Source organism: Staphylococcus sp. FSL W8-0305 (assembly GCF_037966415.1).
Lineage (GTDB): Bacteria > Bacillota > Bacilli > Staphylococcales > Staphylococcaceae > Staphylococcus > Staphylococcus aureus.
Genome location: NZ_CP150198.1, coordinates 57,672 through 115,342 on the forward strand (window position 1 = coordinate 57,672; position 57,671 = coordinate 115,342).

Consider the following 57,671-nt stretch of genomic DNA (forward strand, 5'->3'; position numbering starts at 1 on the left):
CAAATAAATATGGCTGAAAGTTATTGGAATGATAATATTCATGAAAAAATGGCTGTATTTGATTTATATTTTAGAAAAATGCCATTTAATAGTGGCTATGCTGTTTTTAATGGTTTAAAACGCGTCATTGATTTTATAGAACATTTTGGATTTTCAGAATCTGATTTGGAATATTTAAAGTCTATTGGCTACAAGGATGATTTCTTATCATATTTAAAAGATTTAAAATTCACTGGCAGCATCCGTTCGATGCAAGAAGGCGAATTATGCTTTGGTAACGAACCATTGTTACGCGTAGAAGCACCATTGATTCAAGCGCAATTAATAGAAACAATTTTATTAAACATTGTAAATTTCCATACACTAATTACAACAAAGGCTAGTAGAATTCGTCAAATTGCATCAAATGATAAATTAATGGAGTTTGGTACACGTCGTGCGCAAGAAATTGATGCAGCATTGTGGGGCGCTAGAGCTGCTTACATCGGGGGCTTTGATTCTACAAGTAATGTTAGGGCGGGTAAATTATTTGGTATACCTGTGTCTGGTACACATGCACACGCATTTGTCCAAACTTATGGAGATGAATATGTTGCCTTCAAAAAATATGCTGAAAGACATAAAAATTGTGTGTTCCTAGTAGATACATTCCATACTTTAAAATCTGGCGTGCCAAATGCAATAAAAGTTGCAAAAGAATTAGGTGACAAAATTAACTTTGTAGGTATTCGATTGGATTCTGGAGATATCGCTTATTTATCTAAAGAGGCCAGACGTATGCTTGATGAAGCAGGATTTACTGAAACTAAAATTATCGCGTCTAATGATTTGGATGAAGAAACGATTACGAGTTTGAAAGCACAAGGTGCAAAAGTAGATTCTTGGGGCGTTGGTACAAAGCTGATTACAGGATACGATCAACCAGCATTAGGTGCAGTATATAAACTTGTAGCTATTGAAAATGAAGATGGTTCATATAGTGATCGTATTAAATTATCAAATAACGCTGAAAAGGTTACTACGCCAGGTAAGAAAAATGTATATCGCATTATAAACAAGAAAACAGGTAAGGCAGAAGGCGATTATATTACTTTGGAAAATGAAAATCCATACGATGAACAACCTTTAAAATTATTCCATCCAGTGTATACTTATAAAATGAAATTTATAAAATCTTTCGAAGCCATTGATTTGCATCATAATATTTATGAAAATGGTAAATTAGTGTATCAAATTCCAACAGAAGATGAATCACGTGATTATTTAGCACAAGGATTACAATCCATTTGGGATGAAAACAAGCGTTTCTTAAATCCACAAGAGTACCCAGTCGATTTAAGTAAAGCATGTTGGGATAATAAACATAAACGTATTTTCGAAGTGGCGGAACATGTTAAGGAGATGGAAGAAGATAATGAGTAAATTACAAGACGTTATTGTACAAGAAATGAAAGTGAAAAAGCGTATCGACAGTGCGGAAGAAATTGCTGAGTTAAAACAATTTATAAAAAGTTATGTCCAATCACATTCATTTATAAAATCTTTAGTGTTAGGTATTTCAGGAGGACAAGATTCTACATTAGTTGGAAAATTAGTGCAAATGTCTGTTAACGAATTACGTGAAGAAGGCATTGATTGTACGTTTATTGCAGTTAAATTACCTTATGGAGTTCAAAAAGATGCTGATGAAGTTGAGCAAGCTTTACAATTCATTGAGCCAGATGAAATAGTAACAGTCAATATTAAGCCTGCAGTTGATCAAAGTGTGCAATCATTGAAAGAAGCTGGGATTGTCCTAACAGACTTCCAAAAAGGTAATGAAAAGGCTCGCGAACGTATGAAAGTACAATTTTCAATTGCTTCAAACCGACAAGGTATTGTAGTAGGAACAGATCATTCAGCTGAAAATATAACTGGTTTTTATACGAAATATGGTGATGGTGCTGCAGATATTGCACCTATATTCGGTTTGAATAAGCGCCAAGGTCGTCAGTTATTAGCTTATCTTGGTGCACCAAAACAATTGTATGAAAAAACACCAACTGCTGATTTAGAAGATGACAAACCACAGCTTCCAGATGAAGATGCATTAGGTGTAACTTATGAGGCGATTGATAATTATTTAGAAGGTAAGCCAGTTACGCCAGAAGAACAAAAAGTAATTGAAAATCATTATATACGGAATGCACACAAACGTGAACTTGCATATACAAGATACACGTGGCCAAAATCCTAATTTAATTTTTTCTTCTAACGTGTGCCTTAAATTAAATATGAGTTAGAATTAATAACGTTAAACCACATTCAACTAGGCTACTTCAGTATATAAATTGATAATGTATGAAATAAAGTAAGTATGTTCATTTGAGAATAAATTTTATTTATGACAAATTCGCTATTTATTTATGAGAGTTTTCGTACTATATTATATTAATATGCATTTATTAAGGTTAGTTTGAAGCAGTTTGATATTTAAAGTGTAATTGAAAGAGAGTGGGGCGCCTTATGTCATTCGTAACAGAAAATCCATGGTTAATGGTACTAACTATATTTATCATTAACGTTTGTTATGTAACGTTTTTAACGATGCGAACAATTTTAACGTTGAAAGGTTATCGTTATATTGCTGCATCAGTTAGTTTTTTAGAAGTATTAGTTTATATCGTTGGTTTAGGTTTGGTTATGTCTAATTTAGACCATATTCAAAATATTATTGCCTACGCATTTGGTTTTTCAATAGGTATCATTGTTGGTATGAAAATAGAAGAAAAACTGGCATTAGGTTATACAGTTGTAAATGTAACTTCAGCAGAATATGAGTTAGATTTACCGAATGAACTTCGAAATTTAGGATATGGCGTTACGCACTATGCTGCATTTGGTAGAGATGGTAGTCGTATGGTGATGCAAATTTTAACACCAAGAAAATATGAACGTAAATTGATGGATACGATAAAAAATTTAGATCCGAAAGCATTTATCATTGCGTATGAACCTCGAAACATACATGGTGGATTCTGGACTAAAGGCATTCGTCGTAGAAAGCTTAAAGACTATGAACCAGAAGAACTGGAAAGTGTAGTAGAACATGAAATTCAAAGTAAATGAGAACGAAACAATTGCAGATTGTTTGTCACGAATGAAAATGCAAGGGTATATGCCGGTAAAACGTATTGAAAAACCCGTGTTTCAGGAGCAAAAAGATGGCACGGTTGAAGTATCACATCAAGAAATCATTTTTGTAGGTAAGAAAATCCAATAACATAATCCAATTTAAATAAAGACTATTTGAGGAGGAAAGGCTATTCAAAGTTTGAGTAATTTTACTTTGAATAGCCTATGTGTTTATACATGCAAGATGCTCGATCCATATTGTATGAGAAACCCCCAGCAAGCTATATAAAGTATATGCTGGGGGTTCTTAATATTTTAAAATCATTGTTAAATTATATATATCGTCGCTTTTTCTAAAAAAATCTCATTGCATGAAATTTTTTCTTCCTAGAGTCCTTTAATAAGAGTAATAGTTTACTTAAATATATCTAGATAGTCTTATTATTTATGCTTAATGAAAGTCATTCTAGGAGAAGTTCCTAAAGCTTCTGTGTTCATAATTGTTAGTAGTATTTTATTATCATTTGGTATAAATATTTCAATAACAATTGAGCTATTATTTTTATTATATAATGTGAGTTGTTTGTGTTCTGTATTTATATATTTGCAAATGTAATCAGAATCGTCTGAGGTACTGAGAATAAATTTTAAAGGGCTATCATTTAAATCTTGAGGATGCCATTCTCCCTCAATAATATTAAGATAATACTTAGCCTCTGAATTACATTTGAATTTATCAATACTAAATAATTCAAATTGTTCCATAATATTATTTACCTTTCTAAAATACAAATTTTAATAACCATAAATAGATGAATACCATTGATAATGGTCGCCATTGGATACTGGAATAACATTGTTTTTAGCATCTTGAGTCATAAAACCATTATCCCATGGATTCCATATAATTATAACCTCTTGTCCATTGTTTAATTTAGCGTTCCCAACAACTGCCATAGCATGCCCTGCGTGCATACCATTTCTTGATTCTACTCTACTACCTAAAATAGCAATTCCTTTATTATTTTTAGTAAGATTGTCAACTTCATTATATGTAGTCATTCTATTAAGAAGTTGTGGACTTCTTCCCTGAGTTTGTCCAAAATAAATCATCTCTCTTGGCGTTAAACCAGTAAATTGGAATTGTTGTCCTTGTAAGTTTGGGTGTAAAAATCTCATCACAGCTTCTGCATGATATTTGTTAGTATTATAAGTCGCATTTAGTAATGCAGACATCGTATAGCCTGCACACCAACCATTGTTACCTTGAGTTTCTCTTATCTTGAAATTCTCAAGTTTATTTACATATTGCTTGTTGTAAGTATAATTATTACTTTTAAATTGACTAGTTGGCATAGTGACAGAAGCTTTTTGCTTTAGTTGCGTTACATTATTGCCAGTAGGTATACTCTCGGTCTTTTTTGCCTTTTTATCTTCTAGACGTGGTGTTTTTAGTACTAGTTTAGCTTTATGATTTTGAGTAACCACATAGTAACCTTTTGAGTTTGTCAAAATAGTAATTTGTTGATCTTTATATTCATTTAAGGCTTTAGATAAAAATGAAGAAACATTGATTGTGTATTTAGAAGATGAACTAGAATCCTTAGTGACTTTTGGTGAAATTGTAACTATATAATCGATATTACCTTCAGTGTTCAAAACAGGAAAATAATAATTACCATCACTCTTTTTGTTGAATTTATAAATTTTAAAAGGTTCACCAAGTGTATACGAGGCTTTCTCTTTATTATAGATTTTATCAAGTGAAGTAACATAAGAAAGATAGTCTTTTTGCGCTAAATTACGTACGTCAGTTGGAACACTCTTGTCCTCGACATTAACTTGCACATGCCTCTTATCTTTTGCTTTGATATTTGAATTGCTCTCAGCGTTTGCAATAGGGGTAATACTTAAAGAAAATATTAAACTTAAAGCTATTAATTTTGGAAAGTTTCTTTTCATATAAAAACTCCTTTCTTTTATTATAAAATAATTATATTAAATTTAGTTAAGAATTTCAATATAAATTTTTAATCTATGTTTAAAAAATATTTAATTATTAGACATTATCAGTTTATGCAATAATTTAGTAGCTTATTTACTAAATTGCAAACATCTCATTCAATAATTAATATGATCGAACGTTTCATGAAAATATGTTAGTCGATTTTGAAAGAAACGTAGTTAATTGATGTCTGTCTATAAAAATTTACTATTAAGAAAATCTCTGAGTACTTTTCTATAATCACTTTCGTATTTATACGACTCGAGCAGTTCAATATTAATTGCTTATATTTAAAATGCCATACCTATGCAATTCTTTTTGTGAGTAGAAAATTTGTTATATTAGAAGCGAATAATTTTAAAACACATTATGGAATGTAAGAAGGAATATTATGAAACTAGGAAAAGTAGATTGTTGAAAATTCTATACAATATGAGAAGTAAAGTGAATAATATCTGGTATTACTAAAGCTATTGATTGTCCTAATTGTAATAAAAAGGTGGATAGTCTAGGTGAGGGGAGAAAAACTAAAATGCAATAATATATTCTTAATGGATCATTATAAATACCAATTAGATTAAAGTGTTGCGAACATTTACAATTAGAAATCAGTATTAATCTGCCATAGATAATTGTATTAATGTAAAAAATAAAATAGAATGAGAATATACGGAAATTTTTTATACATTTATAACCAATTCTGTTAAACTGTGAAGAGTAGAGTTAAAAACGAACTTTTTATTTATTTTTATTAAAAATGTTCTGTTTTTGAAAATTCGAGTATACATACGATAGGAGTTAAAAAAAATGATTGAACGTTATTCTAGAGAAGAAATGTCTAATATTTGGACTGATCAAAATCGCTATGAAGCATGGTTAGAAGTGGAAATTTTAGCATGTGAGGCATGGAGTGAATTAGGACATATACCGAAAGCTGACGTACAAAAAATTCGTCAAAACGCAAAGGTAAATGTCGAACGTGCACAAGAAATTGAACAAGAAACGCGCCATGATGTTGTAGCCTTTACTAGACAAGTTTCTGAAACGCTAGGTGAAGAACGTAAGTGGGTACATTATGGTTTAACTTCTACTGATGTTGTAGATACAGCTTTAAGTTTCGTTATTAAACAAGCAAATGACATTATTGAAAAAGATTTAGAAAGATTTATCGACGTTTTAGCTGAAAAAGCAAAAAATTATAAATATACATTGATGATGGGACGTACACATGGAGTGCATGCAGAACCAACTACATTTGGTGTCAAAATGGCATTGTGGTACACGGAAATGCAACGTAACTTACAACGTTTCAAACAAGTAAGAGAAGAAATTGAAGTAGGGAAAATGAGTGGTGCAGTAGGTACTTTTGCTAACATTCCTCCTGAAATAGAAAGTTATGTGTGTAAACATTTAGGTATTGGCACAGCGCCTGTATCAACGCAAACATTGCAACGCGATCGACATGCATACTATATTGCGACATTAGCATTAATCGCAACTTCACTAGAAAAATTTGCCGTTGAAATTCGTAACCTTCAAAAAACCGAAACAAGAGAAGTTGAAGAAGCATTTGCAAAAGGTCAAAAAGGTTCATCTGCAATGCCTCATAAACGAAATCCAATTGGTTCTGAAAATATCACAGGTATTTCAAGAGTAATTCGTGGTTATATTACTACAGCTTATGAGAATGTGCCATTATGGCATGAAAGAGATATTTCTCATTCTTCAGCTGAGCGTATTATGTTACCAGATGTTACAATAGCACTAGATTATGCATTGAATCGTTTCACAAATATTGTGGACCGTTTAACTGTATTTGAAGATAATATGCGTAATAACATAGATAAAACATTTGGTCTGATTTTCTCACAACGTGTCTTATTAGCATTAATTAATAAAGGTATGGTCCGTGAAGAAGCATACGACAAAGTACAACCAAAAGCGATGATATCTTGGGAAACGAAAACACCTTTCCGTGAATTAATCGAACAAGATGAGTCTATTACAAGTGTTTTAACAAAAGAAGAATTGGATGAATGTTTCGATCCTAAACATCATTTGAATCAAGTTGACACTATTTTCGAACGCGCTGGATTAGCATAAAATTAAATAAAGTAACGATTCAGATTTAATAAAATATAAATCGCTACACTTTAATAGGTTAATGCGTTAAAATGACATAAAGAATAAAATTATAGGGGTTGTTTCGATATGCAAATTGAAAAATTACGAGGTGCAGCGTTAGATGAATTGTTTGATGCAATACTAACGTTAGAAAATAGAGAAGAATGTTACCAATTTTTCGATGATTTGTGTACTGTAAATGAAATTCAATCACTGTCTCAACGATTACAAGTTGCTAAAATGATTAAGCAAGGTTATACCTATGCAACGATTGAACAAGAATCTGGAGCATCGACTGCAACGATTTCTAGAGTGAAGCGTTCATTACAATGGGGTAATGATGCTTATACAATGATTTTAGATCGTATGAATATTGAAACAAATGAATAATAAATGAACGATAAACGAACGATAAACAATGGTTATCTATCTGTACTAATAAGGTAGATAATCATTGTTTTTTCACGAAAAAATTTACAGAGTAAAAGAACTTAAATTTCATATTAAGTCTTTAGAACTCGACACTTAAAAATGCTATAATCATATGTATGTTAAAAAAGGAGTTTCGGAAAATGTATGACATTAAAAAATGGCGCCATATTTTTAAATTAGACCCAGCTAAGCATATTTCAGATGATGATTTAGATGCGATTTGTATGTCTCAAACAGATGCAATTATGATTGGTGGAACTGATGACGTTACTGAAGATAATGTCATTCATTTAATGAGCAGGGTAAGAAGATACCCATTGCCTTTAGTACTTGAAATATCAAACATCGAAAGTGTAATGCCTGGTTTTGATTTTTATTTTGTACCTACAGTACTGAACAGTACAGATGTTGCATTTCACAATGGTACATTATTAGAAGCGCTTAAAACATATGGACATAGTATAGATTTTGAAGAAGTAATATTTGAAGGGTATGTCGTGTGCAATGCTGATAGCAAAGTGGCAAAACATACCAAAGCAAATACAGATTTAACAACAGAAGATTTAGAAGCATATGCCCAAATGGTCAATCATCTGTATCGATTACCGGTTATGTATATAGAGTGTAGTGGCATTTATGGCGACGTATCAAAGGTTCAAGCTGTCTCAGAACATCTAACAGAAACGCAACTTTTTTATGGTGGCGGTATTTCCTCAGAACAACAAGCGACAGAGATGGCAGCTATTGCAGATACAATTATCGTCGGTGATATTATTTATAAAGATATTAAAAAAGCTTTAAAAACAGTAAAAATAAAGGAGTCTAGTAAATGAATGCGTTATTAAATCATATGAATACAGAGCAAAGTGAAGCTGTAAAGACAACAGAAGGACCATTGTTAATTATGGCAGGTGCTGGTTCAGGGAAGACACGTGTTTTAACACATAGAATTGCTTATTTATTAGACGAAAAAGATGTCTCACCATACAATGTTTTGGCTATTACTTTTACAAATAAAGCAGCAAGAGAAATGAAAGAACGTGTTCAAAAATTAGTAGGTGATCAAGCAGAAGTGATTTGGATGTCAACATTCCACTCAATGTGTGTGCGTATTTTACGTCGTGATGCAGATCGAATTGGTATAGAACGCAATTTTACGATAATTGATCCTACAGACCAAAAATCTGTTATTAAAGACGTCTTAAAAAATGAAAATATTGATAGTAAAAAGTTTGAACCACGTATGTTTATCGGTGCGATCAGTAATTTGAAAAATGAACTTAAAACACCTGCAGATGCTCAAAAAGAAGCCACAGATTATCACTCGCAAATGGTAGCAACGGTTTATAGTGGATATCAACGCCAATTGTCACGTAATGAAGCGTTAGATTTTGATGACCTTATTATGACAACGATTAACTTATTTGAGCGTGTACCAGAAGTTCTAGAATATTATCAGAACAAATTCCAATATATTCATGTAGATGAGTATCAAGATACCAATAAAGCACAATACACATTAGTTAAATTATTAGCAAGTAAGTTTAAAAACTTATGTGTTGTAGGTGACTCAGATCAGTCAATTTATGGTTGGCGTGGTGCTGATATTCAAAATATCTTATCATTTGAAAAAGACTACCCAGAAGCGAATACAATCTTTTTAGAGCAAAATTATCGTTCGACGAAAACGATTTTAAATGCGGCTAACGAAGTGATTAAAAATAATTCTGAACGTAAGCCAAAAGGACTGTGGACTGCAAATACGAATGGTGAGAAAATTCATTACTATGAAGCAATGACAGAACGTGATGAAGCGGAATTTGTAATACGAGAAATTATGAAGCATCAACGTAATGGTAAGAAATATCGAGATATGGCAATTTTATATAGAACAAATGCACAATCACGTGTACTTGAGGAAACATTCATGAAATCTAATATGCCATACACAATGGTTGGTGGCCAAAAGTTCTATGACCGTAAAGAAATTAAAGATTTATTAAGTTATTTGCGTATAATTGCCAATAGTAATGATGACATTAGTTTGCAACGTATTATTAATGTTCCAAAAAGAGGTGTAGGTCCTTCATCTGTTGAAAAAGTTCAAAATTATGCACTTCAAAACAATATCAGTATGTTTGATGCACTTGGAGAAGCTGATTTTATCGGATTGTCAAAAAAGGTGACACAAGAGTGTCTTAATTTTTACGAGTTAATCCAAAGCTTGATAAAAGAACAAGAATTTTTAGAAATTCATGAAATAGTTGATGAAGTATTACAAAAGTCTGGCTACCGAGAAATGCTTGAACGTGAAAATACACTAGAATCTCGAAGTAGATTAGAAAACATCGATGAATTTATGTCAGTACCAAAAGACTATGAGGAAAATACCCCATTAGAAGAACAGTCATTAATTAACTTTTTAACGGATTTATCGTTAGTAGCTGATATTGATGAGGCAGATACTGAAAATGGCGTAACACTAATGACGATGCACTCGGCTAAGGGCCTTGAATTTCCAATCGTCTTTATAATGGGAATGGAAGAATCTTTATTCCCACATATTAGAGCGATTAAGAGTGAAGATGATCATGAAATGCAAGAAGAACGTCGTATTTGTTATGTAGCAATCACAAGGGCTGAAGAGGTGTTATACATCACTCATGCGACATCAAGAATGTTATTTGGTCGCCCTCAGTCAAATATGCCATCTAGATTTTTAAAGGAAATTCCAGAATCACTATTAGAAAATCATTCAAGTGGCAAACGACAAACGATACAACCTAAGGCAAAACCTTTTGCTAAACGTGGATTTAGTCAACGAACAACGTCAACGAAAAAACAAGTATCGTCATCTGATTGGAATGTAGGTGACAAAGTGATGCATAAAGCCTGGGGAGAAGGCATGGTGAGTAATGTAAACGAGAAAAATGGCTCAATCGAACTAGATATTATCTTTAAATCACAAGGGCCAAAACGTTTGTTAGCGCAATTTGCACCAATTGAAAAAAAGGAGGATTAAGGGATGGCTGATTTATCGTCTCGTGTGAACGAGTTACATGATTTATTAAATCAATACAGTTATGAATACTATGTAGAGGATAATCCATCTGTACCAGATAGTGAATATGACAAATTACTTCATGAACTGATTAAAATAGAAGAGGAGCATCCTGAGTTTAAGACTGTAGATTCTCCAACGGTTAGAGTTGGTGGTGAAGCCCAAGCCTCTTTCAATAAAGTCAACCATGACACGCCAATGTTAAGTTTAGGGAATGCATTTAATGAGGATGATTTGAGAAAATTCGACCAACGCATACGTGAACAAATTGGCAACGTTGAATATATGTGCGAATTAAAAATTGATGGCTTAGCAGTATCATTGAAATATGTTGATGGATACTTCGTTCAAGGTTTAACACGTGGTGATGGAACAACAGGTGAAGATATTACCGAAAATTTAAAAACAATTCATGCGATACCTTTGAAAATGAAAGAACCATTAAATGTAGAAGTTCGTGGTGAAGCATATATGCCGAGACGTTCATTTTTACGATTAAATGAAGAAAAAGAAAAAAATGATGAGCAGTTATTTGCAAATCCAAGAAACGCAGCTGCGGGGTCATTAAGACAGTTAGATTCTAAATTAACGGCAAAACGAAAGCTAAGCGTATTTATATATAGTGTCAATGATTTCACCGATTTCAATGCGCGTTCGCAAAGTGAAGCATTAGATGAGTTAGATAAATTAGGTTTTACAACGAATAAAAATAGAGCGCGCGTCAGCGATATCGATGGCGTTTTAGAATATATTGAAAAATGGACAAGCCAAAGGGAATCATTGCCATACGATATCGATGGTATTGTGATAAAGGTTAATGATTTAGATCAGCAGGACGAAATGGGATTCACACAAAAATCACCAAGATGGGCCATTGCTTATAAATTCCCAGCTGAGGAAGTGGTAACTAAATTATTAGATATTGAATTAAGTATTGGACGTACAGGTGTAGTCACACCTACTGCTATTTTAGAACCAGTAAAAGTAGCTGGTACAACTGTATCAAGAGCATCCTTGCACAATGAAGATTTAATTCATGACAGAGATATTCGAATTGGTGATAGTGTTGTAGTGAAAAAAGCAGGTGACATCATACCTGAAGTTGTACGTAGTATTCCAGAACGTAGACCTGAGGATGCTGTCACATATCATATGCCAACCCATTGTCCAAGTTGTGGACATGAATTAGTACGTATTGAAGGCGAAGTAGCACTTCGTTGCATTAATCCAAAATGCCAAGCACAACTTGTTGAAGGATTGATTCACTTTGTATCAAGACAAGCCATGAATATTGATGGTTTAGGCACTAAAATTATTCAACAGCTTTATCAAAGCGAATTAATTAAAGATGTTGCTGATATTTTCTATTTAACAGAAGAAGATTTATTACCTTTAGACAGAATGGGGCAGAAAAAAGTTGATAATTTATTAGCTGCCATTCAACAAGCAAAGGACAACTCTTTAGAAAATTTATTATTCGGTCTAGGTATTAGGCATTTAGGTGTTAAAGCGAGCCAAGTGTTAGCAGAAAAATATGAAACGATAGATCGATTACTAACAGTAACTGAAGCGGAATTAGTAGAAATTCATGATATAGGTGATAAAGTAGCACAATCTGTAGTTACTTATTTAGAAAATGAAGATATTCGTGCTTTAATTCAAAAATTAAAAGATAAACATGTTAATATGATTTATAAAGGTATCAAAACATCAGATATTGAAGGACATCCTGAATTTAGTGGTAAAACGATAGTACTGACTGGTAAGCTACATCAAATGACACGCAATGAAGCATCTAAATGGCTTGCATCACAAGGTGCTAAAGTTACAAGTAGCGTTACTAAAAATACAGATGTCGTTATTGCTGGTGAAGATGCAGGTTCAAAATTAACAAAAGCACAAAGTTTAGGTATTGAAATTTGGACAGAGCAACAATTTGTAGATAAGCAAAATGAATTAAATAGTTAGAGGGGTATGTCGATGAAGCGTACATTAGTATTATTGATTACAGCTATCTTTATACTCGCTGCTTGTGGTAACCATAAGGATGACCAGGCTGGAAAAGATAATCAAAAACATAACAATAGTTCAAATCAAGTAAAAGAAATTGCTACGGATAAAAATGTACAAGGTGATAACTATCGTACATTGTTACCATTTAAAGAAAGCCAGGCAAGAGGACTTTTACAAGATAACATGGCAAATAGTTATAATGGCGGCGACTTTGAAGATGGTTTATTGAACTTAAGTAAAGAAGTGTTTCCAACAGACAAATATTTGTATCAAGATGGTCAATTTTTGGACAAGAAAACAATTAATGCCTATTTAAATCCTAAGTATACAAAACGTGAAATCGATAAAATGTCTGAAAAAGATAAAAAAGACAAGAAAGCGAATGAAAATTTAGGACTTAATCCATCACACGAAGGTGAAACAGATCCTGAAAAGATTGCAGAAAAATCACCAGCCTATTTATCTAACATTTTAGAGCAAGATTTTTATGGTGGTGGAGATACAAAAGGTAAGAATATTAAAGGTATGACGATTGGTTTAGCTATGAATAGTGTTTATTACTATAAAAAAGAAAAAGATGGACCGACTTTTAGTAAAAAACTAGATGATAGCGAAGTTAAAAAGCAAGGTAAACAAATGGCTAGTGAGATATTATCAAGGTTACGTGAAAATGATGATTTAAAAGATATACCAATTCATTTTGCAATTTATAAGCAATCAAGTGAAGATTCAATCACACCAGGTGAATTTATCACTCAAGCGACTGCAGAAAAGAGTCAAACAAAGCTTAATGAATGGCATAATATCAATGAAAAATCAGCTTTATTACCTTCTTCAACAGCAGCAGATTATGATGAAAATTTAAATAATAATTTCAAGCAATTTAATGATAATTTGCAATCATATTTTTCTAATTTCACACAAGCAGTAGGAAAAGTTAAATTTGTTGATAAAAAGCCACAACGATTAGTAGTAGATTTACCAATCGATTACTATGGACAAGCTGAAACAATTGGTATTACACAGTACGTTACTGAACAAGCGAATAAATATTTCGATAAAATCGATAACTATGAAATTCGGATTAAAGATGGTAACCAACCACGTGCTTTAATTAGTAAGACAAAAGATGACAAAGAACCGCAAGTTCATATTTACAGTAATTAATTGTAAATTAAAGATAATAAAAAGGTACCAATGTTAGTCATAATTTTGATTAACATTAGTACCTTTTTAATTTGTTAAGACTTATGAATTATTTTTCTCTAACGATGTCACGAACTTTGTTTAAGTCAGTTTCAACAAATGCACCAGGTTTTTTAGTAAGTTTACTTACAACATATGTAACGATTACACTTACAATAAATCCAGGAATAATTTCATATAAGCCGAATATTTCGTTGATATGTGCCAATGGTTTAATCCACGCAATCCAAACGATAACGACTAAGGCACCTGAAACCATTCCACTTACAGCACCGGCACGTGTCAAACCTTTCCAGTAAAGTGCAAATAGCACAAGTGGACTGAACGATGCACCAAATCCGGCCCAAGCATTACCTACTAAGTTTAGAATTGTGTCGTTTGGATTCCATGCAATCGCGATGGCAACAATTGCTACTGCTAATACAGATAAACGTCCAACCATAACGAATTCTTTTTGATGTGTTTTAGCTTTTTCTTCACCACGAACTAATTTATAAAAGTCTTCAGTTAAAGAACTAGACGTTACAAGTAATTGTGAAGAAATGGTGCTCATAATTGCTGCTAGAATCGCAGCAAGTAAGAAACCACCTACAAGAGGATGGAAGAGTACTTGACTCATCACGATGAATAATGTCTCAGGATCTTCTAGTTTAATATGATAAGCAGGTACGAATGCAATACCTGTTAAACCAACAGCCACAGCGCCTAATAAACCAACAGCCATCCAGCTAATACCTAAACGTCTAGCTTTAGGTAGCATCTTGTGTGATTTAATAGACATAAACCTTACAATGATATGAGGTTGACCGAAATAACCTAATCCCCATGAAAATAGAGAGATAATTCCTATAAATGATAACCCTTTAAATAAATTTAAATTTGTAGGTTTCATAGCTGCTACATCATGAAACGTTCCCCAGCCGTTTAAATTCATCATAGCAACAATAGGGACCATAACCATCGCAATTAACATAATGACACCTTGGAAGAAATCTGTAATTGATACAGCTAAATATCCACCAAAGAAAGTATAGAAAATGACAATGAAAGCAACTAATATTAAACCGAAATGATAATCTAATCCAAAAGCACTTTCAAATAATTTACCACCAGATACGAAACCAGAATGTGTATATAATGTAAAGAATACTACGATAATCAATCCAGAAATAATCTTTAACACATTATTTTTATCGTTTAAACGATTTTTAAAGAAATCTGGTAATGTAATTGCATCTCCAGCTAATTCGGTATAAACGCGAAGTCTAGGAGCAACAACAAAGTAATTTATATAAGCACCTAATGTTAAGCCGATTGTAATCCACATTGCCGAAAGACCAGTACTATAGACAGAACCAGGTAGACCCATAATCATCCATCCACTCATATCTGAAGCTCCAGCTGATAATGCAGTAATATACGGTCCAATACTACGTCCGCCTAACATGTACTCGCTTAGGTTACCAGTTGCTTGCTTGTAACCGTAAAAGCCAATAACGATTAGTATCAAGAAGTAGACGGCAATCATAATATAAGTTTGCCAATTGGCATCTACTTGTTGACTTAATGCTGTCCCCATTGTAAGCATGATAAACACTCCCTTTATTTAATTTATAATTTAGTTACTTGAAAACATTATACATAAAGATAAATGTTTAGAAAAGTAGGAAAATTAAATTTATTCTTTTTGAAATACTTGTATACCAATATAGAAAACGCTTTCGTATTTTTTAGATATGAGCAAATTTTTATAATTAAAATTGCATAATCATAATATTGAATTGGGTTGTCTAATAATAAAAGGGTGTTGTTTTCATAAAAAATGATTTGGTAAACGAATGATAATGTTTATACAGTTTATATGAAATTAAAGTAGTACCTCATAAATGCTTAGATTTTTAATTGGAAATTTGATACAATTTAGTGATGAATGACTTAAAGGAGGCTTTTATTAATGACAAAAGTAACACGTGAAGAAGTTGAGCATATCGCGAATCTTGCAAGACTTCAAATTTCTCCTGAAGAAACGGAAGAAATGGCCAACACATTAGAAAGCATTTTAGATTTTGCAAAACAAAATGATAGCGCTGATACAGAAGGCGTTGAACCTACATATCACGTTTTAGATTTACAAAACGTTTTACGTGAAGATAAAGCAATTAAAGGTATTCCGCAAGAATTAGCTTTGAAAAATGCCAAAGAAACAGAAGATGGACAATTTAAAGTGCCTACAATCATGAATGAGGAGGACGCGTAAGATGAGCATTCGCTACGAATCGGTTGAGAATTTATTAACTTTAATTAAAGACAAAAAAATCAAACCATCTGATGTTGTTAAAGATATATATGATGCAATTGAAGAGACTGATCCAACAATTAAGTCTTTTCTAGCGCTGGATAAAGAAAATGCAATTAAAAAAGCGCAAGAATTGGATGAATTACAAGCAAAAGACCAAATGGATGGCAAATTATTTGGTATTCCAATGGGTATAAAAGATAACATTATTACAAACGGATTAGAAACAACATGTGCAAGTAAAATGTTAGAAGGTTTTGTGCCAATTTACGAATCTACTGTAATGGAAAAACTACATAATGAGAATGCCGTTTTAATCGGTAAATTAAATATGGATGAGTTTGCAATGGGTGGTTCAACAGAAACATCTTATTTCAAAAAAACAGTTAACCCATTTGACCATAAAGCAGTACCAGGTGGTTCATCAGGTGGATCTGCAGCAGCAGTTGCAGCTGGCTTAGTACCATTTAGCTTAGGTTCAGACACTGGTGGTTCAATTAGACAACCGGCTGCATATTGTGGTGTTGTCGGTATGAAACCAACATACGGTCGTGTATCTCGATTTGGATTAGTTGCATTTGCATCTTCATTAGACCAAATTGGTCCATTGACTCGAAATGTAAAAGATAATGCAATCGTATTAGAAGCTATTTCTGGTGCAGATGCTAATGACTCTACAAGTGCACCTGTTGATGATGTAGACTTTACATCTGAAATTGGTAAAGATATTAAAGGATTAAAAGTTGCATTACCTAAAGAATACTTAGGTGAAGGTGTAGCTGATGACGTAAAAGAAGCAGTTCAAAACGCTGTAGAAACTTTAAAATCTTTAGGTGCTGTCGTTGAGGAAGTATCATTGCCAAATACTAAATTTGGTATTCCATCATATTACGTGATTGCATCATCAGAAGCTTCGTCAAACCTTTCTCGTTTTGACGGAATTCGTTATGGTTATCATTCTAAAGAAGCTCATTCATTAGAAGAATTATATAAAATGTCAAGATCTGAAGGTTTCGGTAAAGAAGTAAAACGTCGTATTTTCTTAGGTACATTTGCATTAAGTTCAGGTTACTACGATGCTTACTATAAAAAATCTCAAAAAGTTAGAACATTGATTAAAAATGACTTTGATAAAGTATTCGAAAATTATGATGTAGTAGTTGGTCCAACAGCGCCTACAACTGCGTTTAATTTAGGTGAAGAAATTGATGATCCATTAACAATGTATGCCAATGATTTATTAACAACACCAGTAAACTTAGCTGGATTACCTGGTATTTCTGTTCCTTGTGGACAATCAAATGGCCGACCAATCGGTTTACAGTTCATTGGTAAACCATTCGATGAAAAAACGTTATATCGTGTCGCTTATCAATATGAAACACAATACAATTTACATGACGTTTATGAAAAATTATAAGGAGTGGAAATCATGCATTTTGAAACAGTTATAGGACTTGAAGTTCACGTAGAGTTAAAAACGGACTCAAAAATGTTTTCTCCATCACCAGCGCATTTTGGAGCAGAACCTAACTCAAATACAAATGTTATCGACTTAGCATATCCAGGTGTCTTACCAGTTGTTAATAAGCGTGCAGTAGACTGGGCAATGCGTGCTGCAATGGCACTAAATATGGAAATCGCAACAGAATCTAAGTTTGACCGTAAGAACTATTTCTATCCAGATAATCCAAAGGCATATCAAATTTCTCAATTTGATCAACCAATTGGTGAAAATGGGTATATCGATATCGAAGTCGACGGTGAAACAAAACGAATCGGTATTACTCGTCTTCACATGGAAGAAGATGCTGGTAAGTCGACGCATAAAGGTGAGTATTCATTAGTTGACTTGAACCGTCAAGGTACACCGCTAATTGAAATCGTATCTGAACCAGATATTCGTTCACCTAAAGAAGCATATGCATATTTAGAAAAATTACGTTCAATTATTCAATACACTGGTGTATCAGACGTTAAAATGGAAGAGGGATCTTTACGCTGTGATGCTAACATCTCTTTGCGTCCATATGGTCAAGAAAAATTTGGTACTAAAGCTGAATTGAAAAACTTAAACTCATTTAACTATGTACGTAAAGGTTTAGAATATGAAGAAAAACGCCAAGAAGAAGAATTGTTAAGTGGTGGAGAAATCGGACAAGAAACACGTCGATTTGATGAATCTACAGGTAAAACAATTTTAATGCGTGTTAAAGAAGGTTCTGATGATTACCGTTACTTCCCAGAGCCTGACATTGTACCTTTATATATTGATGATGCTTGGAAAGAGCGTGTTCGTCAGACAATTCCTGAATTACCAGATGAGCGTAAAGCTAAGTATGTAAATGAATTAGGCTTACCTGCATACGATGCACACGTATTAACATTGACTAAAGAAATGTCAGATTTCTTTGAATCAACAATTGAACACGGCGCAGATGTTAAATTAACATCTAACTGGTTAATGGGTGGCGTAAACGAATATTTAAATAAAAATCAAGTAGAATTATTAGATACAAAATTAACACCAGAAAATTTAGCAGGTATGATTAAACTTATCGAAGACGGAACAATGAGCAGTAAAATTGCGAAGAAAGTCTTCCCAGAGTTAGCAGCTAAAGGTGGTAATGCTAAACAAATTATGGAAGATAATGGCTTAGTTCAAATTTCTGATGAAGCAACACTTCTAAAATTTGTAAATGAAGCATTAGACAATAACGAACAATCAGTTGAAGATTACAAAAATGGTAAAGGCAAAGCTATGGGCTTCTTAGTTGGTCAAATTATGAAAGCGTCTAAAGGTCAAGCTAATCCACAATTAGTAAATCAACTATTAAAACAAGAATTAGATAAAAGATAATTAGATTCATCAGACTATGATGATATAACAATGAACCCTTGGTTGCTGACTTAGATGCAATCGAGGGTTTATTTATATCTATAGAAGTCATATTACTTTTAACTTTATTCATTGTACATGTTAATGGTAAAAATATTAATTTTATTAATGCGTTAGCTTTAATTATATTAAGGCAAACTGTATAATAAAAAGGTATAAAACATTTTTGTATAAAGACAACATTATATTTACAACATCATTTTAAAGGTAAAATAGCATAACTGACGAAGTCTATATAACGAAGAACGGCAAAAAATGCTGAATAAATAACAACCTTTGTACATATTGAGATAGTATTTGTTTAAGATACAAGTTGGTCTTTAACGATATTAAGAATGATGAGATAAGACTGATCCTGGGCCATAAATTCAATGTCCTAGGCACTACAATGTTATATTGGCAGTAGTTGACTGAAAGAAAATACGCTTGTAATAAGCTTTTTTCAATTCTAGTGGGGCCCCAACAAAGAAGCTGACTTTCTGTCAGCTTACAATAATGTGCAAGTTAGGGTGGGGCCCCAACAAAGAGAATTTCGAAAGGAAATTCTACAGACAATGCAAGTTGGCGGGGCCCCAACATAGAAGCTGACTTTCTGTCAGCTTACAATAATGTGCAAGTTGGGGTGGGGCCCCAAACATAGAGAATTTTGAAAAGAAATTCTACAGACAATGCAAGTTGGCGGGGCCCCAAACATAGAGAATTTTGAAAAGAAATTCTACAGACAATGTAAGTTGGGGTAGAACGAAATAAATTTTGTTAAATATTATTTCTGTCCCACTCCTATTAGACGAAACCAAGATGAAGTTAAAATATATGAATTTTAAGTAGAGGGATAAGATATGAGGAAACGTGCTAGAATCATTTATAACCCGACATCAGGTAAAGAGCAATTTAAAAGAGAATTACCTGATGCCTTAATAAAATTAGAAAAAGCGGGATATGAAACGAGTGCATATGCAACCGAGAAAATAGGTGATGCCACACTTGAAGCAGAAAGAGCTATGCATGAAAATTATGATGTATTAATCGCTGCAGGTGGTGACGGAACATTAAATGAAGTAGTTAATGGTATCGCAGAAAAGCCTAATCGTCCTAAGCTAGGTGTCATTCCTATGGGTACTGTTAATGACTTTGGACGTGCATTGCATATACCTAATGACATCATGGGGGCACTTGATGTCATCATTGAAGGTCATTCTACTAAAGTAGATATTGGTAAAATGAATAATCGATACTTTATTAATTTAGCTGCAGGCGGACAATTGACGCAAGTCTCTTATGAAACACCGAGTAAATTGAAATCTATTGTTGGTCCATTTGCTTATTACATCAAAGGTTTCGAAATGTTACCTCAAATGAAAGCTGTAGATTTAAGAATTGAATATGATGGTAATGTTTTCCAAGGAGAAGCATTATTATTCTTTTTAGGTTTAACAAATTCAATGGCAGGATTTGAAAAATTAGTGCCGGACGCTAAGTTAGATGACGGCTATTTTACGTTAATTATAGTTGAAAAATCAAACCTTGCAGAACTTGGTCATATTATGACTTTAGCTTCAAGAGGAGAACATACTAAGCATCCTAAAGTTATTTATGAAAAAGCAAAGGCAATTAATATTTCATCATTCACAGACTTACAACTAAATGTAGATGGAGAATATGGTGGTAAATTACCAGCGAATTTCTTGAATCTAGAACGTCATATAGATGTCTTTGCACCAAATGATATTGTAAATGAAGAGTTAATAAATAATGATCATGTTGATGACAATTTAATCGAAGAATAAACAGAAGTAGTGAAATATATAATGGCAGGTTAGGAAGCGCATAATTTTGTTCCTAACCTGTTCATTTTGGAGGTAAAATTTTGCAAGCAATAGCTAAAAATGACATTAAAACGGGAACAGTTGTTGATTTAACGCATGAAGGTCATGGTGTCGTAAAAATAGATCGCTTTCCTATTTTCATACCACAAGCTTTAATTAATGAACAAATTGAATATAAAATTATCAAAGTAAAAAAGAACTTTGCGATAGGTAAGTTGCTTAATATAAATACGAGAAGTGAGAATCGTGTTGCACCGCCATGTATATATTATGAACGTTGTGGTGGGTGCCAACTTCAACACTTATCATACGAAGCACAACTTGAAATGAAAAAGGAACAAGTGATTAATTTGTTTCAGCGAAAAGCGCATTTTGATAATTCTAAGATTAACGATACAGTTGGCATGACAGATCCTTGGAGATATCGAAACAAGTCCCAGATTCCAGTTGGTAAGAATGAACAGAATGAAGTTATTATGGGCTTTTATCGTCAAAGAAGCCATGACATTATTGACATGGGAAGTTGTTTAATACAAGATTCACAACATCAAGAAGTGATGAATGAAGTTAAATCTATTTTAAAAGATTTAAATGTAAGTATTTATCAAGAACAATTGAAAAAAGGTTTAATGAGACATTTGGTTGTAAGAACAGGATATCATACAGACGAAATGATGGTTATTTTTGTAACTAATGGTAAAAATTGGCCACAAAAAAATGCTGTTGTTGAGAAGATATTAGATGCATTTCCTAATGTGACAAGCATTAAACAAAACATTAATGATAGCCACTCTAATGTTATTATGGGACGTCAGTCTATAACGCTATATGGTAAAGATACAATTATTGATCAATTAACAGATAGTACATTTAAAATAAGTGATCAGTCATTCTACCAAATTAATTCTGAACAAACAGAGAAATTATATAATAAAGCAATTGAGTATGCGCAATTGACAGGTAATGAAGTTGTATTAGATACCTATTGTGGTATTGGAACAATAGGACTATATATGGCACCACATGCAAAACATGTATACGGTGTTGAAGTTGTACCTTCTGCAATTGAAGACGCACAACAAAATGCGACTATAAACCAATGCAATAATACAACTTTTGTCTGTGGGAAAGCTGAAGAAGTTATTTTACAATGGAAAGCACAAGGGATTAAACCAGATGTTGTAATGGTTGATCCGCCAAGAAAGGGCTGTGACGAAACGTTTATTCAGACTTTGCTTACATTAGAACCTAAGCGTATTGTCTATATTTCATGTAATCCCTCAACACAGCAACGTGATGCATTATTATTAGCTGAAAAATATCAACTTGAAGAGGTAACACCGGTAGATATGTTTCCACAAACAACACATGTTGAGACAGTGGCATTATTCAATTTGAAATAGCGCACATGATTTGAGATAAAATTTCGCCTTAATAAGTGAAGAAAGAAGTCGTATATTAAAATTTTATTACAGCCAATTTACTTTCTTGATATGAACTTTTTAAATTAAATGTGACATTGTATACTATATTTAAAGAAGAATAAGAATGTCATGATCGGGAGGGTTGGTAATGCATAAAATTGATTTAACGACAAATAATTTTCAAATGCGAAGGTTTATTATCTTGCAACTTGTTATTGCGTTATTCGTGATTTTATTTACGTATAAGTGGGCGTTAGGTGTCACAGCGGTTGTCGATCAAAATATCATCATCAATCTTGTATATGGGTTTGCTGGATTCATTATTTTATTGATTTTACATGAACTTATCCATAGAGCATTATTTCTGTTATTTAAAAAAGATAGCAAACCTATGTTTAATATAAAAAAAGACAGAATCTTATTCCAAACAGCAGATGCTTGCTTCAACAAATGGCAATTCTCAATTATTATGCTGTCACCACTAATCCTATTAAGTGCTGGCTTGCTTATTTTAATTAAGGTATTTGGTTATTCATCACTTATTTTTATGTTTAGTATGCATACCGCTTATTGCTTTATAGATATTCTGCTTGTTGCATTAACAATATCTAGTAGTTTTAAATATGTTCAACAAGATGAAGATAGTATTTATTTGTATCATCAAAAGCCGACTCAATAATAAATTTTAATATGATGATACCAGCAAAATGAATTTGCTTGAATTATTTCAGATTACCTATGTTTTCTTACTCAATCGTCTTCATCATCATGCTTAAATAGCAATTGATTTTATAACAACTTGTAGTTATCTCAATATAGTTATCGCTAAGTGCAAGATTTATGTAAAAAAATCGTACACAGCGTATAATTATGTTGAGATATTTTTGTGCGTTATAAAAGTAAAAATTAGTAGGGAGGTGAGCACTTGACTGAGAGACGAATTATTCATATCGATATGGACTATTTTTTTGCACAAGTCGAAATGAGAGATAACCCCAAATTGAAAGGGAAACCAGTCATTGTTGGTGGTAAAGCAAGTAGTAGGGGCGTTGTCTCTACGGCATCTTATGAAGCACGAAAATACGGCGTCCATTCAGCAATGCCTATGTCACAAGCGCATAAATTATGTCCAAATGGATACTTTGTCACAAGTAATTTTGGTGCTTACCGAGAAACATCTGCGCAGATTATGTCTATTTTCCGTAGTTATACAGATAAGGTAGAACCGATGTCATTAGATGAAGCGTATTTAGATATTACAGAATTAGTGAGACCAGACCTTCCTGCTTCGAAAATTGCTCAGTATATTAGAAAAGATATTCTAGAGCAGACACATTTAACAGCATCTGCAGGTGTTTCTTATAACAAATTTTTAGCTAAATTAGCGAGTGGTATGAATAAACCTGATGGTATGACTGTGATTGATTATCGAAATGTCCATGATATTTTGATGACATTGGATATTGGAGATTTTCCAGGCGTAGGTAAAGCTTCCAAAAAAGTAATGCATGATAATGGTATTTTTAACGGTAGAGATTTATATGAGAAAACGGAATTTGAATTAATACGTTTGTTTGGAAAAAGAGGTCGGGGTTTATATAACAAGGCACGCGGTATTGACCATAGTGAAGTGAAATCAACAAGAGTAAGAAAATCAGTAGGGACTGAACGCACATTTGCAACAGACGTGAATGATGATGAAGAGATTTTAAGAAAAGTATGGGAGTTGTCAGGTAAAACAGCTGAACGTCTAAATAAATTACAGAAGTCGGCTAAAACTGTAACGGTTAAAATTAAAACTTATCAATTTGAAACGTTATCTAAACAGATGAGTTTAAGAGATTCTGTTAGTTCTGAAGAAGATATTTATAATATTGCATATTTACTTTATAACGATTTAAAAGACCCTGATGTACCAATTCGACTTATTGGTGTCACTGTAGGTAATTTAGAACAATCAACTTATAAAAATATGACGATATATGACTTTATATAAAATAAAGCTCCCTTCAAAGTTTACATTTTTACAATGCTTACTTTGAAGGGAGTATTTTATTTAGTCCTAGCCTTTATCTTTTAGATTTTTACCATAAATATTAGTTACATATGTTAAGTTTTCATAATTTTTCAGTAGCCTAAAAGTAATCATTGCGCATGCTTTGGCATCATTCAATGCATCATGATGACCATGAAAATCTAATTGATAAAACTCCATCATATGTTTTAAACCGTATCGATACGAATCAACGGTTCTTTTAGCAAGTTGATAACTACAAAAGTAAGTTAAATTTGGAGTTGGTAAACCAATATTTTGAATGCTTTGATGTAAGACGTTCATATCAAATGCCGCGTTATGTGCGACAACAGGTAAATCTGCAATAAATTGCATCATATATGGAAATACGTAGTCAAACGTAGGTGCATTTTCAACATCTTCTGGTTGTATGCCATGAACTTTAATATTTTGTTGTGAAAAATAGTCTTGCGGATTCACAAGAGTATGAAATGTTTCTGTTATTTGACTATCAATGACTTTAACCATTCCGACAGAACAAATACTTGTACGTTTACCATTTGCTGTTTCAAAATCAAGTGCAACAAACGCATCTTGTATCATGTAGTCAATCCTTTCAATTAATTAAATGTATATATTAATAAACTTTTTAGTCATTTGCTTACAAACGATACATAATATTATACGTGAAGGTATAACGTGAAATCTATCATTTGGATGTAACTCTGATTAAAAAGTAAATGATGATATGCTTTAAAATCGGTCAAATTAATACAACATTAAATTTAGAGTTATTAACATTAGTAGTTTAAAAAACAAATGACTAAAAATACAATAATTAGCCTTGAAAATGAAAAAACGCAGATCAATGATTCAGAAAATGAATCTAGTGATCTCCGTAAAGCAAAATAATATAGACATTGGGTTATTGTAAGTGACCCAAATGTCTATCATGTCGTATGATATTTATCTGTCTATTGTAGTGATGTTTAATTATTCTTCGTCGAATGTACGAGTGCCAAGTTCTTTTTCGTAAAGATATAATGCATTGCTGTCATCGCCGATACGAGTTAAATAATTGATGTGAGTTTCAAACATTGCTTCTTCTTCGACTTGTTCATCTAAGAACCAGTTTAAGAATGAGATAGTTGCATAATCTTTATCTTGACGAGCGATTTCAGATAAGTTATAGAAACGTCTTGTTACTTCTTGTTCTTGAGATAAGCTGTCTTTGAAAGTTTCTAGTATGCTTGAAAAGTCAATTTTTGGTGCTGAAACTGCTCTGAATTCTGCATGTGCACCTCTGTCGTTAATATAGTTATAAATCTTTTGTCCATGGAAACGTTCTTCTTTAGCTTGTTGAATGAAGAAGTTTGCAAATCCTTCATACGATTCTTTATCACAGTATGCTGCCATTGCCATATATGCGTGCGCTGCAAAGTACTCATGGTTCATTTGATCATTTAATGCTTCTAATAAATTTTTACTTAACATTTTGATACACCTCTTATTTGTAAATTAAAATTACTATGAATTAAACTTAGTATAACAAACTCATTCTCAATTGTAAATAATAATAATTATAATTTAATGACTGATTTTAGCACTCTAATTGAGAAAATGTATCATTTACCGAGATTTAATTGAGAATAAATATCATTTTTAATTATCTAAATGAGAATGATTATAATTTAGAAACACTGTATCAATTTGTGATTGAGAAACTTTTTTGAAGTTGCCTTGTCATGTTATAATGATGCGAGTGGAAATTTGAGGAGGAAACACATGAGACAGTGGACGGCAATCCATCTAGCGAAATTGGCGCGTAAAGCAAGTAGAGCAGTAGGTAAAAGAGGAACAGATTTACCTGGACAAATCGCTAGAAAAGTGGATACAGATATATTAAGAAAATTAGCAGAGCAAGTTGATGATATTGTATTTATCAGTGGAACAAATGGTAAAACAACGACTTCAAACTTAATTGGACATACTTTAAAAGCGAATAATATTCAAATTATACACAATAATGAAGGTGCTAATATGGCTGCAGGTATAACTTCTGCATTCATCATGCAATCAACACCTAAGACTAAAATTGCGGTAATCGAAATTGATGAAGGTTCGATTCCACGTGTGTTAAAAGAAGTTACACCTTCAATGATGGTATTTACTAATTTCTTTAGAGATCAAATGGATCGTTTCGGTGAAATTGATATTATGGTTAATAACATTGCAGAGACAATTAGTAATAAAGGCATCAAATTATTGCTAAATGGTGATGATCCATTTGTGAGTCGTTTGAAAATCGCAAGTGATACGATTGTGTACTATGGTATGAAAGCACATGCCCATGAATTTGAACAAAGTACGATGAATGAAAGTAGATATTGTCCAAACTGTGGTCGCTTATTGCAATATGATTATATTCATTATAATCATATTGGTCATTATCACTGTCAGTGTGGTTTCAAACGAGAGCAAGCAAAATATGAAATATCAAGATTTGATGTGGCACCGTTTTTACATTTAAATATCAATGATGAAAAATATGATATGAAAATAGCAGGTGACTTTAACGCTTATAACGCGTTAGCAGCATATACAGTTTTAAGAGAGCTAGGGTTAAATGAACAAGCAATTAAAAATGGCTTTGAAACGTATACATCAGACAATGGTCGTATGCAGTACTTTAAAAAAGAACGAAAAGAAGCGATGATCAATTTAGCTAAAAACCCTGCAGGAATGAATGCAAGTTTATCAGTTGGTGAACAATTAGAAGGCGAAAAAGTGTATGTTATTTCGCTAAATGATAACGCTGCAGATGGTCGAGATACTTCATGGATTTATGATGCAGATTTCGAAAAATTATCTAAGCAACAAATTGAAGCTATCATCGTGACAGGTACACGAGCAGAAGAACTTCAATTGCGATTGAAGTTAGCAGAGGTTGAAGTACCAATTATAGTTGAGCGTGATATTTATAAAGCAACGGCAAAGACTATGGATTATAAAGGTTTCACAGTTGCAATACCAAACTATACATCATTAGCGCCTATGCTTGAACAATTAAACCGTTCGTTTGAAGGAGGTCAATCATAATATGCATGAATTGACTATTTATCATTTTATGTCAGATAAATTGAATTTATACAGTGATATAGGAAATATTATTGCTTTAAGACAACGTGCAAAAAAACGAAATATTAAAGTTAATGTCGTAGAAATCAATGAAACAGAAGGTATTACCTTTGATGAATGTGATATTTTCTTTATCGGTGGTGGAAGTGATAGAGAACAAGCATTAGCAACAAAAGAACTAAGTAAAATTAAGACACCACTTAAAGAAGCGATTGAAGATGGTATGCCGGGATTAACGATTTGTGGAGGCTATCAATTTTTAGGAAAAAAATATATCACGCCTGATGGTACAGAATTAGAAGGGTTAGGTATTTTAGATTTTTATACTGAATCAAAGACAAACCGATTAACAGGAGATATTGTTATCGAAAGTGATACTTTTGGAACTATTGTAGGTTTTGAAAATCACGGTGGTAGAACATATCATAATTTCGGTACACTTGGTCATGTTACTTTTGGTTATGGTAATAATGATGAAGATAAAAAAGAAGGCATTCATTATAAAAATTTATTAGGTACTTATTTACACGGACCAATTTTACCTAAAAATTACGAAATAACTGATTATCTGTTAGAAAAAGCTTGTGAACGTAAGGGTATTCCGTTTGAGCCTAAAGAAATAGATAATGAAGCGGAAAAGCAAGCGAAACAAGTATTAATAGACAGAGCAAATAGACAGAAGAAGTCTCGTTAACTCTGAACATCGCATCAATGGGTTTAAAATTGATAAACGATGAAGTTTAGTAATTAATCATATATGTATAAACACACACATTATTTTGGATGGAAACAACCAAATTGATGTGTGTTTTTTTGTTCTAGTGAATAATTATTATACAATGAGTATCTATCCTAGAATTATCAATAGTAATGGTGATTATGCAACATGAAAAAATGAATGATGAAAGGAATTTGACGATGAAGCCTACTAAAGTGATATTAAAAGATGCATCTTATTTACATAGCAAAACATCGATAACATTTATTTTAAAAGATGTAGTTATCGAAGAAGATAATAAAATTTATTATTTCGACACTAGTGCAACTTTCGAAGATCAAGAAATTAAATTTGAATTTGCACTTTTTGATAGTGACATGGACAATTTAAAATATATTGAATACGACAATCCAGTTACCGAAATATATTTTATAGAACCTGATTTACATTTTACGATTATTGATTTTAATCAAGAACTGCTTTGTATTTATATTGATTTTGATTCTGGTTTAAGGCATTCAAACATGGTAACAGAATCTGGTGTTTCGTTAAGGATAAACGTTACTAAATCAGGTTTTACTAAATTTATTAATGAATTAGTCTCGTTACATTAATGATTTAAATCTGATACACAATTACAATCAAAAAAGACAGCCACATCCCTCCGTAGTTTAGGCGTGTGGCTATATTTGAGTCTGAATATATATGCTTGTAATTTTAAAAAGGGACATGCTATATACGATAAAATTACTGATAAAGTAAGAATATATCTAATGATTCCAATTAGCATAAGGCACTTAAATTATGCATATCTGCTGTCTAGCAGTCGATAAATCATTAAAACTTCATACAGTATATGACTTTTAATTTGATTTTCACCACTAATTTCAAGTGCTTTTATTGTCGAACGTAAAGTTTCTACAGAATCATCTTCTCTCTTAAATGAACCATCATAAAAAATATCTTTGATGCTACTACTAATTTTTAGCAATGCCATTTTTTCGTCACCTGAAAAGTTAACACGAGTATTTTTAGGCAAGTAAATGATATTTGATAAATGAGTGATAAACAAACGATTCGTATATGCACGTTTAGTTAATTGATTGAGCAATTTCCAATCACATTCTTTTTTCTTATGATAGCTTAATTCATCACGTTGATAACTTATTAACGTTTCAACTTGATTGTTTAAATTGAAAATATTTTTATATGCTTTTTCGCTTTTATCAGATTGCAGTCTTGATAAGATAATTTCTTGGCAGCGATTGTAAAATAATTTATACATCAAGGCATCTGTCTTACTTAATTTTTCTTCGACCTGACCATAATACTTAGGTGGAAACACCATGAAGTTAATTAAACCTGATGTCACGAGTCCAATAATCGCTGTCAATGTTCGAGACAAAAAGTTGAATATGTAGGCATCATGAATACCTGGAATCATAGCTAATGATGTTAGTACAGCAACATTCGTACCAACTTGCAATTTGAGTTTTGTACAGAATAAAATCGTGAACGTCGCACTCAATGCATATGTAAAAGGTGATTGATCGCCGAATAAATATGTAAATAATACTGCAAAGCCTGCACCAATTACCGTAGCAGGTAATCTACGATAACCTTTTATAAGTGATGCCTTGGCAGTTGGTTCAATTGTGACTACAGCTGTTAAAATGGCATAGATGGGTGTTAAATCTAGTGCCATACAAAAGACAGCCGTTAAAAAAATGGCAATACCAGTTTTAATTGTTCTGGCACCAATTAAATGTTTATACCATTGACCGTTCATTTTTTAACCTCTAATCATCGTAAAATCTTAGCGAGCGCTTTATAATAATAGTATCGTACATTGGAAAAGTTCATGTATGTAAAACATTTGAAATAATCATGCTTATGCATTACTTTGACTTTCATATACATTAATCAAAGCTCTGGGCTCCACAATGTTATATTGTTAGTAGTTGACTGAAATAAAATGCACTTGTAACAAGCATTTTTCAATTCTAGTCCGGGGCCCCAACATAGAGAAATTGGAACACCAATTTCTGCAGACAATGCAAGTTGGGGAGGGGCCCCAACACAGAAGCTGACGAAAAGTCAGCTTACGATAATGTGCAGGTTGGCGGGGCCCCAACATAGAGAAATTGGATCTACAATTTCTACAGGCAATGCAAGTTGGGGTGTGGGCCCCAACACAGAGAATTTCGAAAAAAGAAATTCTACAGGCAATGCAGGTTGGGGTGTAGGCCCCAACACAGAGAAATTGGAACACCAATTTCTATAGGCAATGCAAGTTGGCGGGGCCCCAACACAGAAGCTGACAAAAAGTCAGCTTACGATAATGTGCAGGTTGGCGGGGCCCCAACACAGAGAATTTCAAAAAAGAAATTCTACAGGCAATGCAAGTTGGGGACGATTAAGAAATAATTTTCTTTATCACACTATGTCCCACTCACTTTCCAAAATACTAAAGTAACATCTTTAGTATATCAAAGAATTTTTGCTATAATAAGTTATAATTATATAAAAAAGGAACGGGATAAAATGATTGTAAAAACAGAAGAAGAATTACAAGCGTTAAAAGAAATTGGATACATATGCGCTAAAGTGCGCAATACAATGCAAGCTGCAACCAAACCAGGTATCACTACGAAAGAGCTTGATAATATTGCGAAAGAGTTATTTGAAGAATACGGCGCTATTTCAGCGCCAATTCATGATGAAAATTTTCCTGGTCAAACGTGTATTAGTGTTAATGAAGAGGTGGCACATGGGATTCCAAGTAAGCGTGTCATTCGTGAAGGAGATTTAGTAAATATTGATGTATCGGCATTGAAGAATGGCTATTATGCAGATACAGGCATTTCATTTGTCGTTGGAGAATCAGACGATCCAATGAAACAAAAAGTATGTGACGTAGCAACGATGGCATTTGAGAATGCAATTGCAAAAGTAAAACCGGGTACTAAGTTGAGTAACATTGGTAAAGCGGTGCATAATACAGCTAGACAAAATGATTTGAAAGTCATTAAAAACTTAACAGGTCATGGTGTTGGTTTATCATTACATGAAGCGCCAGCACATGTACTTAATTACTTTGATCCAAAAGACAAAACATTATTAACTGAAGGTATGGTATTAGCTATTGAACCGTTTATCTCATCAAATGCATCATTCGTTACAGAAGGTAAAAATGAATGGGCTTTTGAAACGAGCGATAAAAGTTTTGTTGCTCAAATTGAGCATACAGTTATCGTGACTAAGGATGGTCCGATTTTAACGACAAAGATTGAAGAAGAATAGTTCAACATATACTAAGACTAAAGTATGAACATCATTTAGTTCCGGAGCCTATTCATATTGGTTTCGGAACTGTTTTATAATAATTAAGAACACAATCAATGCGTCATTTCAAAAATATGTTGTAATAAAGTAGTTTATAAGCAAACATATCATCGACATCAACGAAGATACATAGCGCATTTGGTACTTTAAAACTTATTATAAAAGGTGATAGTTATGAACTATGTTGAACGTTATATTGAACAGTTTTTGAGAGCAACAGTAAGAAATAATATCAAGCACTACCTTTTAATGTTAGATGAAAAAATGAAAAATTTAGATGATTATATGCATTATTTAATTACTAAAAAAGAACAACTTAGCAAGTTAATTGACAGTCTAATGCTAACATTAGAAAATAAATATATTGATATTGTTGAAGCATTTCAAATTCAATGTGCAAGAGAAATCAATAATCAAGAAATTGAAAATATTAAATCAGAGTTGAATAAAGTTGAAGCATATTATGCACAAATTGAAACTCAAATTCAACAAACTTCAACTGAAAAAATAGCAACAGAAAAAACATCGTATCTAATAAATTATATGAACGCTGTGGCATAGAAAGGCGGCGAAACATGACACACAAATATATATCAACGCAAATGTTGATCATTTTTACTGCATTAATGATTATTGCCAATTTTTACTACATATTTTTTGAAAAAATTGGCTTTTTACTCGTTCTATTATTGGGATGTGTATTAGTTTATGTAGGATATCTTTATTTTCATAAAATACGTGGCCTTTTGGCGTTTTGGATAGGCGCGCTATTAATTGCATTCACATTATTGTCTAATAAGTATACAATCATCATCTTGTTCGTCTTTTTATTACTACTTATTGTGCGTTATTTAATACACAAGTTTAAACCCAAAAAAGTAGTTGCGACGGATGAGGTTATGACTTCACCATCTTTTATTAAACAAAAGTGGTTTGGTGAGCAACGTACACCAGTTTATGTATATAAGTGGGAAGATGTCCAAATTCAACATGGAATTGGCGACCTACATATTGACTTAACAAAAGCTGCAAATATTAAGGAAAATAATACCATTGTTGTTAGACACATTTTAGGTAAAGTGCAGGTTATATTGCCGGTTAATTACAATATTAATTTACATGTAGCTGCTTTTTATGGAAGTACTTACGTGAATGAAAAATCATATAAAGTTGAAAATAACAATATTCATATTGAAGAAATGATGAAACCGGATAACTATACAGTTAATATCTACGTATCAACGTTTATCGGAGACGTAGAGGTGATTTATCGATGAACCACTACATTAGAACAATTGGTTCAATGCTCATCTTAGTATATAGCATGCTAGCTGCATTTCTGTTCATCGATAAAGTTTTTGTAAATATCATCTATTTTCAAGGTATGTTTTATACACAAATATTCGGAATACCAGTCTTTTTATTTTTAAATCTCATCATCATATTATTGTGTATTATTGTTGGTTCGGTACTCGCTTACAAAATCAATCAGCAAAATGATTGGATTAAGACGCAAATTGAGCGTTCAATGGAAGGCGAAACAGTTGGCATTAATGATCAAAATATAGAAATATATAGTGAAACGTTAGACTTATACCATACACTTGTACCTTTAAATCAAGAATTGCATAAGTTGCGACTTAAAACTCAAAACTTAACCAATGAAAATTATAATATTAATGATGTGAAAGTTAAAAAGATTATTGAAGATGAACGTCAAAGACTAGCACGAGAACTTCACGATTCTGTTAGTCAGCAACTTTTTGCGGCAAGTATGATGCTTTCTGCTATCAAAGAAACGAAGTTAGAACCACCATTAGACCAACAAATTCCGATTTTAGAGAAAATGGTTCAAGATTCGCAGCTAGAAATGCGTGCTTTGCTGTTACATTTAAGACCGCTTGGTTTAAAAGACAAATCTTTAGGTGAGGGTATTAAAGATTTAGTTATTGATTTACAAAAAAAAGTGCCAATGAAAGTTGTGCATGAAATACAAGATTTTAAAGTGCCTAAAGGTATTGAAGATCATTTGTTCAGAATTACACAGGAAGCAATTTCGAATACATTGCGTCATTCAAACGGTACAAAAGTGACAGTAGAATTGTTTAATAAAGACGATTATTTATTGTTGAGAATTCAAGACAATGGTAAAGGTTTTAATGTTGATGAAAAATTAGAACAAAGTTATGGACTTAAAAATATGCGTGAAAGAGCTTTGGAAATTGGTGCAACGTTCCATATTGTATCATTGCCAGATTCAGGTACACGTATCGAGGTGAAAGCACCTTTAAATAAGGAGGATTCGTATGACGATTAAAGTATTGTTTGTGGATGATCATGAAATGGTACGTATAGGAATTTCAAGTTATCTATCAACGCAAAGTGATATTGAAGTAGTTGGTGAAGGCGCTTCTGGTAAAGAAGCAATTGCCAAAGCCCATGAGTTGAAGCCAGATTTAATATTAATGGATTTACTTATGGAAGACATGGATGGTGTAGAAGCGACGACTCAGATTAAAAAAGATTTACCGCAAATTAAAGTATTAATGTTAACTAGTTTTATTGAAGATAAAGAGGTATATCGTGCATTAGATGCAGGTGTCGATAGTTACATTTTAAAAACAACAAGTGCAAAAGATATCGCCGATGCAGTTCGTAAAACTTCTAGAGGAGAATCTGTTTTTGAACCGGAAGTTTTAGTGAAAATGCGTAACCGTATGAAAAAGCGCGCAGAGTTATATGAAATGCTTACAGAACGAGAAATGGAAATATTATTATTGATTGCGAAAGGTTACTCAAATCAAGAAATTGCTAGTGCATCGCATATTACTATTAAAACGGTTAAGACACATGTGAGTAACATTTTAAGTAAGTTAGAAGTGCAAGATAGAACACAAGCTGTTATCTATGCATTCCAACATAATTTAATTCAATAGTTCTTATCGAATTAAGAAAAGTTACTTACGCCAATCACAATATAACATCAAATATACACTAAAAAACAGAGGTCTTCGCAATCATTAGCGAAAACCTCTGTTTTGTTGTTATTTAGTCTTTTTTAAGCTTATCAACGATTTTGTCTTTTATATTTTTATCATCTTCTGGATAGGTATCACTAGGATGTTCGTCAACATGATACGTTCGTTGATGTGTTGCATTAGTATCTTCATCATATTCGTACCTAGTGTTCTCATTATAATGATTTTTATTATTGTCATCATGTTCTAATGCTGCTTCTTCAGGTGTTTTACCTTTAATTACACTACGCTGATGAATGATTGCATTGATTTCAGCACCGACAATTATAATAAAACTTGTGATATATAACCATAGTAACAAAATGATGATACCTGCGATACTGCCATATGTTTTAGAATAGTTACCAAAATTTGAAATATACCAACCAAAACCAAATGACCCAGCCAACCAAATAATTGAAGTAAATACTGCACCTGGTAATACTGACTTAAGTTTCGTTTTAACGTTAGGTGCAACCGAATATAACACGATAAATACGATAAATATAATAATGATTGGTAACACAATTCTAATAAGATTAAAAATCCATTTCACTTGTTCGTCAAATCCAAGTGGACCGAATAGGAAATGACTAATTACAGAACCAAGCGTTGGTAATGCTAGAGCAACTACAAACACAACGCCCATAACTACAGTGAAGACAACACTTAGTAGTTTTAATACGATTCCATTACGGCTATCTTCTACATCGTAAGCAACATTGAAAGAATTCATAATTGCAGTCATTCCATTTGAAGCTGACCAAATTGCTAAAATCAAACCGATAGATAATAAGCCACCACTGGAGTTTTGAGTTATATCACCAATTACACTCTTAATTAGAGTAGATGTTTCAGCGGGTGCATTACTTAACATATTAGTAATTTGACTCTGCTTAATATTGAAAAATGGTAATAATGTTAATAGGAAAAGCAACATAGGGAACATAGCAAGTACGAAATGGTAAGTCATTTGCGCTGCTAGTCCTGAGGCATCATCTTTTCCTATGCGATAGATGAGATATGATAAGAAATTAGAGTCTTTCTTATATTTTGCAGGTTTATTTAATCTTGATAAGAAGAAAACCTGATCATCTTTTTTAGGTTTCTTAGATTGGAATTGTTGAGGTTCAATATATGTACGATCAACATCAATTTTGGGATTACTTTTATTTTTCTTTTTTGACTCCTCTTGCGCTTCCTTAACAGAATTAAGGTATTTTGAAGAAGAGTGGTCCTTTTTCGACATGTGCACTCCTTAACCTTTCTCTATGTAATGTTTTATAAAGTAACTATTAGTATTTATCCAATTATAAAAAAACTAAACAATGATATGCTTTAAAAATGATAATATTATAGAATTTAATTGATTTAAATCTTTCATAGGCTATTTTGATTTAAAATTAAAACAAAGGCAATACTGAAACAATGCAGTTTGGCCAATCATTGTATTATCATTTAATAATGATAACTACGAAAGGCGTACACCAAATTGTTAAGTATTACCTTATAAAAACAAAATCATCTTAGCGTTGATTTTTTCTATTAACAAATGTTTCTTTCGCATCCTTTAATGAACGTTCTAATTCAGGATTATTACGACGAATTTCTTCAACAACATCTTTCCAATATAAAACTTCGTCTTTAATCTTGCTGACTTTAGAAGGCTTACGAGTGCGGTTACCATTTTTTGCATCTTTAACTGATTGAACTAAAGCTTGACGTGTAGATTTATCAGCTAAACTAATTGCACCACCAATTACGGCACCAATTAAAATACCAGGAACAAATTTATTTTCCATAAAAAACTACCCCTCTTTCAAATTTGCATCTTTTACGATGTAGTCTATTAAATTATCACAAGATGATAATACCATGTCGTATACACCTTCAAAATTATTCGTGTAGTATGGATCTGGTACATCACTCTCTTCCATATTACTAAATTCTAACAGTTTGAACAATTGTCCCTTAAGATTAGGATTGATAGATTTAATATTATCAACGTTACTTTGATCCATAGCCACAATGTAATCAAAATCATCTGTCGCTTCGAATAATTCACTAATCATGCCATCAAATGGAATATTGTGTTTGTTAAGAATTTTTTGTGTACCTTCATGAGGCGGCTCTCCTAAATTCCAGCTACCAGTACCTCTTGAATGTACTTTTATATCTTGAATATTTCTGTCTTTAAGTCTTTGTCGCATGATTGCTTCTGCCATTGGAGAACGACATATATTGCCAAGACAGACAAATGCTACATCTACCATTTTGATTCCTCCAAACTATGTAGTTATATCCCCATTTTATAGCGACTTTAAACAATAAGAAAGCAGATTATATAAAATTCTATTAAAGTTTATTAAATTGTGATACTTTGATAACATAACTATTATTAGAGGTGAACATTGTGGCTATGACAAATGAAGAGAAAGTATTAGCTATTAGAGAGAAGTTAAATATTGTTAATCAAGGATTATTAGATCCTGAAAAATATAAAAATGCAAATGAAGAAGAATTAACAGATATATATGATTTTGTTCAATCAAGAGAAAGATTGTCGCCAAGTGAAGTGACAGCTATTGCTGACGCTTTAGGACAATTGCGACACGACTAGGAGTGGGAATTTTGACTAATTACAAAGAAAAGTTACAACAATACGCTGAACTATTAGTTAAGGTTGGTATGAATGTTCAACCAAAACAGCCAGTATTTATTAGATCATCAGTAGAAACATTAGAATTAACGCATTTAATTGTAGAAGAAGCTTATCGTTGTGGTGCTTCAGATGTACGTGTTGTATATAGCGATCCAACCTTAAAACGCTTAAAATTTGAAAATGAATCTGTGGAACATTTTGCTAATCATGAGATAAAATCATATGATGTTGAAGCGAGAATGGATTACGTTAAACGTGGCGCTGCTAATTTAGCACTTATTAGTGAAGATCCAGATTTAATGGATGGTATCGATAGCCAAAAATTACAAGCATTTCAACAACAAAACGCACGCGCATTTAAAGGATATATGGAAAGTGTACAAAAAAATCAATTTCCATGGGTCGTAGCTGCTTTTCCATCTAAAGCTTGGGCGAAGAGAGTATATCCTGAACTATCTGTAGAAGAAGCATATATTAAGTTTATTGACGAGGTATTCGATATTGTGCGAATTGATGGTAACGATCCAGTTGAAAATTGGCGTCAACACATCGCTAATTTAAGTGTTTACGCACAAAAATTACAGCAAAAAAATTACCATGCGTTGCATTATGTATCTGAAGGCACTGATTTAACTGTAGGTTTAGCGAAAAATCATATATGGGAAGATGCTACAAGTTATGTTAACGGTAAGGAACAAGCTTTTATTGCTAATATACCAACTGAAGAAGTATTTACAGCACCAGATCGAAATAGAGTAGATGGATATGTTACTAATAAATTGCCTTTAAGTTATAATGGCACAATTATCGATCAATTTAAATTGATGTTTAAAGATGGAGAAATTATTGATTTTTCAGCTGAAAAAGGTGAAGCGGTATTGAAAGATTTAATCAATACAGATGAAGGTTCAAGAAGATTAGGTGAAGTTGCGTTAGTACCTGATGATTCACCGATATCAAATCGTAATACCATTTTTTACAATACTTTATTTGATGAAAATGCAGCATGTCATTTAGCGATTGGATCTGCTTACGCCTTTAATATTCAAGGTGGAACGGAAATGACTGTTGAGGAAAAGATTGCAAGCGGATTAAATGATTCAAACGTACATGTCGACTTCATGATTGGTAGTAGTGATTTGACTATTTATGGCATATTCGAAGATGGTTCAAAAGAACTAGTATTTGAAAATGGAAATTGGGCATCAACATTTTAATAAATGTTATTTTGAGGTGCTGAGTAGGAAATGAAACATGTATTTAAAGGTCAAATACGTGATTAAAGTATAGATTGGGAGATAAAATAATGACAAATCAGGACAGACCAATGAAATCTATGTCAGAATCAAAATGTTATAAAAATAGACAAGTTTTCCCTCAAGATACGAATCACCATCATACAATGTTTGGTGGTACATTGATGGCTAATATTGATGAAATTGCAGCAATCACAGCTATGAAACATGCTGGTGCGCAAGTAGTTACCGCATCTACAGACTCAGTAGATTTCTTAAAGCCGATTAAAACAGGGGACATATTACAATACGTAGCGATGGTTTCATACGCTGGGACAAGTTCGATGGAAGTGGTCGTTCAAATTAGAATTGACGATGTATTTAATAACAAGCATGATTTAGCTGCATTAAGTTACTTAACATTTGTTGCGTTAGATGATGAAGGGAAGCCTAAACATGTACCTGGAGTATATCCAGAAGATGATGTTGAAAAATGGTTTTATGATACAGCACCACAACGTGTTGAACGAAGAAAAGCACGTCGCATTGAAAGTAAACAAACAATTGAATATTTAGCTCAAGTGCAACATATTAGAGACTAAAAATATAAAGACAGATTGTTAAGGATGAATTGAACTGTTATGTTCGAATATTCCACCTACAATCTGTCTTTTTGATTATGCAAATTTATGTTTTTAGTTAAAATTTAACCCTTTTATTATAGACTATTAGTCCTATTAAATGACCTTTATTATTTAAGTAGAGTGCTGCCAGCAATTAATTGTTTTTTATTTTGTAATAGCATTAAAATATGCGGAGACTACTTATCGATAAAGTGCTTCTCCGCATAATTAAGCGTTTTTAAAATTGTATAATTTGTGGTTGTTTGTGCATATGACGCTCATTATCTTTAAAATCCATATTCGGATAGTACATATTTTTAACAAGAACATTTGGTCCTAAACAACTAAACTCGGAACAATGACAATTTAATGATTTAGCAAGATCAGAGGATAACCATTTATCAAATACATCTGTTAATTTATCTTTTTGTATATTCGAAATTGTACCTGTTTCATCTCCGAAATCAGTTACGATTACATTACCTGTAAATACATTGACATTTAAACGACTACGGCCATCCGGGTCATTTCTAGTCGTTACATTTTTAGCAGTTCTTAAACGTGATAGTAACTTTTGATCTTCATCATCTTTTAAGCATGGAAACACAGGCAAAGTACCAAATAACATCCAAATATCTTCATCTCTGAAATCCAATATATCATGAATTGTCTTTTTCATTTCCGCTAGAGTTAACACATTTAATTGACTTGCAAAGTCAGCTGGATACATAGGGTGAATCTCGTGTCTGCTACATTTCATATCATGAACGACTTCTTGATGTATTTTTCGTAAATGTGGTAGCGTACTTTGATTGAGCATTGTTTCCGCAGATACAAACATTCCTTGTTCTGATAATGTACATGCATTCGAAATCATTTGTTCATATAATTTTAACTTAGCTTTTAACGGTGGTTGCTTCTTCATTGCGCCAAAGCCAACATTTGCGAATTCATCAGTTGTTCCCCAGTTATGTGAGATATGCATAACATCGATATATTCAGCAATATCTAAATAACGATCTTGAGGCAATGTTAGGTTTGAATTCATTTGTGTATATATACCTCGATTATGTGCATACTTTAATAGAGGTTTAACAACATTTCTAATAGACTTTTTAGAAAACATTGGTTCGCCACCTGTAATTGACATCGTTCGCAGATTTGGAATTTCATCAAGTCTACGATAAATTAAGTCCATATCTAAAGGCTCGGGGTCGACAGTTTGTAAAGTATAACCAACTGCACAGTGGCTACAACGCATATTACAAAGATTTGTAGTTGTAAATTCGATGTTACTTAAAGTTAATTGGCCATGTTCTTTAACATCGTTATATGCTTCCCATGGATCATTGTGAATGCTAACAGGTTGCTTCAATTTGACGCTATTCATCGTCTTAAACTTCCTTCTTTCTATTTGGTTCATATCGGTATGATACCACTTCGTATTATCACTCGTAACAAATTATCTCTTAATTTTAGTTAATTGAAAAGGGGATTTTTAAAAGTCAAAATAATTTGAATGTCATAAATATAGCTAAGATTATATCGCTTTAACGCAATTTCTGTTAGGATAATAATGAAAAAGAAAACAAAATAAAAGGAGTTAACTTTTTATGAATGAACAGCAAACAATCGAACAGATAAAAGCGCGTTTAAATAAGTTTATTGAGGATATCGATCATGTAAATCCTGATGAAGTACGTGTTGAAGATATAGATGAATGGATTGGATTGTTAGATCAGCTTGAAGAAAAGGTTAAATTAGTATCTAAGTAAATGCCACATAAGATGTGTTAGAGTTAGATATCGCGACAGTCGCTTAATGTTTTTATATCTTGTATGTTTAATCACTGATTTACTTGTCTATAGTATTTATATCAATGATATATAGAAAGGTGATTTTCAATGACTAAAAAAGTAGCAATTATTCTAGCAAACGAATTTGAAGATATAGAATATTCAAGTCCTAAAGAGGCATTAGAGAATGCTGGCTTTAATACTGTAGTGATTGGAGATACTGCAAATAGTGAAGTTTTTGGTAAACACGGTGAAAAAGTTACTGTCGATGTAGGCATTGCAGAAGCTAAACCAGAAGATTATGATGCATTATTAATTCCTGGAGGGTTTTCACCAGATCATTTACGTGGAGATACAGAAGGTCGATATGGCACATTTGCTAAATACTTTACTAAAAATGATGTACCAACATTTGCCATTTGTCATGGGCCACAAATACTAATAGATACAGACGATTTAAAAGGTCGTACGTTAACAGCAGTATTAAATGTACGCAAAGATTTATCAAATGCAGGCGCACATGTAGTTGATGAGTCAGTAGTTGTAGACAACAATATTGTAACAAGTCGAGTACCAGACGATTTAGATGATTTTAATCGAGAAATTGTTAAACAATTACAATAGAAGTATTGTGGTTATCGATTGTTAAAATTTATATATTTTCGTTTGAAATGAAATATGGATTTTAGTTTTAAAAAATGAATAACAAATAAAAGGTCGTCTCTATTGGCATTTAATAGGGATGGTCTTTTATTTTTATAAAATATAACAATATTTGACATGATTAATATTTAAAATCGCAATGATTTATCTATAATCTTTTCAAAAAACAAAAAAGTAAGTATGATGGCGTATACGATTGTAAGCCCTTGGACTGATTTTCCCAAAAAGTGTAGCCTATTTGTGATAGTACTGGTAAACTCAAGGTATATACTAAGTGAGTTTTAAAAGAAGGAGCAAACGCATGAAAAGAAGCGATAGGTACTCAAACTCAAATGAACATTTTGAGCATATGAAACACGAACCTCACTATAATACGTATTATCAACCAGTTGGCAAACCGCCGAAAAAGAAAAAAAGTAAACGAATACTATTGAAAATATTATTAACCATTCTAATCATTATCGCATTGTTTATTGGTATCATGTATTTTTTATCTACACGCGATAATGTGGATGAACTAAGAAAAATTGAAAATAAAAGTAGTTTTGTGTCAGCTGATAACATGCCAGAGTATGTTAAAGGTGCCTTTATTTCAATGGAAGATGAACGATTCTACAATCATCATGGATTTGATTTGAAAGGTACAACTAGAGCTTTATTTTCAACGATTAGCGACAGAGATGTGCAAGGTGGTAGTACCATTACACAACAAGTTGTCAAAAATTATTTTTATGATAATGATCGTTCATTTACTAGAAAAGTAAAAGAATTATTTGTAGCTCATCGAGTTGAAAAACAATATAATAAGAACGAAATTTTAAGCTTTTATTTAAATAATATTTACTTTGGGGATAATCAATATACGCTTGAGGGCGCAGCAAACCATTACTTTGGAACAACCGTGAATAAAAATAGTACAACAATGTCTCACATTACAGTTTTACAAAGCGCTATTTTAGCTAGTAAAGTCAATGCACCTAGCGTATATAATATCAATAATATGTCTGAGAATTTTACGCAACGTGTAAGCACGAACTTAGAAAAAATGAAGCAACAAAATTATATCAATGAAACACAATATCAACAGGCTATGTCACAATTAAATCGTTAAATACTTGCATTCATGTGTAAGATACTTGGAACAATAATGTAGAAGGTATAATTGAAATGCCATAATGATAAAGTTGAATTGTTTCTGCTTAATAAATTTTACAGATTTGCTTGTAATCACACTTTCATTTTAAAAGATGATAGTGTGATTTTTTGTTAGCATCGAAAAATATTTAAAGTTAAACATTTGCTATAGGAAGTGGCTTATTGAATAATAAAAGAGTATTGTATTAAAACTTGAGAAAGTAACGGGGTGATCCAGTGCCGAAGATTACTAAAATAGAAGTTCAAAAGAAAAACAAAGAACGTTTTAATCTTTTTTTAGATGAACAATTTGAAATGGGTATAGATATCGATACATTAGTCAAATTTAATTTAAAAAAAGGGCAACAACTTGAAGCTGCTGACATGGCAGAGATTCAAAAGTATGATCATTATCGCATAGGTTTAAATAAAGCAATCCAATATTTATCATATAAAAAGAGAACTGAAAAAGAAGTTATACAATATTTACAAAAAGAAGAGATATCAGAGCAAGCGATTTCTGAAGTGATTGAATATTGTTATCGCGAAAAGTTAATCGACCATCAAGATTATGCGGAAAGTTTAAAAAATACAATGATTCGCACGACAGATAAAGGACCTAAAATTTATCAACAAAAACTTTATCAACTTGGTATAGAACCAAATATCATTGAAATGTTTACAGAACTTTATAGAGAACAACAGGAACTTGATGATATTATCCAAATTGCTGAAAAAATATCTAAAACAAAAAAGGGGCCACAAAATAAGGTTAAAGAAAAAGTAATGCAATCTTTAATTCAAAAAGGGTTTGAAATGGAAACCATTCATGCTGTATTGAATGAAATGGATTTTACACAAGATGAAGCGGTTTTAGACGATTTATTACAACGAGATTTAGAAAAAATTTATAATAAAAATCGAAAGAAGTACACGCAACAAAAATTAATTTCAAAAACTATCGAAGGCCTTATGAGAAAAGGATATAAATATGATAAAATTAAAGCTAAATTAGAAGAAAGTGGTATTGCCGATGGAACAGAAGAAATTGAGTGAGATGTCTGAGCCAGAATTAAGACACGAAATACAACTTTATAAAGAGAAAATGAGAAAAGCTGAGATGAATGGTATTTTAAATGAATATGACGTTTATCAAAGTAAAGTAATTGTTGCCGAAAGTTACTTAGTAGACAGAAAAAAGATTGAAATTGGTAAAATTTATAAACTGACTGATGGCAGTAATCAATATTTTAAAGTAGAAAGATTAAAAGGTATTTTTGCGTGGGGGTTTAGATTTAATAGTGATGAACCCGAAGAAGGCTTACCTATAGCGTTATTACAATTATAGAAGGATGAAAATAGATGGGAAGTTCAATTGTTTTAAAGTTACTAAAAGTAACACACTACTATAGGAATAAACAGAATAAAAAATGGTATTTACCTTTTGGATATGATGCTCAAGATATCGATTTAAACAATATTAGTTTACATATTTATCAAGGTGAAGCATTAGGTATAATTGGTGAACCTGAATCTTCCAAAGCGATGGTAGGTCAATTGTTGGCAGGTGCAATTAAACCCGATAAAGGTAAAGTAGTTTGTACTGAAGATTTGTTCTACGGATATATTGAAGATCAATCGTTAATTCATCAAACTGTTGAAGCTTATACAGCGCAGTTAGTTCAACTATTTCCATATGAAATTAATAATCATAAAGCTGAACAGATTATTCAATATGCACATTTAGGCGATTATAAAACGAAGCCGGTTAACCATATTTCGAAAGCGGCATACGCTCAATTACTATTAAGTATTGCACGCTCATCAAAATCAAATATTATTATTTTAAATCATGTTATTGACTATTTAACACCACAATTTATGGAACGTGCGATTGAATTAACAAATGATTATATTGAAAATAATTTAACGATTGTGTCAATTGGTGATGATATTGATAAAATTTCACAAGTGAGTAACTATATAGCTTGGTTTTCACATGGTCAATTAAGAATGGAAGGGTCACTTAAACAAGTTATTCCATCTTTTAAAGAACATGAACGTGATCGATTAAGTCTAAACTCAAAAGAAGAAATTGAAAACTTTGATTTAGATTGGAAAAAGAATCGTACAAGAATACCGGAGATGACCTATAATTTCAAACGCGTTGAGCGCTATAATCATGCAAAACCGCCTAAGTTTTTAGTGCGTTTTTGGACTTTAGCCTCAGGTACTATTTTAGGCTTAGCATTGATGATGTTGCTCATTTTCAATAATATAGGAATTATTTCGATAACAGATTTTACGAATCGTGCTACGATGCAAAATGAAAATAAAGATCCATATGGCGAAAAGTTAGCTTATGGAATTGCTTTTAATGGCAGTGTGGATCTGCAAGGGGATAAACAAGTCACAATTCCAAAATATAGTGTAGTTACAATTACTGGTGAAAATAGTAAAAATTATCGTGTTACCGCTGATAATAAGACTTACTATGTTAGTAAAGATAAATTAGAATATTTTAACCCGGCAGGTTTATATCAAACGCATAGTTTTAAAAAATTAGCGCCATTTATGAAATCAAATTATAGTAATTACTATGCATACTTTAACAGTCAATTACATAAAAAGCATAGTTCAGTTATTAAAACTTTAGTTCCTGATGATGATAACCGTTTCGTTGCATCCGTTACACAACAACCGATACAATTACTTTTCAATGATAATAATCAGTTATACGGTTTTGTTTATCCAATCGTAGATAAAAAAGAATTAAAAGATAAGTTTAATATTAACAATAACATTTGGATTACTAAAGTTGGGAATGGATATTGTATTGCCAATTTAAAAGAAGACAAATGGATTTATATTGAATTGTAGGTGTAAAGATGCTAGATAATATTATTTTATATTTTAAAAACTTACCGCATACTAAAAGGTATGTAACAGAACGTTTAAAACAAAATTGGAAAAGTTTTCTAATCGTATTAGCTGCATGTTTAATACTTATTATTGCAAGTGAAACGCTATTTTCCTTTAGTCATTTGACCGATGTTAAAGAGGTGCGATGGTTATTTAGACTTATTGCATTGATTGTTTTTGCGGTATTGATGTTCACAATTTATATCTCTTATCATCATTATATGAATGACTTTTTAGTTACTAAGTTATTTAATATTTCCGCAGCGACGCCAGTAGTTATTATGTCTATTTTAAGTTTTATTATGCTAGTCATTTTGACGATGATTAGTGCATTGGTTAAACCAGTAAACTTCGAAACATCATATATAGCGCTATTCTATTTTATTGTGATGGCAACTATTTTTGTAGGATTAATATCAGTTACTTTTGGTCTTATTCGACTGTTAACTGAAAAAATAAATATCATATTTTATGGGATTTGTGTATTGTGTTTCTTAGTGTTGCCAATTATTTTTATACCAAATCCAAATCATGTATTTATCAATCACATCCTAATGCTGAATCCAATGTATTACATTGTTAATGGTATAGCACAATCTATCATATTTGGTATATCAAGTATGGAAAACATTCCATATCATTTTTACTTTATTTTATTCTTATGTTTAATAGCTGCAGTAAATTTCGTATTAGCAAGGTATACGACACACGCAATTTATAATAAAACATCTAAAGTGACACAAACTGATAATCAACAAGATGTTTCAAAAGATAGTACAGACGAGGCGGATACTTCTTCATGATGTTTAGCTGACTTGTTGTGTAAATTAATCTGTGAGAATCAGAAATAATTAGAATATAATCTAGATATTGTTTTCCTATACTGATTTTAATATTTCGAGTCATTGAAGGTAGTTTGTTAGCGACAATATAAATATTAGGTTTTGTAAAAGCATTCATAGTTTTACATTAAAAAACCGGACAGAGTAAAAATCGTTTTGATTTTCATTCTGCCCGGTTGTTCATTTTTTATAGATTAACTTTAGTGAATAATAACTTGAAATTATTTAGCATACAGTTTACGTTGTAACTTATCTTCTGTAAATACCCAGCCAATATAAGAGTGGTCTATGACATTATCTTTTGTTACGTGTGCAATTGCCACAAATGAATAATGATCATTTTTTAAATAACGCAAATCAATCAAACGAATTTCAGTAGAACCATCTGCTAACGTTGTTGTTTGCCAACGATAGATTGATGAAAAGTTTAAAAAAGTACGTATATCTTTATTACCTTTGACTTTCCATAAAATGGAGTCTGTTGATAATTTTTGACGTTCAACTTTATCACTAAACACCACATTTCTACCATATGCTTTTCCAACATAGTCATGTGCATCAGTTTGTATCGCGACACGCCATTCCATAAATTTTATTGTTGGCGCAACAAATACTTTAACAGGGTGATGCTCTTGTTGAATTGCTTTTAAAGCTTGTTGCTTAATTACGGCTCTCATTTTAAAACGAATCATGTAATAAATGATTAGTAAAGCGATTATAGGAAAGAAGACTGCAAGTGGATGCAAGCCTACAACCCATAATACAATACCAATACAAAGAACTGTGAAAATAATAGGGTCAAATGTGTTAATCACACTTAATTGAATCCATTTGTTTGTGATAGGTCTAAGAGCTTGTGTACCATAAGAATTGAATATATCTACAAAGACATGTAAAAATACTGCGAGCTGAGCCCACATCCATACATGAAATGGGTGGGTTCCACTAAAGAACGTGAATATTAAAAATGTAATTAAAATTGGCCATAGTATTGTGAAAGGGATGGAATGCGTGATACCTCTATGATGCGAAATATATGTTGCATTGTCCTTTAATTTAAGAACAGTATCCCCATCAGGAATTAATGAACCAACGATAAGGGTTGTAGCTGTTGCACCAAACGTAGAAGCCATTGCTGGATCTTGAGTTGCAAGTGCTGTAAGGCCCACCCCAATTGCGATATGTGTTGCAGTGTCCATATCAGTTCACTCATTTCATAATATTATATATACTATTATAATCCAATTTCGCAAATAACTAAATTAACTTACATACTAACCATGATTTTAATGTACAATAAAAACATTATGAGTAAAGACAATTAATTTTGGTGAGGAAAGGGTTTTATAAATGTATCAGCAGTCTAGTTTTAAAGAAAATTTGATACACTGGTTTGATGAAAATCAAAGAGAAATGCCATGGCGACAAACGACCAATCCGTACTATATTTGGTTAAGTGAAGTCATGTTACAACAGACACAAGTTAAAACAGTTATTGACTATTATCATCGTTTTGTTGAACGATTTCCAACTGTGGAAGTTTTGAGTCAAGCTTCGGAAGATGAAGTGTTAAAGTACTGGGAAGGCTTAGGATATTATAGTAGAGCTCGAAATTTTCATACGGCAATTAAGGAAGTTCATGATAAATATGAAGGCTTAGTTCCCAAAGATCCTGATCAATTTAAAGCTTTAAAAGGTGTTGGCCCATACACACAAGCTGCAGTAATGAGCATTGCATATAATGTACCACTAGCAACTGTAGACGGAAATGTTTTTCGGGTATGGTCTAGATTGAATGATGACTATCGAGATATTAAATTACAATCGACGAGGAAATCGTACGAACAAGAATTATTACCGTATGTTACTACAGAAGCTGGAACGTTTAATCAAGCTATGATGGAATTAGGGGCATTAATTTGTACACCGAAAAATCCATTATGCTTATTTTGTCCAGTTCAAGAAAACTGTGAGGCATTTGATAAAGGTACATTTGAAAAGTTACCAGTTAAATCTAAAAATGTAAGTAAAAAAGTAATTGAGCAATCCGTCTTTTTAATTAGAAATAATCAAGGTCAATATCTGTTGCAAAAGCGTAGCGAAAAATTATTGCATGGTATGTGGCAATTTCCTATGTTTAAAAGTGAGCATGCTAGACGTGAAATGACTGAAAAAATCGGTCATGACATTCAACCAGTAGAAACACCTATTTTTGAATTGAAGCATCAATTTACTCATTTAACATGGAAGATAAAGGTATACGCCGTTTCAGGAACAATTAACATTGAAAGATTACCAGATGACATGATTTGGTTTGATTTAAGTGATCGAGATCAATATACATTCCCTGTACCTATGTCAAAGATTTATCAATTTATAAATGGGTAACATTCGATGATTGATAAGATTATCGGAAAATATAGTGACATTAATTTTAAAAATGTATAAATGTTATCTTCAATTCTCAGAGGATAACAATGTCAAAAAGTTAAAGTGTTGATATATAAAAGTGATGATTTTATATACTTTAAATGGGACATGTAAATCTCTGTTGTAGTACTTAGCAATATTACCGAGTTTAATCATTAAGTAGTAAAATCTTATTTCGTAAAAATATGTATTTATATAATACTATTTCTGAAATATGCTATAATTTATAATGGTTAAATTAACAGAAGGTGGTGTGGAGTATGGTCAGAGAATCCATACCTAAAGAAGGGGAAAACATTAAAATTCAGAGTTATAAACATGATGGTAAGATTCATCGCGTTTGGTCTGAAACAACAATATTAAAGGGTACTGATCATGTTGTCATTGGTGGCAATGATCATACGTTAGTAACTGAAAGTGACGGAAGAACTTGGATAACACGTGAACCGGCAATTGTTTACTTTCACTCAGAATATTGGTTTAATGTTATCTGCATGTTTAGAGAAGATGGAATTTATTACTATTGCAATTTGTCATCGCCATTTGTTTGTGATGAAGAGGCATTAAAATATATAGACTATGATTTAGATATTAAAGTATATCCAAATGGAAAGTATCATTTATTAGATGAAGATGAATATGAGCAACATATGAATCAAATGAATTATCCGCATGATATTGATATTATTTTAAGACGCAACGTGGACATTCTTCAACAATGGATAGAACAAAAGAAGGGCCCATTTGCGCCAGATTTTATCAAAGTTTGGAAAGACCGTTACAAAAAAATTAGACAATATTAAGCAAATAAAGTGTAAATACTGATTAAATCATTTATATTGACTTAGTGATGTAAAGAAGTATGATAACTTTTGCTGTCGTGTGGGGACACAGTATCCATAGATTAAATTGAATAGAATATAACATACGAATAAGACAACGTATTTAATCACATGAATATGACAGAGGTTGAGATATCTTAATTTTAAAAATGTAAATTGTAAGAAGAATTTACATCTACAAATTATGTATCCAACCTCTATTCATTTTTATGCTTATGAATAGGATAGGGCAATAGATTAGGGGGGATTGTATGATTAAACGATATTTGCAATTTGTTAAGCCATACAAATATCGTATTTTTGCAACGATTATTGTTGGGATAATTAAGTTTGGTATACCAATGCTTATACCACTTTTAATTAAATATGCAATAGATGGCGTGATTAATAACCACGCATTAACGACTGATGAAAAAGTTCATCATTTAACTATTGCCATTGGTATCGCATTATTTATTTTTGTAATAGTGAGACCACCAATTGAATTTATACGTCAATATTTGGCGCACAAGTAATAAAATATTGTATGATATACGTAAAAAGTTATACAACCATTTACAAGCTTTAAGTGCGAGATTTTATGCTAATAATCAAGTAGGTCAAGTAATATCTAGAGTGATTAATGATGTTGAACAAACAAAAGATTTCATTTTAACCGGGTTAATGAATATTTGGTTAGATTGTATAACAATTATTATTGCACTATCCATAATGTTCTTTTTAGATGTGAAATTGACTTTAGCAGCACTGTTTATCTTCCCATTTTACATTTTAACGGTGTACGTTTTCTTTGGAAGATTAAGAAAATTGACGCGTGAAAGATCTCAAGCATTAGCTGAGGTTCAAGGATTCTTGCATGAACGTGTTCAAGGTATTTCAGTCGTTAAAAGTTTTGCGATTGAAGACAATGAAGCGAAAAACTTTGATAAAAAGAACACTAATTTCTTAACACGTGCGTTGAAACATACAAGATGGAATGCCTATTCTTTTGCCGCAATTAATACAGTTACAGATATTGGACCAATAATTGTCATCGGTGTTGGTGCATATCTTGCTATTTCTGGATCAATCACAGTAGGTACACTTGCAGCATTTGTTGGATACTTGGAGTTATTGTTCGGGCCTTTACGTCGTTTAGTCGCATCATTTACAACTTTAACGCAAAGTTTTGCTTCAATGGACCGTGTATTCCAATTAATTGACGAAGATTATGACATTAAAAATGGTGTTGGTGCTCAACCTATTGAAATTAAACAAGGTCGTATTGATATTGATCATGTTAGTTTTCAATATAACGATAACGAAGCTCCAATTTTAAAAGATATTAATTTGAGTATTGAAAAAGGAGAAACAGTTGCTTTCGTAGGTATGAGTGGTGGTGGTAAATCAACATTAATTAACTTAATACCGAGATTTTACGATGTAACTTCTGGGCAAATTTTAATAGATGGTCACAACATTAAAGATTTTTTAACGGGAAGTTTAAGAAATCAAATAGGATTGGTGCAACAGGATAATATTTTATTTTCTGATACAGTTAAGGAAAATATTTTACTTGGTCGTCCAACAGCAACAGATGAAGAAGTAGTTGAAGCGGCGAAAATGGCTAATGCACATGACTTTATCATGAACTTGCCACAGGGATATGACACTGAAGTAGGTGAACGAGGTGTTAAATTATCAGGTGGTCAAAAACAAAGATTATCGATTGCTAGAATATTTTTAAATAATCCGCCAATTCTTATCCTGGATGAAGCAACAAGTGCACTTGATTTAGAAAGTGAATCCATTATTCAAGAAGCATTAGATGTGTTGAGTAAAGATCGAACGACACTTATCGTAGCGCATCGCTTGTCCACTATTACACATGCTGACAAAATTGTCGTAATTGAAAATGGACATATTGTTGAAACAGGTACGCATCGTGAATTGATTGCAAAACAAGGTGCTTACGAGCATTTATATAGCATTCAAAATTTATAAAGTATTAGTTGTTTGACTTCAGTACAATTTTGTAGGGAAGATTTGTAACAGGATGGTGAGGTCATAACATAGAAAAAGCAGTAAGAGATTTTCTTCATTGAAAATAATCTTACTGCTTTTTTAAATTTAATTTCGAGATTCAATATTACTTTATCTCATTGTGGTATTAATTACAGGAATTGTTTTAATGTTATAAATCAAAGTCTTCTTCAACAATTTCAATGTCTGCATCAGATCTATGATATGTGAAAAAGCTAATTCTTATGCGGTCTAAATGCTCTAAATGGTGTCGATACTCTTCGATGGCTGCAACAATTTGCATAACATTGGCAAACGAATATTCCGTTTGATAAGGGTGATTTATTAACTCATGCTGAAATGTAGACAATAAATCTTTTTTCTGCGGATTATCTAACTCATAATCAACATGTGTCACATTATAACGTGCTTTTTTAGAAAGGCTAGCTAAAATTTGCTCATGAAAAGCAGTTAATGAATCTAAATCTAATTTGATTTGTAATAGGAAATTGTTATTAAGTAAATATAAGTCGTTTTGATAACGCGACAATTTGTTTAATACTTCATAAGCTTGTCTAGTCGTCTGAACTACTTCTCTGAAAAGTATTTTCTTTCTATTCTGTTGGTGAATATGTTTTTTTGTAATAGGACGTTCTTCGCTATAGTAATCATAAATTTTCTCTAACTTTTCGACACGTTGTTTTAAATTATGACTATCTTGTTTAATATTATTAAACTCCGTCGTATCATTTAATACTAATTTAAACCACATAAAAATATCTGAGGATATATTTAATGAATTATAGTAAATTTTTGTTTCAAATTTAGGTGGTAGAAACACAAAGTTAACTAGAGATGAACTTATGACACCAATCATTACAAGTACAAACCTGTAAAAGGCAGTAATATAGAAAGAACCGGTATGTTGTCCCATAATGATTAATGCTGTTACACTCGCCAAAGTAGCAACATGTGCTAAATTAAATTTAAATAAAATAGCAATAAGTACTATGACGGTAACACCCATAATGATAAAATTATCACTAAAAATTGTTACCATTGTAACAGATAGTATGGCACCTATAATGTTACCCAATGCTTGATCAGAAACTGTTTTAAATGAACGATAAATACTAGGTTGCATTGCAACAACAGCACTGACACCAGCTAAGGCTTTCAGACCAACATCATCCGGTAGTAAAGAAGCGATAGACATAGCTAAAATAATGGCTATACCAGTTTTGAAAATCCGAGCTCCTAGTCTCAAAAATAATGACGCCCCTTTTAAGTTTATTGAATATCTAACATTCGTATTCATTACTGTTATACACTTACTAGTTACAAAATTCAAGCTTATTTATAGTTGTTAAAATAAATCATACATAATACTGATAGCGATGTAAAACTTTAGTCAGAGATTAAAATAGTATAAATTTGTAAAATAAAAACTCACATAGGGACATATCAATTTAAACGTTAATAGTTAACGATATAAAATGAATCTACTATGTGAGCATTTGTTTTATTTTAATTCAATTTAAAATATATTTCCTTAAAAGTTATTTCATTTGACTAAAAGCATAGTCTGCAGCTTTTAAAGTTTGTTTAATATCTTCTTCTGTATGTTCAGTTGTTAAGAACCAAGCTTCAAACTTAGAAGGTGCTAAATTGATACCTTGATTTAACATCAATTTGAAAAATTTACCGAACGCTTCGCCGTCAGAATGTTCAACTTGATCATAATGTGTGACTTTTTCATCTGTAAAGTACAATGTTAAAGATCCGTAAATACGATTAATTGTAGCTGTGATATTATGTTTTTCGATTAATTTAAGTAAACCTTCTTCTAGTTGTTGGCCTAAGCTGTCTAATTTTTCATAAACACCGTCTTGTTCTAGTACTTCGAGTAATGCAATACCTGCTTTCATAGATAACGGATTACCAGCCATTGTACCAGCTTGATATGCAGGTCCTAGAGGTGCTACTTGTTCCATAATATCTTGACGTCCACCATAGCCTCCAATTGGTAAACCACCGCCAACAATTTTACCAAATGCAGTTAAATCAGGGATAACACCTAATAAATCTTGAGCGGCACCGTAATGGAAACGGAATGCAGTAATTACTTCATCATAAATCACTAGTGTCCCGTTGCTATGTGAAATTTCATTAACCTCTTCTAAAAATCCAGGTTGAGGCATTACCATTCCAAAGTTACCAACAATTGGTTCTACTAATACTGCGGCAATTTCATCACCCCAAAATTCAATTGCTTCTTTATATGCGTTAATATCATTGAAAGGAACAGTAATGACTTCACGTGCTACGCTTTCTGGAACACCAGCTGAATCTGGAGAACCGAGTTGAGATGGGCCGCTACCTGCTGCAACCAATACTAAATCAGAATGGCCATGATAAGATCCAGCAAATTTTATAATTTTATTTCTTTTAGTATATGCACGTGCAACACGAATTGTTGTCATGACTGCTTCTGTTCCAGAATTTACAAAGCGAATTTTCTCAAGAGATGGAATTGCATCACGTAATTTTTTGCTGAATTCAATTTCTAGTTCAGTCGGTGTACCAAATAAAACACCTTTAGCAGCTTGTTCTTGAATTGCTTTAGTAATATGAGGATGTGCATGCCCCGTAATAATTGGACCGTATGCTTGAAGATAATCAATAAATTTATTGCCATCGACATCATATAAATATGCACCGTGTCCTTCTTTCATAACAACAGGTGCACCGCCTCCTACAGCTTTATAAGAACGAGAAGGGGAATTGACACCGCCTAGAATATATTCGTTTGAAAGTTGTTGTAAACGTTCACTTTCACTAAAATTCATTTATATCAACCTCTTTTAATTTAATATTTTCATCTAATATCGTATCATAAAATTATTATAATGAAGAAAAAGGTGATTATATGTTGCAAAAAGGAGAACAATTTCCAATATTTAAATTAGAAAATCAGGACGGAACTGTCATTACAAATGATACATTAAAAGGTAAAAAGGCGATTGTATATTTTTATCCTAGAGATAATACACCTACTTGCACCACAGAAGCTTGTGACTTTAGAGACAATTTAGAAATGTTCAATGATTTAGATGTTGCAGTATATGGTATAAGCGGTGATTCAAAGAAAAAACACCAAAATTTTATTGAAAAATACGGATTGAATTTCGATTTATTAGTAGATGAAGATTTTAAATTAGCTAAAGAAACTGGCGTATATCAGTTAAAAAAATCATTTGGCAAAGAAAGTATGGGCATTGTAAGAACGACTTTTATAATAGATGAACAAGGTAAAGTATTAGATGTTATCGAGAAGGTTAAAGTTAAAACACAAATAGAAGAACTTAAAAACATTTTGGGGTGACATATATGAAAGTTGTTGGGTTGAATCGTATGCGTGAAGTTGAAACTGAATTACAACAACGCTTTTCAGATGTAGATTTTAAATTTTATAAAAAAGCATCAGAAATACCTGAGAGCGACTTGGCTAATTTAGATATATTAGTTGGTTATGATGGCGGTATCAATGAGGCATTTTTACGACGTTGTCCAAATTTAAAATGGATCGCATGGTTTGCAACGGGTGTAAATACATTACCGTTAGATTATATTGCAGATCACGGCATACTTTTAACTAATGGAAAAGGTGTTCAAGCTAAACAATTATCTGAATACATTTTGGCTTTCATTTTAGATGATTATAAAAAGATGAAACTATCATATGATAACCAACGACAACATATATATGATTCGAAAATAACTGGTAAACGCCTATCAGGACAAACAGTTTTATTTTTAGGTACAGGTGCAATTGCTACTAGAACTGCGAAGTTAGCAAAGGCTTTTAATATGAATTTAATTGGTCTGAGCAAGTCAGGTCAGAACAAAGATGAGTTTGATGAGATATATACTATCGAATCACTTGAAAGCACATTACCAAATGCTGACATTGTTATAAATGCTTTACCAGAAACGCAAGAAACGATTCATTTACTAAAGAAAAAACATTTTGAATTAATGAAAGATGAAGCACTTTTTATAAATATAGGACGAGGTAGCATAGTTAAAGAAGCGCTCTTAATAGAAGTATTAAAAAGTAGAGTTATTCGACATGCATATTTAGATGTGTTTGAAAATGAACCTTTGAAACCTAATCATGAATTATATGAATTGGATAATGTAACTATAACAGCGCATATAACTGGTAATGATTATGAAGCAAAGTATGACTTATTAGATATTTTTAAAAACAATCTAGTTAATTTTCTCAATAAGAATGGTCTAATTGAGAATGAAGTTGATGCTAAAAAAGGCTATTAAATGAAATCATCATGTAAATATTGACACGCGCGCAATACTACAGTTATATTTATAGTAAGTAATAATAATTATTATATAAGAAAGATGGTGATATAGATGAGTGTTGAAATAGAATCAATTGAACATGAACTAGAAGAATCAATTGCATCATTGCGACAAGCAGGCGTAAGAATTACACCTCAAAGACAAGCAATATTACGTTATTTAATTTCTTCACATACTCATCCAACAGCTGATGAAATTTATCAAGCACTTTCACCTGATTTTCCAAATATAAGTGTTGCGACAATATATAATAACTTAAGAGTGTTTAAAGATATTGGAATTGTAAAAGAATTAACATATGGAGACTCATCAAGTCGATTCGACTTTAATACACATAATCATTATCATATTATATGTGAACAATGTGGTAAGATTGTTGATTTTCAATATCCACAGTTAAATGAAATTGAAAGATTAGCTCAGCATATGACTGACTTTGACGTAACACATCATCGAATGGAAATTTATGGAGTTTGTAAAGAATGCCAAGATAAATAATTTAACTTTGGTAGTATGACAAATTAAAAAGGCGTTAGCTTACTTCATATAAGTAAGCGTAATATTTAAGAAGTTAAACGACATGAAAGTTGTTTAACTTCTTTTTTATGCTCATTCTTTTTTATGCTTATTCTGAAAAATATTTAAATAGAAGAAAAGAACATTCTTACTACGGAAGTGGTATTAACTAATAACTAGTATCCTTTATAAATAAACATAAAAATATTCAAACGAAGGTTTACTAAATAACTATCCATAAAGTGAGGATAAGTATGTTTGTAAAACTGAAGTAAAAAGCGTAAGGAATTACACTTTAAATACATATAGTACTTACGAATAGAAAATAATCCCTTCAACAGTAATTTTTAAACAAAAATAAGTGTTGTTTTATGTTGACTCTACTAGAATAACTTGATATTATATAAAAGTCGTCAAACGGCACTAATATTTAAAAAACAAATGTTTTAAGTTGTTGATTTAAAATATTAATAAAGTGTAAATTTGACTATTGAAATTCGAACAAATACATAATAAAATAATATTTGTTGAATTAATTGAGTTAGGAAATTTATTTTTTAGAAATAAAATAATTAAAAATAATTCTTGACTTACAAAAACTTACGCGTTATAATTAAATCTTGTAAGTGACAAACGAACATTGAAAACTGAATGACAATATGTCAACGTTAATTCCAAAAACGTAACTATTAGTTACAAACATTATTTAGTATTTATGAGCTAATCAAACATCATAATTTTTATGGAGAGTTTGATCCTGGCTCAGGATGAACGCTGGCGGCGTGCCTAATACATGCAAGTCGAGCGAACGGACGAGAAGCTTGCTTCTCTGATGTTAGCGGCGGACGGGTGAGTAACACGTGGATAACCTACCTATAAGACTGGGATAACTTCGGGAAACCGGAGCTAATACCGGATAATATTTTGAACCGCATGGTTCAAAAGTGAAAGACGGTCTTGCTGTCACTTATAGATGGATCCGCGCTG

56 protein-coding genes, 1 rRNA gene and 1 pseudogene (2 of these 58 cut by a window edge) are annotated in these 57,671 nt (G+C 32.1%); 45 read left to right on the plus strand and 13 right to left on the minus strand.

Annotated features, from left to right (window positions below):
• The 4 genes from NST10_RS00340 to NST10_RS00355 form a co-directional block, all read left to right on the plus strand.
• A protein-coding gene (locus NST10_RS00340) for a nicotinate phosphoribosyltransferase (protein WP_000284434.1) crosses the window boundary here: on the plus strand, positions 1-1,422 show its 3' portion. The gene continues 48 nt to the left of window position 1, outside the view; 1,422 of the gene's 1,470 nt are visible here — the last part of the coding sequence; the start codon falls outside the window, past its left edge; its stop codon occupies positions 1,420-1,422.
• Positions 1,415-2,236, plus strand: coding sequence for an ammonia-dependent NAD(+) synthetase (gene nadE / locus NST10_RS00345; protein WP_000040861.1), 822 nt, complete (start codon positions 1,415-1,417; stop codon positions 2,234-2,236). Before NST10_RS00340 ends, nadE begins: the two co-directional genes overlap by 8 nt.
• Positions 2,237-2,505: 269 nt before the next feature.
• Positions 2,506-3,108, plus strand: a complete 603-nt coding sequence (locus NST10_RS00350; protein ID WP_000011542.1) for a DUF2179 domain-containing protein — start codon at positions 2,506-2,508, stop codon at positions 3,106-3,108.
• Positions 3,089-3,262 (plus strand): NETI motif-containing protein, encoded by a 174-nt coding sequence (locus NST10_RS00355; protein ID WP_000669861.1) that lies wholly within the window; start codon positions 3,089-3,091, stop codon positions 3,260-3,262. Before NST10_RS00350 ends, NST10_RS00355 begins: the two co-directional genes overlap by 20 nt.
• A 293-nt stretch (positions 3,263-3,555) precedes the next feature.
• Here the strand turns inward: NST10_RS00355 and NST10_RS00360 are convergent, their stop codons facing one another.
• Entirely contained in the window at positions 3,556-3,879 is a 324-nt protein-coding gene (locus tag NST10_RS00360; protein WP_000434532.1) for a staphostatin A, read from the minus strand.
• Positions 3,880-3,909: 30 nt separating this feature from the next.
• Complete coding sequence (gene scpA, locus NST10_RS00365) at positions 3,910-5,076, minus strand: cysteine protease staphopain A (protein WP_339210508.1); 1,167 nt, start codon at positions 5,074-5,076, stop codon at positions 3,910-3,912.
• A gap of 850 nt (positions 5,077-5,926) precedes the next feature.
• Between scpA and purB the strand changes: the two genes are divergently transcribed.
• From purB to NST10_RS00395, 6 genes are all read left to right on the plus strand, one after another.
• A complete protein-coding gene (purB, locus tag NST10_RS00370) occupies positions 5,927-7,222 on the plus strand; it encodes an adenylosuccinate lyase (RefSeq protein WP_000572878.1) in 1,296 nt (431 codons plus the stop codon).
• 108 nt (positions 7,223-7,330) lie between these two features.
• Positions 7,331-7,633, plus strand: a complete 303-nt coding sequence (locus tag NST10_RS00375; protein ID WP_001165363.1) for a YerC/YecD family TrpR-related protein — start codon at positions 7,331-7,333, stop codon at positions 7,631-7,633.
• Between the two features lie 182 nt (positions 7,634-7,815).
• The gene (locus NST10_RS00380) at positions 7,816-8,508 is read left to right on the plus strand and encodes a heptaprenylglyceryl phosphate synthase (protein ID WP_339210518.1); all 693 of its coding nucleotides are present in this window, start codon (positions 7,816-7,818) and stop codon (positions 8,506-8,508) included.
• On the plus strand, positions 8,505-10,697 hold the full coding sequence (gene pcrA / locus NST10_RS00385; protein ID WP_339210521.1) for a DNA helicase PcrA: 2,193 nt from the start codon (positions 8,505-8,507) through the stop codon (positions 10,695-10,697). Before NST10_RS00380 ends, pcrA begins: the two co-directional genes overlap by 4 nt.
• Positions 10,698-10,700: 3 nt before the next feature.
• Positions 10,701-12,704: an NAD-dependent DNA ligase LigA gene (ligA, locus tag NST10_RS00390; protein WP_000774552.1), complete on the plus strand. Its 2,004-nt coding sequence runs from the start codon at positions 10,701-10,703 to the stop codon at positions 12,702-12,704.
• A 12-nt stretch (positions 12,705-12,716) separates the two neighbouring features.
• Positions 12,717-13,916: a CamS family sex pheromone protein gene (locus tag NST10_RS00395; RefSeq protein ID WP_000831695.1), complete on the plus strand. Its 1,200-nt coding sequence runs from the start codon at positions 12,717-12,719 to the stop codon at positions 13,914-13,916.
• A gap of 88 nt (positions 13,917-14,004) precedes the next feature.
• On the opposite strand, the gene putP is transcribed toward NST10_RS00395, so the two are convergent.
• Positions 14,005-15,543 (minus strand): sodium/proline symporter PutP, encoded by a 1,539-nt coding sequence (gene putP / locus NST10_RS00400; protein ID WP_000957023.1) that lies wholly within the window; start codon positions 15,541-15,543, stop codon positions 14,005-14,007.
• A gap of 366 nt (positions 15,544-15,909) precedes the next feature.
• Here putP and gatC point away from each other — a divergent pair, with 366 nt between their 5' ends.
• The 8 genes from gatC to dinB all read left to right on the plus strand — a co-directional run bounded on the left by gatC (position 15,910) and on the right by dinB (position 24,396).
• Positions 15,910-16,212: an Asp-tRNA(Asn)/Glu-tRNA(Gln) amidotransferase subunit GatC gene (gatC, locus tag NST10_RS00405; RefSeq protein ID WP_000170162.1), complete on the plus strand. Its 303-nt coding sequence runs from the start codon at positions 15,910-15,912 to the stop codon at positions 16,210-16,212.
• 1 nt (position 16,213) lies between these two features.
• On the plus strand, positions 16,214-17,671 hold the full coding sequence (gene gatA / locus NST10_RS00410; protein ID WP_000027924.1) for an Asp-tRNA(Asn)/Glu-tRNA(Gln) amidotransferase subunit GatA: 1,458 nt from the start codon (positions 16,214-16,216) through the stop codon (positions 17,669-17,671).
• Between the two features lie 12 nt (positions 17,672-17,683).
• Positions 17,684-19,111 (plus strand): Asp-tRNA(Asn)/Glu-tRNA(Gln) amidotransferase subunit GatB, encoded by a 1,428-nt coding sequence (gatB, locus tag NST10_RS00415; RefSeq protein WP_000545373.1) that lies wholly within the window; start codon positions 17,684-17,686, stop codon positions 19,109-19,111.
• Between the two features lie 38 nt (positions 19,112-19,149).
• Positions 19,150-19,296 (plus strand): hypothetical protein, encoded by a 147-nt coding sequence (locus tag NST10_RS00420; protein ID WP_001791535.1) that lies wholly within the window; start codon positions 19,150-19,152, stop codon positions 19,294-19,296.
• Positions 19,297-19,989: 693 nt separating this feature from the next.
• A complete protein-coding gene (locus tag NST10_RS00425) occupies positions 19,990-20,937 on the plus strand; it encodes a diacylglycerol kinase (protein ID WP_001231458.1) in 948 nt (315 codons plus the stop codon).
• Positions 20,938-21,017: 80 nt separating this feature from the next.
• Positions 21,018-22,379: a 23S rRNA (uracil(1939)-C(5))-methyltransferase RlmD gene (gene rlmD, locus NST10_RS00430; protein WP_001147874.1), complete on the plus strand. Its 1,362-nt coding sequence runs from the start codon at positions 21,018-21,020 to the stop codon at positions 22,377-22,379.
• A gap of 169 nt (positions 22,380-22,548) precedes the next feature.
• Entirely contained in the window at positions 22,549-23,079 is a 531-nt protein-coding gene (locus NST10_RS00435; protein WP_000548777.1) for a DUF3267 domain-containing protein, read from the plus strand.
• Between the two features lie 246 nt (positions 23,080-23,325).
• Positions 23,326-24,396 (plus strand): DNA polymerase IV, encoded by a 1,071-nt coding sequence (gene dinB / locus NST10_RS00440; RefSeq protein WP_000140179.1) that lies wholly within the window; start codon positions 23,326-23,328, stop codon positions 24,394-24,396.
• Between the two features lie 66 nt (positions 24,397-24,462).
• Here the strand turns inward: dinB and NST10_RS00445 are convergent, their stop codons facing one another.
• Positions 24,463-25,017 carry a 3'-5' exonuclease gene (locus NST10_RS00445; protein ID WP_000613738.1) on the minus strand — a complete coding sequence of 185 codons (555 nt, stop codon included), beginning with the start codon at positions 25,015-25,017 and terminating at the stop codon, positions 24,463-24,465.
• Positions 25,018-25,233: 216 nt separating this feature from the next.
• Between NST10_RS00445 and NST10_RS00450 the strand changes: the two genes are divergently transcribed.
• Positions 25,234-25,326, plus strand: a complete 93-nt coding sequence (locus NST10_RS00450) for a hypothetical protein (RefSeq protein ID WP_001790679.1) — start codon at positions 25,234-25,236, stop codon at positions 25,324-25,326.
• Between the two features lie 81 nt (positions 25,327-25,407).
• On the opposite strand, the gene ftnA is transcribed toward NST10_RS00450, so the two are convergent.
• Positions 25,408-25,908 (minus strand): H-type ferritin FtnA, encoded by a 501-nt coding sequence (gene ftnA / locus NST10_RS00455; protein WP_000949466.1) that lies wholly within the window; start codon positions 25,906-25,908, stop codon positions 25,408-25,410.
• Between the two features lie 291 nt (positions 25,909-26,199).
• Between ftnA and murT the strand changes: the two genes are divergently transcribed.
• The 4 genes from murT to NST10_RS00475 all read left to right on the plus strand — a co-directional run bounded on the left by murT (position 26,200) and on the right by NST10_RS00475 (position 28,884).
• On the plus strand, positions 26,200-27,513 hold the full coding sequence (gene murT, locus NST10_RS00460) for a lipid II isoglutaminyl synthase subunit MurT (RefSeq protein WP_064133690.1): 1,314 nt from the start codon (positions 26,200-26,202) through the stop codon (positions 27,511-27,513).
• Position 27,514: 1 nt separating this feature from the next.
• Complete coding sequence (locus NST10_RS00465) at positions 27,515-28,246, plus strand: type 1 glutamine amidotransferase (protein ID WP_000544973.1); 732 nt, start codon at positions 27,515-27,517, stop codon at positions 28,244-28,246.
• 85 nt (positions 28,247-28,331) lie between these two features.
• Positions 28,332-28,442, plus strand: a complete 111-nt coding sequence (locus tag NST10_RS00470; protein WP_001790257.1) for a hypothetical protein — start codon at positions 28,332-28,334, stop codon at positions 28,440-28,442.
• Between the two features lie 28 nt (positions 28,443-28,470).
• Positions 28,471-28,884 (plus strand): hypothetical protein, encoded by a 414-nt coding sequence (locus tag NST10_RS00475; RefSeq protein ID WP_001643743.1) that lies wholly within the window; start codon positions 28,471-28,473, stop codon positions 28,882-28,884.
• Positions 28,885-29,072: 188 nt separating this feature from the next.
• Here the strand turns inward: NST10_RS00475 and NST10_RS00480 are convergent, their stop codons facing one another.
• On the minus strand, positions 29,073-30,059 hold the full coding sequence (locus NST10_RS00480) for an aromatic acid exporter family protein (protein ID WP_001014423.1): 987 nt from the start codon (positions 30,057-30,059) through the stop codon (positions 29,073-29,075).
• 755 nt (positions 30,060-30,814) lie between these two features.
• Between NST10_RS00480 and map the strand changes: the two genes are divergently transcribed.
• The 5 genes from map to vraR all read left to right on the plus strand — a co-directional run bounded on the left by map (position 30,815) and on the right by vraR (position 34,551).
• Positions 30,815-31,573 (plus strand): type I methionyl aminopeptidase, encoded by a 759-nt coding sequence (map, locus tag NST10_RS00485; protein WP_000636142.1) that lies wholly within the window; start codon positions 30,815-30,817, stop codon positions 31,571-31,573.
• A gap of 216 nt (positions 31,574-31,789) precedes the next feature.
• Positions 31,790-32,176, plus strand: coding sequence for a hypothetical protein (locus tag NST10_RS00490; protein WP_001110178.1), 387 nt, complete (start codon positions 31,790-31,792; stop codon positions 32,174-32,176).
• Positions 32,177-32,190: 14 nt separating this feature from the next.
• Positions 32,191-32,892: a cell wall-active antibiotics response protein LiaF gene (gene liaF, locus NST10_RS00495; protein WP_000149064.1), complete on the plus strand. Its 702-nt coding sequence runs from the start codon at positions 32,191-32,193 to the stop codon at positions 32,890-32,892.
• The gene (locus NST10_RS00500; RefSeq protein ID WP_001017131.1) at positions 32,889-33,932 is read left to right on the plus strand and encodes a sensor histidine kinase; all 1,044 of its coding nucleotides are present in this window, start codon (positions 32,889-32,891) and stop codon (positions 33,930-33,932) included. Before liaF ends, NST10_RS00500 begins: the two co-directional genes overlap by 4 nt.
• Positions 33,922-34,551, plus strand: a complete 630-nt coding sequence (gene vraR / locus NST10_RS00505; protein WP_000153535.1) for a two-component system response regulator VraR — start codon at positions 33,922-33,924, stop codon at positions 34,549-34,551. The genes NST10_RS00500 and vraR overlap by 11 nt, the downstream gene beginning before the upstream one ends.
• Before the next feature lie 112 nt (positions 34,552-34,663).
• Here the strand turns inward: vraR and NST10_RS00510 are convergent, their stop codons facing one another.
• The 3 genes from NST10_RS00510 to NST10_RS00520 form a co-directional block, all read right to left on the minus strand.
• A complete protein-coding gene (locus tag NST10_RS00510) occupies positions 34,664-35,881 on the minus strand; it encodes a YihY/virulence factor BrkB family protein (RefSeq protein ID WP_000037081.1) in 1,218 nt (405 codons plus the stop codon).
• A gap of 277 nt (positions 35,882-36,158) precedes the next feature.
• Positions 36,159-36,434: a YtxH domain-containing protein gene (locus tag NST10_RS00515; RefSeq protein WP_000428172.1), complete on the minus strand. Its 276-nt coding sequence runs from the start codon at positions 36,432-36,434 to the stop codon at positions 36,159-36,161.
• A 6-nt stretch (positions 36,435-36,440) separates the two neighbouring features.
• Complete coding sequence (locus tag NST10_RS00520; protein WP_000228670.1) at positions 36,441-36,905, minus strand: low molecular weight protein-tyrosine-phosphatase; 465 nt, start codon at positions 36,903-36,905, stop codon at positions 36,441-36,443.
• Positions 36,906-37,051: 146 nt separating this feature from the next.
• Here NST10_RS00520 and NST10_RS00525 point away from each other — a divergent pair, with 146 nt between their 5' ends.
• From NST10_RS00525 to NST10_RS00535, 3 genes are all read left to right on the plus strand, one after another.
• Positions 37,052-37,252: a DUF1128 family protein gene (locus NST10_RS00525; RefSeq protein ID WP_000180460.1), complete on the plus strand. Its 201-nt coding sequence runs from the start codon at positions 37,052-37,054 to the stop codon at positions 37,250-37,252.
• 2 nt (positions 37,253-37,254) lie between these two features.
• Entirely contained in the window at positions 37,255-38,511 is a 1,257-nt protein-coding gene (locus tag NST10_RS00530; RefSeq protein ID WP_001793983.1) for an aminopeptidase, read from the plus strand.
• An 89-nt stretch (positions 38,512-38,600) separates the two neighbouring features.
• Positions 38,601-39,131 carry an acyl-CoA thioesterase gene (locus NST10_RS00535; RefSeq protein ID WP_000184383.1) on the plus strand — a complete coding sequence of 177 codons (531 nt, stop codon included), beginning with the start codon at positions 38,601-38,603 and terminating at the stop codon, positions 39,129-39,131.
• Between the two features lie 259 nt (positions 39,132-39,390).
• Here NST10_RS00535 and yfkAB read toward each other — a convergent pair whose 3' ends face one another.
• The gene (yfkAB, locus tag NST10_RS00540) at positions 39,391-40,542 is read right to left on the minus strand and encodes a radical SAM/CxCxxxxC motif protein YfkAB (protein WP_001089600.1); all 1,152 of its coding nucleotides are present in this window, start codon (positions 40,540-40,542) and stop codon (positions 39,391-39,393) included.
• A 223-nt stretch (positions 40,543-40,765) separates the two neighbouring features.
• Here yfkAB and NST10_RS00545 point away from each other — a divergent pair, with 223 nt between their 5' ends.
• From NST10_RS00545 to NST10_RS00575, 7 genes are all read left to right on the plus strand, one after another.
• Entirely contained in the window at positions 40,766-40,927 is a 162-nt protein-coding gene (locus NST10_RS00545) for an SE1561 family protein (protein ID WP_001005407.1), read from the plus strand.
• A gap of 129 nt (positions 40,928-41,056) precedes the next feature.
• A complete protein-coding gene (locus NST10_RS00550) occupies positions 41,057-41,572 on the plus strand; it encodes a type 1 glutamine amidotransferase domain-containing protein (RefSeq protein ID WP_000163281.1) in 516 nt (171 codons plus the stop codon).
• A gap of 340 nt (positions 41,573-41,912) precedes the next feature.
• A complete protein-coding gene (gene sgtB / locus NST10_RS00555; RefSeq protein WP_000830380.1) occupies positions 41,913-42,722 on the plus strand; it encodes a monofunctional peptidoglycan glycosyltransferase SgtB in 810 nt (269 codons plus the stop codon).
• A gap of 260 nt (positions 42,723-42,982) precedes the next feature.
• Complete coding sequence (gene recX, locus NST10_RS00560) at positions 42,983-43,801, plus strand: recombination regulator RecX (RefSeq protein WP_001124422.1); 819 nt, start codon at positions 42,983-42,985, stop codon at positions 43,799-43,801.
• The gene (locus NST10_RS00565) at positions 43,779-44,093 is read left to right on the plus strand and encodes a YfhH family protein (RefSeq protein WP_000435806.1); all 315 of its coding nucleotides are present in this window, start codon (positions 43,779-43,781) and stop codon (positions 44,091-44,093) included. The genes recX and NST10_RS00565 overlap by 23 nt, the downstream gene beginning before the upstream one ends.
• 14 nt (positions 44,094-44,107) lie before the next feature.
• Complete coding sequence (locus NST10_RS00570; protein ID WP_000535849.1) at positions 44,108-45,625, plus strand: ABC transporter ATP-binding protein; 1,518 nt, start codon at positions 44,108-44,110, stop codon at positions 45,623-45,625.
• 8 nt (positions 45,626-45,633) lie between these two features.
• Positions 45,634-46,470 (plus strand): hypothetical protein, encoded by an 837-nt coding sequence (locus tag NST10_RS00575; protein ID WP_339210578.1) that lies wholly within the window; start codon positions 45,634-45,636, stop codon positions 46,468-46,470.
• 260 nt (positions 46,471-46,730) lie between these two features.
• On the opposite strand, the gene NST10_RS00580 is transcribed toward NST10_RS00575, so the two are convergent.
• Positions 46,731-47,708: a metal-dependent hydrolase gene (locus NST10_RS00580; protein ID WP_000379091.1), complete on the minus strand. Its 978-nt coding sequence runs from the start codon at positions 47,706-47,708 to the stop codon at positions 46,731-46,733.
• A gap of 151 nt (positions 47,709-47,859) precedes the next feature.
• On the opposite strand from NST10_RS00580, the gene mutY reads away from it, so the two are divergent.
• The 3 genes and pseudogenes from mutY to NST10_RS00595 all read left to right on the plus strand — a co-directional run bounded on the left by mutY (position 47,860) and on the right by NST10_RS00595 (position 51,764).
• Positions 47,860-48,897 (plus strand): A/G-specific adenine glycosylase, encoded by a 1,038-nt coding sequence (mutY, locus tag NST10_RS00585; protein ID WP_000284755.1) that lies wholly within the window; start codon positions 47,860-47,862, stop codon positions 48,895-48,897.
• Between the two features lie 302 nt (positions 48,898-49,199).
• Positions 49,200-49,742, plus strand: coding sequence for a DUF402 domain-containing protein (locus NST10_RS00590; protein WP_000251252.1), 543 nt, complete (start codon positions 49,200-49,202; stop codon positions 49,740-49,742).
• Between the two features lie 290 nt (positions 49,743-50,032).
• Positions 50,033-51,764 (plus strand): annotated as a pseudogene (locus NST10_RS00595) (SAV1866 family putative multidrug efflux ABC transporter).
• Positions 51,765-51,954: 190 nt separating this feature from the next.
• On the opposite strand, the gene NST10_RS00600 reads toward NST10_RS00595, so the two are convergent.
• Both NST10_RS00600 and NST10_RS00605 read right to left on the minus strand, forming a co-directional pair.
• Positions 51,955-53,049 carry an aromatic acid exporter family protein gene (locus tag NST10_RS00600; protein WP_001236371.1) on the minus strand — a complete coding sequence of 365 codons (1,095 nt, stop codon included), beginning with the start codon at positions 53,047-53,049 and terminating at the stop codon, positions 51,955-51,957.
• A 292-nt stretch (positions 53,050-53,341) separates the two neighbouring features.
• Positions 53,342-54,631: a glutamate-1-semialdehyde 2,1-aminomutase gene (locus tag NST10_RS00605; RefSeq protein WP_001011603.1), complete on the minus strand. Its 1,290-nt coding sequence runs from the start codon at positions 54,629-54,631 to the stop codon at positions 53,342-53,344.
• A gap of 80 nt (positions 54,632-54,711) precedes the next feature.
• Between NST10_RS00605 and NST10_RS00610 the strand changes: the two genes are divergently transcribed.
• The 4 genes from NST10_RS00610 to NST10_RS00625 form a co-directional block, all read left to right on the plus strand.
• On the plus strand, positions 54,712-55,167 hold the full coding sequence (locus tag NST10_RS00610) for a peroxiredoxin (RefSeq protein ID WP_000939530.1): 456 nt from the start codon (positions 54,712-54,714) through the stop codon (positions 55,165-55,167).
• 5 nt (positions 55,168-55,172) lie between these two features.
• The gene (locus tag NST10_RS00615) at positions 55,173-56,123 is read left to right on the plus strand and encodes a phosphoglycerate dehydrogenase (RefSeq protein ID WP_000869463.1); all 951 of its coding nucleotides are present in this window, start codon (positions 55,173-55,175) and stop codon (positions 56,121-56,123) included.
• Positions 56,124-56,219: 96 nt separating this feature from the next.
• A complete protein-coding gene (gene perR / locus NST10_RS00620; protein WP_000110011.1) occupies positions 56,220-56,666 on the plus strand; it encodes a peroxide-responsive transcriptional repressor PerR in 447 nt (148 codons plus the stop codon).
• 757 nt (positions 56,667-57,423) lie between these two features.
• Positions 57,424-57,671 (plus strand): 16S ribosomal RNA (locus NST10_RS00625) (it continues 1,304 nt past the right edge of the window).

Bases quoted from the DNA above. Each gene is read 5' to 3' on its own strand.
- nadE (WP_000040861.1), top strand. From the start codon at position 1,415: ATGAGTAAATTACAAGACGTTATTGTACAAGAAATGAAAGTGAAAAAG.
- NST10_RS00350 (WP_000011542.1), top strand. From the start codon at position 2,506: ATGTCATTCGTAACAGAAAATCCATGGTTAATGGTACTAACTATATTT.
- NST10_RS00355 (WP_000669861.1), top strand. From the start codon at position 3,089: ATGAAATTCAAAGTAAATGAGAACGAAACAATTGCAGATTGTTTGTCA.
- NST10_RS00360 (WP_000434532.1), bottom strand. From the start codon at position 3,879: ATGGAACAATTTGAATTATTTAGTATTGATAAATTCAAATGTAATTCA.
- scpA (WP_339210508.1), bottom strand. From the start codon at position 5,076: ATGAAAAGAAACTTTCCAAAATTAATAGCTTTAAGTTTAATATTTTCT.
- purB (WP_000572878.1), top strand. From the start codon at position 5,927: ATGATTGAACGTTATTCTAGAGAAGAAATGTCTAATATTTGGACTGAT.
- NST10_RS00375 (WP_001165363.1), top strand. From the start codon at position 7,331: ATGCAAATTGAAAAATTACGAGGTGCAGCGTTAGATGAATTGTTTGAT.
- NST10_RS00380 (WP_339210518.1), top strand. From the start codon at position 7,816: ATGTATGACATTAAAAAATGGCGCCATATTTTTAAATTAGACCCAGCT.
- pcrA (WP_339210521.1), top strand. From the start codon at position 8,505: ATGAATGCGTTATTAAATCATATGAATACAGAGCAAAGTGAAGCTGTA.
- ligA (WP_000774552.1), top strand. From the start codon at position 10,701: ATGGCTGATTTATCGTCTCGTGTGAACGAGTTACATGATTTATTAAAT.
- NST10_RS00395 (WP_000831695.1), top strand. From the start codon at position 12,717: ATGAAGCGTACATTAGTATTATTGATTACAGCTATCTTTATACTCGCT.
- putP (WP_000957023.1), bottom strand. From the start codon at position 15,543: ATGCTTACAATGGGGACAGCATTAAGTCAACAAGTAGATGCCAATTGG.
- gatC (WP_000170162.1), top strand. From the start codon at position 15,910: ATGACAAAAGTAACACGTGAAGAAGTTGAGCATATCGCGAATCTTGCA.
- gatA (WP_000027924.1), top strand. From the start codon at position 16,214: ATGAGCATTCGCTACGAATCGGTTGAGAATTTATTAACTTTAATTAAA.
- gatB (WP_000545373.1), top strand. From the start codon at position 17,684: ATGCATTTTGAAACAGTTATAGGACTTGAAGTTCACGTAGAGTTAAAA.
- NST10_RS00425 (WP_001231458.1), top strand. From the start codon at position 19,990: ATGAGGAAACGTGCTAGAATCATTTATAACCCGACATCAGGTAAAGAG.
- NST10_RS00435 (WP_000548777.1), top strand. From the start codon at position 22,549: ATGCATAAAATTGATTTAACGACAAATAATTTTCAAATGCGAAGGTTT.
- NST10_RS00445 (WP_000613738.1), bottom strand. From the start codon at position 25,017: ATGATACAAGATGCGTTTGTTGCACTTGATTTTGAAACAGCAAATGGT.
- NST10_RS00450 (WP_001790679.1), top strand. From the start codon at position 25,234: ATGACTAAAAATACAATAATTAGCCTTGAAAATGAAAAAACGCAGATC.
- ftnA (WP_000949466.1), bottom strand. From the start codon at position 25,908: ATGTTAAGTAAAAATTTATTAGAAGCATTAAATGATCAAATGAACCAT.
- murT (WP_064133690.1), top strand. From the start codon at position 26,200: ATGAGACAGTGGACGGCAATCCATCTAGCGAAATTGGCGCGTAAAGCA.
- NST10_RS00465 (WP_000544973.1), top strand. From the start codon at position 27,515: ATGCATGAATTGACTATTTATCATTTTATGTCAGATAAATTGAATTTA.
- NST10_RS00475 (WP_001643743.1), top strand. From the start codon at position 28,471: ATGAAGCCTACTAAAGTGATATTAAAAGATGCATCTTATTTACATAGC.
- NST10_RS00480 (WP_001014423.1), bottom strand. From the start codon at position 30,059: ATGAACGGTCAATGGTATAAACATTTAATTGGTGCCAGAACAATTAAA.
- map (WP_000636142.1), top strand. From the start codon at position 30,815: ATGATTGTAAAAACAGAAGAAGAATTACAAGCGTTAAAAGAAATTGGA.
- NST10_RS00490 (WP_001110178.1), top strand. From the start codon at position 31,790: ATGAACTATGTTGAACGTTATATTGAACAGTTTTTGAGAGCAACAGTA.
- liaF (WP_000149064.1), top strand. From the start codon at position 32,191: ATGACACACAAATATATATCAACGCAAATGTTGATCATTTTTACTGCA.
- NST10_RS00500 (WP_001017131.1), top strand. From the start codon at position 32,889: ATGAACCACTACATTAGAACAATTGGTTCAATGCTCATCTTAGTATAT.
- vraR (WP_000153535.1), top strand. From the start codon at position 33,922: ATGACGATTAAAGTATTGTTTGTGGATGATCATGAAATGGTACGTATA.
- NST10_RS00510 (WP_000037081.1), bottom strand. From the start codon at position 35,881: ATGTCGAAAAAGGACCACTCTTCTTCAAAATACCTTAATTCTGTTAAG.
- NST10_RS00515 (WP_000428172.1), bottom strand. From the start codon at position 36,434: ATGGAAAATAAATTTGTTCCTGGTATTTTAATTGGTGCCGTAATTGGT.
- NST10_RS00520 (WP_000228670.1), bottom strand. From the start codon at position 36,905: ATGGTAGATGTAGCATTTGTCTGTCTTGGCAATATATGTCGTTCTCCA.
- NST10_RS00525 (WP_000180460.1), top strand. From the start codon at position 37,052: ATGACAAATGAAGAGAAAGTATTAGCTATTAGAGAGAAGTTAAATATT.
- NST10_RS00535 (WP_000184383.1), top strand. From the start codon at position 38,601: ATGACAAATCAGGACAGACCAATGAAATCTATGTCAGAATCAAAATGT.
- yfkAB (WP_001089600.1), bottom strand. From the start codon at position 40,542: ATGAATAGCGTCAAATTGAAGCAACCTGTTAGCATTCACAATGATCCA.
- NST10_RS00545 (WP_001005407.1), top strand. From the start codon at position 40,766: ATGAATGAACAGCAAACAATCGAACAGATAAAAGCGCGTTTAAATAAG.
- NST10_RS00550 (WP_000163281.1), top strand. From the start codon at position 41,057: ATGACTAAAAAAGTAGCAATTATTCTAGCAAACGAATTTGAAGATATA.
- sgtB (WP_000830380.1), top strand. From the start codon at position 41,913: ATGAAAAGAAGCGATAGGTACTCAAACTCAAATGAACATTTTGAGCAT.
- NST10_RS00565 (WP_000435806.1), top strand. From the start codon at position 43,779: ATGGAACAGAAGAAATTGAGTGAGATGTCTGAGCCAGAATTAAGACAC.
- NST10_RS00570 (WP_000535849.1), top strand. From the start codon at position 44,108: ATGGGAAGTTCAATTGTTTTAAAGTTACTAAAAGTAACACACTACTAT.
- NST10_RS00575 (WP_339210578.1), top strand. From the start codon at position 45,634: ATGCTAGATAATATTATTTTATATTTTAAAAACTTACCGCATACTAAA.
- NST10_RS00580 (WP_000379091.1), bottom strand. From the start codon at position 47,708: ATGGACACTGCAACACATATCGCAATTGGGGTGGGCCTTACAGCACTT.
- mutY (WP_000284755.1), top strand. From the start codon at position 47,860: ATGTATCAGCAGTCTAGTTTTAAAGAAAATTTGATACACTGGTTTGAT.
- NST10_RS00590 (WP_000251252.1), top strand. From the start codon at position 49,200: ATGGTCAGAGAATCCATACCTAAAGAAGGGGAAAACATTAAAATTCAG.
- NST10_RS00605 (WP_001011603.1), bottom strand. From the start codon at position 54,631: ATGAATTTTAGTGAAAGTGAACGTTTACAACAACTTTCAAACGAATAT.
- NST10_RS00610 (WP_000939530.1), top strand. From the start codon at position 54,712: ATGTTGCAAAAAGGAGAACAATTTCCAATATTTAAATTAGAAAATCAG.
- NST10_RS00615 (WP_000869463.1), top strand. From the start codon at position 55,173: ATGAAAGTTGTTGGGTTGAATCGTATGCGTGAAGTTGAAACTGAATTA.
- perR (WP_000110011.1), top strand. From the start codon at position 56,220: ATGAGTGTTGAAATAGAATCAATTGAACATGAACTAGAAGAATCAATT.